This window comes from Pseudomonas sp. URMO17WK12:I11 (assembly GCF_007677725.1).
Lineage (GTDB): Bacteria > Pseudomonadota > Gammaproteobacteria > Pseudomonadales > Pseudomonadaceae > Aquipseudomonas.
Window position 1 is genome coordinate 111,564 of record NZ_VEDF01000003.1, and the last position, 57,279, is coordinate 168,842.

Below are 57,279 nucleotides of genomic sequence, written 5' to 3' on the forward strand. Positions count from 1 at the left end.
GGCGTCTTCGAGCAGAAAGGCGGTGTGCAACTCAGGCCAGTGCACGATGCTGGCGAGGTAAGCGTTCGGCATGGCCTCGCGCAGGCGGCGGAACAGGCTTGGATACTGCGGGTCGAGGCGCTGTGCCGCGGCATCGGAGGTCACCGTGTGCTTGTTGGCCCATACGCCTGTGAGCAGGGTGATCCAGCCGGGCCCGCTGATGGTCGGTTGGTCGCTGGCGCGGGCGGTGATACCGCCTGTATAGGCCTTGCCGTAGAAAAGGCGCTGTTGCAAGGTGGTGTTGGAGCCAAGTTGTTCATAGTGCTGCAGTTGCACGCCACTGATGCCAATCAGCAAGGTCTTGGGCTGGCGCGGGGGTGCTTCAGTGTCGCAGCCTGCGATGAGAGACAGGAGTAATCCGGCGGCAACGGCCGGTTTGCTCCACCGCAGGACATCGAACAATGACATGGCAGTGCGCCTCGCAGGAGTTCAGCGCAGCGTTGCAATTACCCAGTCGCTTCACAACTGTCAGAAATGTCAGTTGAATTGCCGCGCCATGTTCGATCCATTAAGCTAGCCAATTCATCGGATGATTGGGTGAGTGCCATGGGCACCGAATTGACCAAACGCTCGCTGGTGGAGCTCGCCGTCGAGCGCATGCGTGAACGTATTCTGCAAGGCGACTGGCACGTCGGTCAGCGCCTGCCTACCGAGCCTGAGTTGGCGCTGCAGCTGGGGATCAGCCGCAATACCGTGCGCGAGGCCATGCGCGTACTGGCATTCGCCGGCCTGGTCGAGATTCGCCAAGGCGACGGCAGTTACCTGCGCACCTGCCATGACCCGCTGCAGGCGGTGCAGGCATTGGCCCGCTGCACGCTGGAGCAGGCCCGTGAAACGCGGCATATCCTCGAAACCGAAGCGATCGGGCTCGCTGCCCTGCGCCATACCGAGGAGGATCTGCAAGCGCTGCGCGAGGCGCTCGACGGCAGCGCTGCGCATTTCCACGGCGATGTCGATGCCTACGTCAGCTGTGACCTGGTGTTTCACCAGCGGCTGATCGACGCCGCTCATAATCCGGCGCTGAGCGAGCTGTACCGGTATTTTTCCGGGGTGGTGGCGGCCGCGTTGCAGCACAACATGCAGTCCGCGCCGCGCAGCCAGGCCACGTTCGACCTGCACGGGCAGATTCTCGACGCCATTGAACAACGCGATCCGCAGCGGGCCAAGGCCCTCAGCCGCGCGCTTATCGAATCCTGAACCGAGTATTGCCCGATGACACAAGATGCACACGTCCGTCAGCACGAGCTGGAAGAACTGCTGATCGATGCCGAAGCCGATGATGCCCAGGTGCAGCAGCAGCCGCTGCGGGTTCAGCGCCCGTGGCTGTTGCTGCTGGGCCTGGTCCTGGTTGCGCTGAATCTGCGTCCGGCGCTGTCGAGCATGGCACCGGTGCTGAGCCAGGTGTCGGCGGGTCTTGGCCTTAGCGCAGCGCAAGCGGGTCTGCTGACCACTTTGCCTGTGCTATGCCTGGGGCTGTTCGCGCCGCTGGCACCGGTGCTGGCCAGGCGCCTGGGCAGTGAGCGGGTGATTCTCGGCATCTTGCTGACGCTGGCGCTGGGCATCGTGGTGCGCAGCACGCTGGGCGCTACCGGCGTGTTCGTCGGCAGCGTCATGGCCGGGGCCAGCATCGGCATCATCGGCGTGCTTTTGCCTGGCATCGTCAAGCGCGACTTCCCACAGCATGCGGGCACGCTGACCGGCGTCTACACCATGGCCCTGTGCCTGGGGGCGGCAATGGCGGCCGGCGCCACCGTGCCGCTGAGCGAGTACTTGAACGACAGCTGGGCGTTGGGCCTGGGTTTCTGGATGGTCCCGGCGCTGCTGGCCATGTTGGTCTGGCTTCCGCAAGCACGTAAAGGTCACGGCCAGCACAAGGTCGCGTACCGTGTGCGCGGCTTGTGGCGCGACCCCCTGGCCTGGCAGGTGACGTTGTACATGGGCCTGCAATCATCGCTGGCCTACATCGTCTTCGGCTGGCTGCCGTCGATCCTGATCGGCCGCGGCCTCACTCCGACCGAGGCGGGGCTGGTGCTGTCCGGTTCGGTCATCGTGCAGTTGCTGAGTTCGCTGGCCGCGCCGTGGCTGGCCACCCGCGGCAAGGATCAGCGCCTGGCGATCGTGATCGTCATGCTGGTGACCCTGGCCGGGCTGTTCGGCTGCCTGTATGCGCCCCTTGGCGGCCTGTGGGGCTGGGCCGTGCTATTGGGGCTGGGGCAGGGCGGTACCTTCGCCCTGGCGTTGACGCTGATCGTGCTGCGCTCCAAGGACGCCCATGTTGCTGCCAACCTGTCGAGCATGGCCCAGGGCGTTGGCTATACACTGGCCTCGATGGGCCCGTTCGCGGTCGGCGTGGTCCATGACCTGACGGGTGGCTGGGCCGCGGTAGGGTGGATCTTCGCCGTGCTCGGTGGCGGCGCGATCATTTTCGGACTGGGCGCCGGGCGCGCCCTGCAGGTGCAGGCCCGTTGCCAGACACTGTGAAATGGCTGCGCGGGTTACCCAGGGCACTGGCGAAAGCGCAAGCGGCGGATTATCGTGCTGCTTCCCCATGCCCCGAACGGACCTGCACCATGAGTGACGCCAACCGTGACCTGATTACCCGCTTTTACCAGGCGTTCCAGCGTCTGGACGCCGAAGCCATGGTGGCCTGCTACAGCGACGATATCGTCTTCAGTGACCCTGTGTTCGGCACCTTGCGCGGTCGCGATGCCGGCGACATGTGGCGCATGCTCACCACCCGCGCCAAGGATTTTCGCCTGAGCTTCGACCAAGTACGCGCCGATGCCAGCAGCGGTTGTGCGCACTGGGTTGCCACTTATCTGTTCAGTCAGACCGGGCGCACGGTGGTCAATGACATCCAGGCCCGCTTCGTCATCCGTGATGGGCTGATCTGCCAGCACGATGACAGTTTCGACCTCTGGCGCTGGTCACGTCAGGCGCTGGGCGCGCCGGGGCTGCTGCTGGGGTGGTCGCCGATGTTGCAGAACAAGGTACGCCAGCAAGCCTTCAAAGGCCTGCGGGCGTACCAGCAGAGTCAGGGCTGCACAACCGCCTGATCACTGTCGTGGTAGCTGAACAGCGTACGCTCATCCTGCGACCGCGGCAGACGAATGCGGATCACCGGTATGAAGGTTCCGTTCGTGCGCCACCAGTCGAGCTGATCCGCTTGAGCCTGTTGCAGCGCGTTGGATTGGCCGTCGATGTGGAAGAACGACTGGATAGGCAGGCGATGTGACAGGTTTTCATCCCAAGTGCCCAGAATCACCTCATTCCAAGGGAATGGCATCTGCTCGGGGTACAACTGCTTGACCCGCAAGCTTTGGTTGAAGGCATCCTGCCCGCCGGCTGTTCCCGAGCGCTGAAGGTCGAAGGCACATTGGCGCCGGTAATCTGGGTTTTGCCTGAACCGTGTCATCCAGTCCAATGCCGTGGTCACGCCCATTTCCTGACACATGGGTTCAACCTCGGCGGTTTGCCGGTTGTCGCCACAGCCTTGGCGATCCCGTTCCCAGCTGTCCCCGTCCGTTGGCCAGGCGCAGATAACCTGATAATCCAGCGTATTCTCCGGACGTTGCTGCAGCGGGTACAAGGTAAAGCCACTTCGGCCGTCGGCCGCAAGCTGGGTCATCGGCACATCCGCGCGCAAGTAGGAAAAGGACAGTCCCCCCTTGGCCTTGGAGTTCGGGCTATGGTGCCAGGTGTGATATTTTGCCGAGGGTAGGGTCGAGCGAAGCAAAACCCCTGAACAGGCATAGGCAGCGCTTTTACCACCTTCGCAATAATACGGAGTAGCGTCGAAGTTGTTCTGCATTTGCTCGGCGACCTTGGCTCCAACGGAAGCCTGAGCGGCAAACGCTGTGGCGGACAGGACTGCACAGAGCAGGACACGTTTGAACGGCAGATTCATGGTGGAGCCCTCGAGAGTGGGGCTCACCAAACTAATGATCGAAAGAGCTGACGTCGTGAGTGAACAATTGCCGAACCTGGTAGCAAAACCCTGGTATGTCTACCTGGTTCGTGCCGCCAACGGCTCGCTGTACTGCGGCATCAGCGACGATCCACAACGCCGCTTCACGGCCCACCAGCAGGGGCGCGGTGCGCGCTACTTCAAGACCAGCCCGGCGCAGGCGCTGGTGTATGTCGAGCGCTGGCCGGACAAGGGCGAGGCATTGCGCCAGGAGCGTCTGGTCAAGAAGCTGCGCAAATCGGCCAAGGAGGCGCTGGTCGCCTCCTATATTGCAGGCTGATCAGTCCTTGCGGCGTTTGAGCTGATCCACCAGTTGCGTGGGCAGGCCCTTGATGATCAAGGTGCCGGCCGCCTCGTCGTATTCCACCTTGTCGCCCAACAGGTGCGCCTCGAAGCTGATCGACAAGCCCTCGGCGCGACCGGTGAAACGGCGAAACTGATTGAGCGTGCGCTTGTCGGCCGGAATCTCCGGGGACAGGCCGTAATCCTTGTTGCGGATGTGGTCGTAGAACGCCTTGGGCCGCTCTTCGTCGATTAGGCTCGACAGTTCTTCCAAGGTTACCGGCTCGCCCATCTTGGTTTGCGCGGTGGCGTACTCGACCAGTGTCTGGGTTTTCTCGCGCGCGGCTTCTTCGGCCAGGTCTTCGCTTTCGACGAAGTCGCTGAACGCCTTGAGCAGGGTGCGGGTCTCGCCTGGGCCATCGACGCCTTCCTGGCAACCGATGAAGTCGCGGAAATAGTCCGAGACTTTCTTGCCGTTCTTGCCTTTGATGAACGAGATGTACTGCTTGGAATTCTGGTTGTTCTGCCACTCCGACAGGTTGATGCGTGCGGCCAGGTGCAGTTGTCCGAGGTCCAGATGGCGCGAAGGCAGCACGTCCAGTTCGGCATTCACCGCCACCCCTTCGCTGTGATGCAGCAGGGCGATGGCCAGGTATTCGGTCATGCCCTGTTGATAGTGCGCGAACAGCACGTGGCCGCCAGTGGACAGGTTGGACTCTTCCATCAACTTTTGCAGGTGCTCGACCGCCATGCGGCTGAACGCGGTGAAGTCCTGTTCGGCTTGCAGGTATTGCTTCAGCCAGCCACTGAGTGGATAGGCGCCGGACTCGCCGTGGAAGAACCCCCAGGCCTTGCCTTGCTTGGCGTTGTAGCTGTCGTTGAGGTCGCTCAGCAGGTTTTCGATGGCGTCCGATGCGCCCAGTTCGGTATCCCGGGCGTGGAGCACGGCAGGGCTGCCATCGGGCTTCTTGTCGATCAGATGAACGATGCAGTGACGAATTGGCATGGCATTCTCGCAAGGTACGGGGCGGCAAACGGGCCGCGCTGCAAAAGTCGTCCAGTTTACCCCAGGCGGGCAGCGTGCACGGTGCGGATGTAACGCAAATAGCGGTTGTACGTTTTTTGCTCGAATTTGCCGTTTTTGCGCGTTCGGCCCCGAAAAACCTGCACTAAATCGATGCAGGCTGCGGATATTTATCTGTTCCTGTGGTAGCTTTGCGCGGTCTTGCGCCCGGTAAGTGGCGCATTGCTGGCAGCGTACGCACGCCGTGTCGAACCAAACGCCGATTTGCGCATCTACATTCGCGATTGGTGCGGCCCTCCAGCGTTCAGGGGCTGGCCCGATAAGGTCGTCGCACGCTGCATAACCACTGAATTTGATAGGGAAGGAACACCACCATGGCATTGACCAAAGACCAACTGATTGCCGATATCGCTGAAGCGATCGACGCGCCAAAGACCACCGCGCGTAACGCTCTGGAGCAGCTGGGCCAGATCGTTGCCGACCAACTGGAAAACGGCGCTGAAATCACCCTGCCTGGCATCGGCAAGCTGAAAGTCTCCGAGCGTCCTGCCCGTACCGGCCGCAACCCATCGACTGGCGCTGCCATCGAAATCGCTGCCAAGAAAGTCGTCAAGTTCGTTCCGGCCAAAGGCCTGACCGACGCCGTCAACAAGTAAGACGTTGACGCTACGCTAAACCGCGCCCGGCTTGCCCGGGCGCGGTTTTTTCATGCCTGCGATCTGCGCCGGGCGTGCCAGGCCTGACGGGCGTTGGCGTCATGAAAGCTCCAGGCGACCATGCGGCTCTGCTTCTGGCCCTGGCCCATCGGGGTGATGCGCACGGCCTTGGCGCCGGCTTTCCTCAGGGCTGCCTCGATGCCTGGCAGATTGCCGGCCTTGGACACCAGGCTGGTGAACCACAGCACCTGGGAGGCGTATTGCACGCTCTCCTCGACCAGCTGCGTCACGAAGCGAATCTCACCGCCCTCGCACCACAACTCGTTGTTCTGCCCACCGAAGTTGAGCACCGGCAGCTTGCGCTTGGGGTCCTGCTTGCCGAGGTTCTTCCACTTGCGTTGGCTGCCACGGGTGGCCTCTTCGCGCGAAGCATGGAAAGGCGGGTTGCACAGGGTCAGGTCGAAGCGCTCGTCCTCTTGCAGCAGGCCGCTGAGGATGTGCTTGCGGTTGACTTGCTGGCGCAGGCTGATGCCTTTGCCCAAGCCGTTGGCCTGGACGATGGCCTTGGCCGCAGCCAGTGCGATCGGGTCGATGTCCGAGCCAAGAAAGCGCCAACGGTAATCGCTATGGCCGAGCAGCGGATAGATGCAGTTGGCCCCGACGCCGATATCCAGCGCCCGAACCTGGGCGCCTTTGGGTACCTCGCCGGCATTGTCGTCCGCGAGGAGGTCGGCGGCGACGTGCAGGTAGTCGGCGCGGCCGGGGATTGGCGGGCACAGGTAGTCGGCAGGGATGTCCCAGTGCTCGATACCGTACTGCGCCTTGAGCAAGGCACGGTTGAACACACGCACGGCTTCGGGGTTGGCGAAGTCGATGCTCGGTTTGCCGTGGGGATTGGTGAGGGTGAAACGGGCCAGGTCAGGATGAGCCTTGATCAGGCTGAGGAAGTCGTAGCGGCCCTGGTGGCGGTTGCGCGGGTGCAGGGTGGGTTTGTTCGGCGTCATGGCAATGTCCAGCCCTATACGAGCGGCGGCTTGAAAAACATGGGGCTGCGTAGCAGCCCCAGTGGTCCAACAGCTTTACAGCGCGGCAATCCGCGCATGCTGTTCGGTGAAGTTGGCCAGGGCCTGTTCGGACTCGGCCAGCTTCGCGCGCTCTTTTTCGATCACCGCAGGCGGCGCCTTGTCGACGAATGCTGCGTTGGACAACTTGCCGCCCACGCGCTGAACTTCACCTTGCAGGCGCTGGATTTCCTTGTTCAGGCGCGCCAGTTCAGCGTCCTTGTCGATCAGCCCGGCCATCGGCACCAGCACCTGCAGATCGCCCACCAGTGCAGTGGCCGCCAGTGGCGCTTCGTCGGCATCACCGAGCACGGTGAACGACTCGACCTTGGCCAGCTTCTTGAGCAGTGCTTCGTTTTCCTGCAAGCGGCGCTGGTCGTCGGCGCTGGCGTTTTTCAGGAACAGCGGCAGCGGTTTGCCTGGGCCGATGTTCATTTCGGCGCGGATGTTGCGCAAGCCCACCATCAGTTCCTTGAGCCACTCGATATCGCCCTCGGCATCTGCATCGATGCGCGCCTCGACCGCCACCGGCCATGGCTGCAGCATGATGGTCTTGCCCTCGACGCCGGCCAGCGGCGCGATGCGCTGCCAGATTTCTTCGGTGATGAAAGGCATGAACGGATGGGCCAGGCGCAGCGCGACTTCCAGCACCCGCACCAAGGTACGACGGGTGCCGCGGGCGCGCTCGACCGGGGCATTCTCGTCCCACAGCACAGGCTTGGACAGCTCCAGGTACCAATCGCAGTACTGGTTCCAGATGAACTCGTAGAGGGCCTGGCTGGCCAGGTCGAAGCGGAACTGCTCGAGTTGACGGGTAACTTCGGCTTCGGTGCGCTGCAATTGCGAGATGATCCAGCGATCGGCGAGCGACAGCTCATAGGCTTCGCCGTTCTGACCGCAATCTTCGCCTTTGTCCAGCACGTAGCGGGCGGCGTTCCAGATCTTGTTGCAGAAGTTGCGGTAGCCTTCGACGCGGCCCATGTCGAACTTGATGTCGCGGCCGGTGGAGGCCAGCGAGCAGAAGGTGAAACGCAGGGCGTCGGTGCCGTAGCTGGCAATACCTTCAGGGAACTCGGCCTTGGTCTGCTTGGCGATTTTCTCGGCCAGCTTGGGCTGCATCATGCCGCTGGTGCGTTTTTCCAGCAGGGCGTCGAGGGTGATGCCATCGACGATGTCCAGCGGGTCGAGCACGTTGCCCTTGGATTTGGACATCTTCTGGCCCTGGCCATCGCGGACCAGGCCGTGCACGTACACGGTCTTGAATGGCACCTGCGGGGTACCGTCCTCGTTCTTGATCAGGTGCATGGTCAGCATGATCATGCGTGCAACCCAGAAGAAGATGATGTCGAAGCCGGTCACCAGCACATCGGTGGAGTGATACTTCTTGAGGAATTCGGTCTGCTCCGGCCAGCCCAGGGTGGAGAAGGTCCACAGGCCCGAGCTGAACCAGGTGTCGAGCACGTCGTCGTCCTGGCGCAGCGTCACATCGCTGCCCAGGTTGTGCTTGGCACGCACTTCTTCTTCGTTGCGCCCTACGTAGACCTGGCCGGCCTCGTCGTACCAGGCAGGAATGCGGTGGCCCCACCACAGCTGGCGGCTGATGCACCAGTCCTGGATATCACGCATCCACGAGAAGTACATGTTCTCGTATTGCTTGGGCACGAATTGAATGCGGCCGTCTTCGACGGCGGCGATGGCAGGTTCTGCCAATGGCTTGGTCGACACGTACCACTGGTCGGTGAGCCATGGCTCGATGACGGTGCCCGAACGGTCGCCCTTCGGCACTTTCAAGGCGTGGTCGTCGATGCTGACCAGCAGGCCCTGGGCGTCGAGGTCGGCAACGATCTGCTTGCGCGCGATGAAGCGGTCCAGGCCGGCGTACTGGGCAGGCAGGCTGGTATCCACGGCGTCGTTGACGCTGCCGTCGAGGTTGAAGGCCTGGGCGGCAGACAACACCAGCGCGTTCTTGTCGAAGATGTTGAGCAGTGGCAAGTTGTGGCGCTTGCCGACCTCATAGTCGTTGAAGTCGTGTGCCGGGGTGATTTTCACGCAACCGGTGCCGAACTCTGGATCGCAGTAGTCGTCGGCGACGATCGGGATGCGCCGGCCCACCAACGGCAGTTCGACGAACTTGCCGATCAGCGCCTGATAGCGTTCGTCGTTCGGGTTGACGGCGACGGCGGCATCACCGAGCAGGGTTTCCGGACGGGTCGTGGCGACTACCAGGTAGTCGTGGCCCTCGGCGGTCTTGGCGCCGTCGGCCAGCGGGTAGCGCAGGTTCCACAGATGACCTTTCTCGTCGTGGTTTTCCACTTCCAGATCGGAGATCGCCGTGTGCAGTTTGGTGTCCCAGTTGACCAGGCGTTTGCCGCGGTAGATCAGGCCATCTTCATGCAGGCGCACGAAGGCTTCCTTGACCGCTTCGGAGAGGCCATCGTCCATGGTGAAACGCTCGCGGCTCCAGTCGACCGACGAGCCCAGGCGACGGATCTGGCGGCTGATGTTGCCACCGGACTGATCTTTCCACTCCCAGATCTTCTCGAGGAATTTCTCGCGCCCCAGGTCATGGCGGTTCTGGCCTTTGGCCTCGAGCTGACGCTCGACCAGCATCTGCGTGGCGATACCGGCGTGGTCGGTGCCGGGTTGCCACAGGGTGTCGCGGCCCTGCATGCGGCGGAAACGGATCAGGGCATCCATGATCGCGTTGTTGAAACCGTGGCCCATGTGCAGGCTGCCCGTCACGTTCGGTGGCGGGATCATGATGGTGTAGGACTCACCTGCACCTTGCGGGGCGAAATAATTTTCGGACTCCCAGGTGTTGTACCAGGAAGTTTCGATGGCGTGCGGCTGGTAGGTCTTATCCATGCGCGGCGGGACCCTGTGCATTTATTCGGGAAAGCCGAAAAGTATAACCAAGGCACAAGGTTTAAGCGACAGGCTGCGGGCCGCTGGCAGCGCCAACGCGACACAAGGCCGCTGCCAGTAAACGAGCAGACGGTGGTGAATTACTCGGAACGCTTGATCAGGCGCTCGATGCGCGCATCCAGCCGGCGCTTGATTTCGTTTTCGATGTGCGGGGTGAAGTCGTTGATGACGTCTTGCATGATCATCTGCGCGGCGGCGCGCAACTCGCTCTCAAGGTGCAGCAGGGTATCCTGGCGGCGGGTTTGCGGGTCGTCCTCGGGCACAGGCTCAGCGGCCAGGGTTGGCGCCACATTGCCGGCCGGCTCATCGAGCCGCAACGGCATTTGCTCGACCGTCTCGGTGAGCAGCGGCGGCTGCAGGTCGGCATCGCCCAACAGCTGGCGTATCGACTCCAGGTCGTCGAGCAGGTGGGTGGAATCGGGTAGGGCGGAGGGCTTTTCCATCGTCGTCAAAGTCGCTGTAAGCGGTGGTCTTGCAGAGCATAGCCCCGTTCACGGTAGAAACGGAACCGCTCGCGCGCAGATTGGCGAATGCCGGGTTCCTCCACCACGATCTCGGCTACCCGCTCGAACTGGCCGACGAATCCGGGCACATCGGCGCCCAGGTTGATCAGCAGGTCGCGGTGCGCCCCGGCGTCCTCGCCCACGCCCAGGGCCACTGGGGCATCCGCGCACGCTTCGGCGAGGTCGTGGGGCACGAAGGCTTCGCCCTTGAAACGCCACAGGCGCATGTCCAGTTCGTCACGTTGCGCGGCATCCTGGCAGTGCAGGTAAACGCGATGGCCTAGCCGCCAGGCCTTTTCGCACAGTTTGCAGGCGAAATCCAGGCGCGCCGCCAGGGCGTCGGTGGGCAGGATGTAGAAGTCGACTTTACTCATGCTTGTGCAATACCGGCCGGCGACGCACGAGACGCCGCCGGCTCACGGCATCAGGCCCCAGCGCGATCGAGCAGGTACTGGGTCAGCAGTGGTACTGGGCGACCGCTGGCGCCTTTGTCCTTGCCACCACTGATCCAGGCGGTACCGGCGATGTCCATGTGCGCCCAGTTGTAGGCCTTGGCAAAGCGCGACAGGAAGCAGCCGGCGGTGATGGTGCCAGCCTTCGGCCCACCGATGTTGCCCATGTCGGCGAACGGGCTGTCCAGTTGCTCCTGGTACTCATCGAACAAAGGAAGCTGCCAGGCACGGTCGTCGGCACGTTGGCCGGCGTCGAGCAACTGGCCGACCAGTTCGTCGTTGTTGCCCATCAGGCCGGAGGTATGGCTGCCCAGGGCGACGATGCAGGCGCCGGTGAGGGTGGCGATATCGATCACTGCCTGTGGCTTGAACCGCTCGGCATAGGTGAGGGTGTCGCACAGCACCAGGCGACCTTCGGCGTCGGTGTTGAGGATTTCCACCGTCTGGCCACTCATGGTCGTGACGATGTCCCCTGGCCGGGTCGCGCCGCCGCTGGGCATGTTCTCGGCGCAGGCCAGCAGGCACACCAGGTTGATCGGCAGTTGCAGTTCAAGCACCGCACGCAGGGTGCCGAACACGCTGGCGGCCCCGCACATGTCGTATTTCATTTCGTCCATGCCGGCACCAGGCTTGAGGCTGATGCCGCCGGTGTCGAAGGTGATGCCCTTGCCCACCAGCACGAAAGGTTTTTCGCTTTTCTTGGCGCCCTGGTAGTTGAGCACGATCAGGCGCGGTGGCTGATCGCTGCCCTGGCCCACGGCGTAGAACGCGCCCATGCCCAGGTCCTTGATTTTCTTCTCGTCCAGCACCTCGACCTTCAGGCCCTTGTAGGCCTTGCCCATGTCCTTGGCCTGTTCGGCGAGGAAGCTTGGGTGGCAGATATTCGGCGGCAGGTTGCCCAGGTCGCGGGTCAAGGCCATGCCAGCGGCGATCGCGCTGGCATGCTTGACCGCGCGTTCGAGTTCGGCGGCGCCGGACTTGTCCACCAGCAGGGTGACTTTCTTCAGCGCTCGGGGCTCGGCCTTCTGGCTTTTGAAGCGATCGAACACATACTCGCTGTCGAGCAGGGTCTCGGCCAGCAGACGGTATTTGCTGTAATGGGTCTGACGGTTGCTGACCGCGATGTCGTCCAGCGCCAGTACCGCGTCGGCGCCGTTGAGGCCCTTGAGGACGCCGGCGACACTGGTCACCAGCTTGCGCCAGGCGCGGTCACCGAGCGCTTCTTCCTTGCCCTTGCCGACCAGCAGCACGCGCTCGGCCTTGAGGCCCGGCAGGCTGTGCAGCAGCAGGGTCTGACCGGGCTTGCCGAGCAGGTCGCCGCGCTTGAGCAGGGCACTGATGGCGCCCTCGCACGCTTGGTCGACGGCCGTGGCCACGGTGCCGAGCTTGCGCCCTTCACCGACCGCCAGCACCAGGGTGGCGGTTTTGACAGATGCAGCAGCTACGCTTTTTACAACCAGTTCCATGTCAGGGTCCCCGAATGATCTTTGCAGGTGGCGCCGTGTGTTCAGCGCTCTGGACGGGCTTGGCCGCGTACTCGCGAGCCAGTGGAAAAGCTGCCAGTTTGAGCCTGCGGCAAGCGTGCTGACAAGCCCGATGTCGGTGTTGCTAAGCGGCCAAGTGACAGGCGCTGTCAATCACAGGATAATGCGCGCACTTCATATGGAGGTTCGCCGTTGGCGAACCGGCATTGGTCCTGGCTGTCACAGGCCAATGTTTGGCAGTCTGCCCCTGACAACCCAGGAGTGTCTGGTTTGATCGTCTTTCGCTATCTTTCCCGCGAGGTCCTGGTGACCTTGAGCGCCGTCAGTGCCGTGCTGCTGGTGATCATCATGAGCGGGCGTTTCATCAAGTACCTGGCCCAGGCCGCCCAGGGCGTGCTCGACCCCGGCGTGCTGTTCATGATCATGGGCTTTCGCTTGCCAGGCTTCCTGCAGCTGATCCTGCCGCTGGGCTTGTTCCTCGGCATCCTGCTGGCCTACGGCCGGCTGTACCTGGAAAGCGAAATGACCGTGCTCTCGGCCACCGGCATGAGCCAACAGCGCTTGCTCGGCCTGACCCTGGCGCCGGCGGCGCTGGTCGCCGTGTTGGTCGCCTGGCTGAGCCTGAGCCTGGCGCCCTTGGGCGTGGCCCAGGTGCAGCAGATCATCGCCCAGCAAGATACCTTGACCGAATTCGACACCTTGGTGCCGGGGCGCTTCCAGACCCTGCGCGACGGCTCGCGGGTCACCTACACCGAGCAGCTGTCGGACGACCGGGTAAAGCTTGACGGCGTGTTCATCTCCGAGAAGCGCTTCAACCAGGACAAGACCAAGGACCGCGCGCCTTCGGTATTGGTCGCCGAAAAGGGGCATCAGGAAATCCAGGCTGACGGCAACCGCTACCTGGTGCTGGAGAATGGCTACCGCTATGACGGCAACCCAGGCCAGGCCGATTACCGCGCCATCAAGTACGACACCTACGGGGTGTTGCTGCCCAAGCCGGAAGTCGCCCAGGAAGTGACCGATCGCGAAGCGATCCCGACCCTCGACCTGTTCGGCAAGACCGACCTGCGCGAGCGCGCCGAACTGCAGTGGCGCCTGTCGCTGCCGATCCTGGTCTTCATCGTGACCCTGATGGCCGTGCCGCTGTCCAGGGTCAATCCGCGCCAGGGCCGCTTCCTCAAACTGCTGCCGGCGATTCTTCTGTACATGGCTTACCTGACGATGCTGATTTCCGTACGCGGCGCCCTGGAGAAGGGCAAGTTGCCGATTGGCCTGGGCATCTGGTGGGTGCATGGCCTGTTCCTGTTGATCGGTGTCGCCCTGATGTACTGGGAGCCGCTGCGCCTGAAACTGGCTGCCCGTCGTGCGGAGGTGGCCCATGGCTAAGCTCGACCGTTATATCGGCATGAGTGTGCTGCTGGCCATTCTGGCCGTGCTGGGCATCATCCTGGGGCTGGCTTCGCTGTTCGCCTTCATCGACGAAATGAGCGATCTGAGCGATACCTACACGGTGATGGACGCGGGCAACTTCGTGCTCCTGACGGCGCCGCGGCGCCTGTACGAGATGCTCCCGATGGCTGCGCTGATCGGCTGCCTGATCGGCCTTGGCAGCCTTGCCAGCAGCAGTGAACTGACCATCATGCGCGCTGCCGGGGTGTCCATCGGGCGGATCGTCTGGGCGGTGATGAAGCCGATGCTGGTGCTGATGCTGGTCGGGCTGCTGATCGGTGAATATGTCGCGCCAGTGACCGAGAACAAGGCCCAGGCCGACCGTTCCCTGGCCCAGGGTGGCGGCGAGGCGCAGAGTTCCAAGCGCGGCATGTGGCACCGCCAGGGCGAGGAGTTCGTGCACATCAACGCCGTACAGCCCAGCGGCCTGCTGCTGGGGGTGACACGCTACCGCTTCGATGAAGCGCGCAAGATCCAGACCTCGAGCTTCGCGCGTCGCGCGCAGTTCGTCGATGGCCAGTGGATGCTCAGCGATGTCAGCACCACGTTCTTCCGTGGCGATCACACCGAAGTGGTCAAGGCACCGAGCGAACGCTGGGATGTGTCGCTCACCCCACAATTGCTCAACACGGTGATCATGGCGCCCGAGTCGCTGTCGATCACCGGCCTGTGGGATTATATCCACTACCTGTCCGATCAGGGCCTGAATAACGCCCGCTATTGGTTGGCCTTCTGGACCAAAGTCCTGCAGCCGATGGTCACCGCGGCACTGGTGCTGATGGCGATTTCCTTCATCTTCGGCCCACTGCGTTCGGTCACCCTTGGCCAACGAGTGTTCACCGGGGTGCTGGTGGGCTTCGTCTTCCGTATCGGCCAGGACCTGCTCGGTCCTTCCAGCCAGGTATTCGGCTTCCCGCCGCTGCTGGCGGTGGTGATTCCAGCGGCTATCTGTGCGGTGGCCGGTCTGTGGTTGCTGCGCCGGGCGGGCTGACGGCCTGACGCTCGAACCAAGCCGACCCAGTGGTCGGCTTTGTTTTGCTCATTTTTTCTGTTTTGGCACCCGCACCAGGCACGTCTCCGAGTAGATGTCATGCCAGGCGCGGTTGCGCTTGTCGAACAACGCCCAGATGAACCCCAGGCCCAGACACAGCCACGACGCGATTGCCACGACGAAGCGCAGCAGGGCCTGCCACAGGCTGACGGCGCTGCCATCCAGGTTTTGCACGCGGATCCCCCATACCTGCATACCCAACGTTTGACCGCCATGGGTCCAGAACTTGGCGAAGAAGCCAAACAGGGCGAACAACAGGCACGTCGACAGCAGTGGATCGCCGTCGAGCGCCCCGGCCTCGGTCAGCTCACGCATGCGCGTCTCACCAATGATCGCCATCTGAATCATCTTGTACAGACCGGCGGTCACGATCAGCAGGGCGGTGCACAGCAGAAAATCATAGAACATCGCGGCCAGGCGTCGGCCGAAGCCAACGGGTGGGAAATCACCCTGAGGGGTGAGCATAGGCTTTGACATCACGTAACCGCTCCATATGACGAAGCGGTCATTCTACGGACAAAAAAAAGCCCCTGCACAGAACAGGGGCTTTTTTGGAAGTCGTGAGGCTTACTCGGCGACTTGTACCTTGTCAGCCTGCATGCCTTTCTGGCCTTGCACGGCTTCGAAAGTGACCTTCTGGCCTTCTTTCAGGCTTTTGAAGCCGTTGCCTTCGATGGCACGGAAATGTACGAACAGGTCCGCACCGCTTTCTGGAGTGATGAAGCCGTAACCTTTCTCGTCATTGAACCACTTGACGGTACCGTTCTGACGGTTAGCCATTGTCTTATTTCCTATGAAACTAAATTGTAGTGACAGTGACTTTCACGTTATTAGTGCGTGAAAGTTTACTGGGCTGGGTTGCAGGAAAGTAAGAGACGTCGAACGGGTTGTAGCGAATCTCGGCTACTGGCCCAGGTCACGAACTGTTGCGACCCATGCAAACACAGTGCAGTGACTCTACGCCAACTCTCGAGCGAAAAACAAGCCCTTGCTCGACGAGAAAATCAACCCTTTTGCAGGCACTCGCCAAAACCCTCGGAAACGGCATGTTCCCTGGCCTGGGGCCGTGTTGGAAAGTTATTGAACAGGTTCGAAAACGAATATGCCGAACCTGTCCCGGCAGCTCACAGTTTACTTTTAGCCGCGGTAGTAACGTTGCGCAACGAAAGGCATTTTACTGACCTTCAAAGCGACCTTCTTGGCCCGCACCACGGCGAACAGTGGTGTCTCCAGCGTGGCGTATTGGCTGTCGACGTAACCCATTGCCACCGGTGCGCCAAACGTGGGTGCAAAACCGCCGCTGCTGACCGTTCCTACTTGCTTATCGTCAGCATCGACGATGGGCGCGCCTTCGCGCACGGGCGTGCGTTCTTGAGGCAACAATCCGACGCGTTTACGCTGCGCACCGTGCTGCTGTTGGGCGAAGACCACATCTGCCCCTGGGAACCCGCCAGCACGTGCCCCGTCGCTGCGGCGCACCTTGGACACTGCCCAGAGCAAATTGGCCTCGACCGGCGTGGTGGCATCGTCCATATCGTGACCATAGAGGCACAGGCCGGCCTCCAGGCGCAGAGAATCACGCGCCCCCAGGCCGATGGGCTGCACCTCTGGCTCGGCCAGCAGGCGGCGCGCCAGGGCTTCGGCAGCGTCTACCGGCACCGAGATCTCGTAACCGTCCTCGCCGGTGTAGCCTGAACGGCTGACCAGGCAATCTGCCCCCAACAGATTCACCGGACGCACCTGCATGAAGGTCATGCCCGCCACTTCTGGCGCCAGGCGCTCGAGCACGCTGACCGCCGCCGGGCCTTGCAAGGCCAGCAGGGCGCGCTCCTCGAACAGAGGCTGCACGCGGCAACGCTCGCCGATGTGCTGGCGCAAGTGGGCGAGGTCCTGCTCTTTGCACGCGGCGTTGACCACCAGGAACAGGGTGTCATCACCCAGATTGGCGACCATCAGGTCGTCGAGGATCCCGCCGTTTTCGTTGGTGAACAGGGCGTAGCGCTGCATGCCTGATGGCAGGTCGATGATGTCCACCGGCACCAGCGATTCCAGCGCAGCCGCAGCGTCCGCACCCTGCAGCATGATTTGCCCCATGTGCGAGACATCGAACAGGCCGGCCTGCTCACGGGTGTGCAAATGTTCCTTGAGCACGCCCAGTGGGTACTGCACCGGCATCTCGAAGCCGGCGAACGGTACCATGCGCGCACCCAGCTCCAGGTGCAGCGCGTGCAGTGGGGTCTTTTGCAATGTTTCGGACATCGATGACTCCTTGGTTGTGTGCAGGGTCAACATTCGATGATGTTGACGGCCAGACCGCCGCGGGCGGTCTCCTTGTATTTGCTTTTCATGTCGGCGCCAGTCTGGCGCATGGTACGAATGACCTTGTCGAGCGAAACGAAATGGTGGCCGTCGCCGCGCAGGGCCATGCGCGCGGCGTTGATGGCCTTGACCGAACCCATGGCGTTACGCTCGATGCACGGCACCTGCACCAACCCGCCAATCGGGTCGCAGGTCAGGCCCAGGTTGTGTTCCATGCCGATCTCGGCGGCGTTTTCCACCTGCAGTGGCGTGCCGCCCAGCACCTCGCACAGCGCTGCGGCCGCCATCGAGCAGGCCACGCCGACCTCGCCCTGGCAGCCTACCTCGGCGCCCGAGATCGAGGCGTTTTCCTTGTACAGAATGCCGATGGCAGCGGCCGTGAGCAGAAAGCGCATCACGCCGTCTTCATTGGCGCCCGGAACGAAGCGCGTGTAGTAGTGCAGCACGGCGGGAATTATCCCCGCCGCGCCATTGGTCGGTGCCGTCACCACCCGCCCGCCGGCAGCGTTTTCTTCGTTGACCGCCAAGGCATAGAGGTTGACCCAGTCGAGTACCGACAGCGCATCGCGCAGGTTCGCTTCCGGGTGCTGGCTAAGCTGGCGAAACAGCGCTGGCGCACGGCGCTTGACCTTGAGCCCGCCCGGCAGAATGCCTTCGTGGCGATAGCCGGCCTCGACGCAGTCCTGCATCACTTGCCAGATACGCAGCAAGGCAGCGCGGGTGTGTGCTGGCGGTCGCCACGCCGCTTCGTTGTCGAGCATCACCTGGCTGATCGGGATACGCCGGGCGAAGCACTGCCCCAGCAGCTGCTTGGCGGTCTTGAAAGGCATGACCAGTACCGTGCTGTCCTCGACGATACGGTCCTGGCCGGCAGCGTCTTCATCGACCACGAAACCGCCGCCCACCGAGTAGTACTCGCGGCTGCGGATCTGCAGACCGGCTGCATCGAAGGCACGGAAGATCATGCCATTGGGGTGGTAGGCCAATGGCTTGCGAATCATCGCCAGATGCTGCTTCTCGACGAAGCCGATGGCGTGCTCACCGAGCAAGTGAAGCTGCCCGCTGTCGCGAATCGCCTGCAGCCTCGCGGCAACGCTTTCGGTGTCGACGGTGTCAGGTTGCTCGCCTTCCAGGCCAAGCAACACCGCCTTGTCGCTGCCGTGGCCCTTGCCGGTCGCACCGAGCGAGCCATACAACTCGGCCCTGACGCTGGTGGTGCCGGCCAGCAAACCGTCGCGCCGCAGACCTTCAGCGAAGCGCGCCGCGGCGCGCATGGGGCCGACCGTATGGGAACTGGACGGGCCAATGCCAATCTTGAACAGGTCTAGGACGCTCAGGGACATGATGGTCTCTCTGGCCGGATAAGGGGCCGGATAGGGGCCGCCAAGCAGCCCCGCTCGCTACGGGCTGTCTCAGGCGTCCTGGTAGCTCTCGATCGACGGGCAGGCGCAGACCAGATTACGGTCCCCGAACACGTTGTCGACCCGCCCGACTGGCGGCCAGTATTTGCTCTGCACCAGTTCAGGCAGTGGGTAGACCGCCTGCTCGCGGCTATAGCCATGGTGCCACTCGCCGACCAGTTCCGCAGCCGTGTGCGGCGCGTTCTTGAGCGGATTGTCGTCCTTGTCGAGGCTGCCGTTCTCCACCGCGCGGATTTCTTCGCGAATCTGGATCATCGCGTCGCAGAACCGGTCGAGCTCTTGCCTGGACTCGCTCTCGGTCGGTTCGATCATCAGCGTGCCGGCCACCGGGAACGACATGGTCGGGGCATGGAAGCCGAAGTCGATCAGGCGCTTGGCGACGTCGTCGACGCTGATGCCGCTGCTGTCCTTGAGCGGGCGCAGGTCGAGGATGCACTCGTGGGCGACCAGGCCGTTGCTGCCGGTGTACAGCACCGGGTAATGCTCTTCCAGACGGCGGGCGATGTAGTTGGCGTTGAGGATCGCCATCTGCGATGCCCGCTTGAGACCGGCACCACCCATCATGCGAATGTACATCCAGGTGATCGGCAGGATGCTCGCGCTGCCGAACGGCGCTGCGCAGACCGCGCCCTGGGTGTTGGCCAGGTTGGCATGACCTGGCAGGAAGGGTGCCAGGTGCGCTTTCACACCGATCGGGCCGACGCCTGGGCCGCCGCCGCCATGGGGAATGCAGAAGGTCTTGTGCAGGTTCAGGTGCGACACGTCGCCGCCGAACTTACCGGGGGCGCACAAACCGACCATGGCGTTCATGTTGGCGCCGTCGATGTACACCTGCCCGCCGTTGTCATGGATGATCGCGCAGATCTCGCCGATGGCTTCTTCAAACACACCGTGGGTCGAAGGATAGGTAATCATGATCGCCGCCAGGCGCTCACGGTGTTCGACAGCCTTGGCGCGCAGGTCATCGACATCGACGTTGCCCCGCGCATCGCAGGCGGTCACTACCACGCGCATGCCGGCCATGTGTGCAGTGGCTGGATTGGTGCCGTGGGCCGAAGACGGGATCAGGCAGATGTCACGGTGCTCATCGCCGCGACTGCGGTGGTAGGCACGGATGGCCAGCAAGCCGGCGTACTCGCCTTGGGAGCCGGCGTTGGGTTGCAACGACACGGCGTCATAGCCGGTGGCGGCGCAGAGCATGGCTTCCAGCTCGGTGGTCATCTGCAGATAGCCCTGGCTCTGTTCGGCCGGCGCGAATGGGTGCAGATTACCGAACTCGGCCCACGTCACCGGGATCATTTCGCTGGCAGCGTTGAGCTTCATGGTGCACGAGCCCAGTGGAATCATGCTGCGGTCCAGCGCCAGGTCCTTGTCGGCCAGGCGGCGCAGGTAGCGCATCAGTTCGGTTTCGCTGTGGTAGCGGTTGAACACCGGGTGTTCGAGGATCGCCGACTGACGGCGCAGGGCGCTCGGCAGGCGCGCCGGGGTGTTGCTGGCCAGGGCGGCGAAGTCAGGCTGTGGCAGGTCTGCGCCGAACAATCGCCAGAGGGCTTCGACATCGGCCTGGCTGCTGGTTTCATCCAACGACAGGCCCAGGTGGCCGGCATCGATCTGGCGCAGGTTGATGCGCTGAGCACGCGCCTTGTCGTGCAGGCTGGCGGTGGCGTCGCCGGTAGCGAGGGTCAGGGTGTCGAAGGCGCTCTCGCCCAGCACCTGCACGCCAAGCTGCGCCAGGCCTGCGGCCAGGATGGCGGTCAGTGCGTGGGTACGTTCGGCGATGCGCTTGAGCCCTTCCGGGCCGTGGTACACGGCGAACATACTGGCGATGTTGGCCAGCAGGACCTGGGCGGTGCAGATGTTGCTGGTGGCCTTTTCGCGGCGGATATGTTGCTCGCGGGTCTGCATGGCCAGGCGCAGTGCGGTTTTGCCAAAGCGGTCGATGGATACCCCGACCAGGCGCCCCGGCATGTCGCGCTTGAAGGCATCGCGGGTCGAGAAATAGGCGGCATGCGGGCCACCGAAGCCCAGGGGCACGCCGAACCGCTGGGCGCTGCCGATGGCGACGTCAGCACCGAATTCGCCAGGTGGCGTCAGCAAGGTCAGCGCCAGCAGGTCGGCGGCCACCGCCACCAGTGCATTGGCGGCGTGGAAGCGTTCGACTACGTCTCGGTAGTCGAACACTTCACCGTTGCTGGCCGGGTACTGCAGCAGGGCACCGAAGAAAGCGCTGACATCAGCCAGTTGCCGCTCGTCGCCGACCACCACCTCGATGCCCAGGGGCTCGGCCCGGGTGCGCAGCACATCGAGGGTCTGCGGGTGGCAGTGCACGGAGGCGAAAAAGGCCTGGCTGGCCTTGTTTTTCGACAGGCGCTTGCAGAAGGTCATGGCTTCGGCAGCGGCGCTAGCCTCGTCGAGCAGCGAGGCGTTGGCAATGGGCAGACCGGTGAGGTCGCTGATCAGCGTCTGGAAATTCAGCAACGCCTCCAGGCGGCCCTGGGAGATCTCCGGCTGATAGGGCGTGTAGGCGGTGTACCAGGCCGGATTTTCCAGCAAGTTGCGCAGGATCGGCGCCGGGGTGTGGGTGTTGTAGTAGCCTTGGCCGATGTAGCTCTTGAACAATTCGTTCTTGCCGGCGATGGCTTTCAGCGCAGCGAGGGCATCGGCTTCGCTTTGCCCGTCATGCTCGCCCAGAACGCTGGTGCCCTTGATGCTGGCCGGGATGACGGCATCGCTCATGGCTTGCAGCGAGTCGAAGCCGAGGCTGGCGAGCATGCTCTGTTCGTCGGCCTGGCGCGGGCCGATATGACGGGCGATGAATTCGTTGGCAGTGCCGAGGTTGATGGTCATGCGGGGATCCTCAGGCGTCGTCGTTGGCTTTGAGCAGACGGTCGTAAGCATCCTGGTCGAGCAGGGCGCTGACGTCGTTCATAGTGGCGGGAATGAAGCGCAAGAACCAGCCCTCGCCCAGAGGATCTTCATTGACCAGCTCAGGCCGGTCATTGAGCGCCTCGTTGACGGCCACCACGTCGCCTGTGAGCGGCATGTAGACGCCACTGGCGGCCTTGACCGATTCCACGGTGGCGGCCTCGGCGCCTTTTTCGTAGTGCAGCAGCTCGGGCAGTTGCACATAGACCACATCGCCCAGGGCGTTCTGCGCGTAGGCGGTGATGCCTACCGTGACGCTGCCGTCGGTTTCAACGCGCAGCCATTCGTGATCTTCGGTAAAACGCAACTCGCTCATGGTCATTCCTCAGGAAGCAGGGCAATGGCGCGGTGCTCCGCGCTCTTGGACTGCAAGGGCCTAAGCAATAAAGCGGCCAATAGTAAAATTTCTATATCTATCAATAGGATAAGTAATTCTAGCGAGCACTGAGCGCGTGCGCTGTATTGAAAACGCTACGCCAGGCGCAAGGAAGGAAAGGGTTTGAGCATCAAACCCTTATAAATGGGACGTGTAAGGCTTGAGTAACGATTGCGTTACGCTGGAATGGAATCGCTACGGTAGGTTGATACCGCTAATCATCCCGAGACGAAAGGCAGGGCTAGGTACAGCTTGATCACAATCACGTTGATGATGTCGATGAAAAAGGCGCCAACCATCGGTACGACCAGGAAAGCCAGCTGCGACGGCCCGAAGCGATGGGTGACGGCCTGCATGTTGGCGATGGCGGTGGGGGTCGCACCCAAGCCGAAACCGCAATGCCCGGCAGCCAGAACAGCGGCATCGTAATTGCTGCCCATCACCCGGAAAGTCACGAAGATCGCGAACAACGCCATCAGCAACGTCTGCATCGCCAGTATCAGCAGAAACGGCAAGGCCAGGGCGGCCAGATCCCAGAGTTTCAGGGACATCAGCGCGATGGCCAGGAACAGCGACAGGCTCACGTTGCCCAGCACCGAGACTTCACGCTCGAACACTTGGTAGACCCCCAGGGCAGACAGCCCATTGCGCAGCATCACACCGACGAACAACACGCACACGAAGGTGGGCAGCTCGAACGCGGTGTCCTGCAGCTGGCCATTGAGCAAGGTGCCGCCCAGCAGGCTCACGGCAATCAATGCCAGCGTTTCGATGAAGGAAAACGGTGTGATCAAGCGCTCCACAGTGGGTTCTTCGAAACCTTTAGGGCAGTGCTGCACCACCTGATCGGCGCCTGGCACTTGCACGCGCTTGAGCAGCAGGCGGGCAACCGGGCCGCCGATCAAGCCGCCCAGCACCAGGCCGAAAGTGGCCGAGGCCAGGGCGAGCTCCGAAGCAGACGCCAGACCATACTTCTCGCTGAAGGTCGTGCCCCAGGCGGCGCCTGTGCCGTGGCCCCCGGAAAGGGTAATTGAGCCAGTCAGCAAGCCCATCAGCGGGTCCAGGCCCAGTGCCGTGGCCAGGCCAATGCCCATGGCATTCTGCACCAGCAACAGGCCGGTGACGGCGAGGAGGAAGACGCCCACCACACGGCCGCCTTTCTTCAAGCTGGCAAGGTCGGCGTTCAGGCCAATGGTGGCAAAAAATGCCAGCATCAACGGAGCCTGTAGGGAGGTGTCGAATTGGACCTTGACGTCGAAGCTGCGCAGAACCAGCAACACCAGCGCGACCAGCAGTCCTCCCGCCACAGGCTCGGGGATATTGTAGGTTCGGAGCAAAGCGATCCGTGTCACCAGACCATGGCCCAGCAACAGGACCAGGGAGGCGGCGACCAAGGTGCCGTAGAAGTCGAGTTCGAGCATGACAGGCGTTCTTTCCATCAACAGGGATGGACGCCATTTTCGCAGCAGTGGTTGTTGAAGTATTGCTAACGCCCGTAGGGTTAATCCGAAACTTGGCAGGGAAAAGGCTTAGCTTTTGTTTGGAATCCCATATTTGCGCAACCTTTGGGCGATGGCGGTGTGCGATGTGCACAATCGCGCCGCCAGCTGGCGTGTGGACGGGTGAGCCGGGAACAGGCGCTGCAGCAGTTCACGCTCAAAGTCACCGACGGCTTGTTCAAGGCTTGCCACTTCGCCCTCCTGCCCACGCGCAACGGCGGTACCGGCGATGTCCAGGTCGCCGATATCCACCCGGTCGCTTTCGCAGATGGCGGCGGCGCGGAAAATCACGTTCTGCAACTGCCGTACATTGCCCGGCCAGGGGTTGGCCAGCAGCGCCGAATGGGTGGCTGGGGTGAGGCGGCAAGGTGGCCGCTGGATCTGCGTGCAGGCTTGCTGCATGAAATAGTGCGCCAGCATCAGGATGTCCTGGCCACGCTCGCGCAGTGGCGGCACCTGCAGGTTGAGCACATTGAGGCGGTAGAACAGGTCTTCACGGAAAGTGCCTTCGGCCACCATGCGCTCCAGATCGCGGTGGGTGGCGCTGATGATACGCACATCCACCTTGACCTCGCGGTCCCCGCCCACGCGGCGGAAGCTGCCGTCGCTGAGAAAACGCAGCAGTTTGGCTTGCAGGTATGGCGACATCTCGCCGATCTCGTCGAGAAACACCGTGCCCTGGTTGGCCAGTTCCATCAGCCCCGGCTTGCCGCCGCGCTGGGCACCGGTGAAGGCACCGGGGGCGTAGCCGAACAGCTCGCTCTCGGCCAGGCTCTCGGGCAGCGCGGCGCAGTTAAGCGCCAGAAACGGTGCAGCGTGGCGGCTGCTGACCGCGTGGCAGGCGCGGGCGACCAGCTCTTTGCCGGTGCCGGTTTCGCCGTGCACCAGCAGCGGCGCGTCCAGGGTCGCCACGCGCACGGCGCGGGCCTTGAGCGTGCGGATGGCCGGCGATTCACCGAGCAAGGCATCGAAGCCTTCGGCATGGTCGTGGTGCAGGGCCGACAGGCGCTCGCCCATGCGGTTGGGCGCATAGAGCGTCAGCAGGCCGCCAGCATTGGTGATCGGCGAGGCGTCGAGCAGCAGGCTCTGGCCGTTGAGCTGCATTTCGCGCATCGGCAGGCGAAAGTTGTTGTCCAGCAGCGCTTGCAACAGGCCCGGATCGTTGAACAGATCGGCCACCGAGCGCCCTGCCGACTCGCGTCCGCACAAGGCGATCAGGGCCGGGTTGGCCAGCAGCACCTTGCCGGCGCTGTCGACGGCCAGGACCGGGTCGCTCATGGCGGCCAGCAGGGCATCGAGCTGCAGGTGACGGCGCTGACCCGGAAGGATGTCGACCACGTCCACCGACTGCACGCCCTGGACTTCGAACAGGGCGTCGTGCAGTTCTTCAAGCACCGCAGGGCTGAGGGTCGGGGCGTCGATGTAGACGTTCGGCGGGACCATCTCCACGGCGTCCAGGTTGAGGTGGCGGGCACCGAGCAGGGCGAGGACTTCCTGGGTGATGCCAACGCGGTCGATGAAGCTGACGTGGATGCGCATGGGGGATGATGACGATGATGGCCTGGAAAGTCGCTAGTATGCCTCAACATCGCCGGGGCCGCCTTGCGGCCCTTTCGCGACACAAGGCCGCTCCTACAGGGCGCGCGAAACGTTGGTAGGGTCGGCGTTGTGCCGCGAAAGGGCCGTGCAGTAATAGCCCCAGAGTTGCAAATCACTGCAGATGTTCAGGTTTGATCGGGTCGCCGGACTTCACCTCCAGTTTCTGCCGGATGTCTTCGAACATCGCATCGTAGATCTTGTGTGGCGAGGCCAGGGTTTCGAATTTTTTCGGTGGGGTGAGGTAGTGTTGAGCCTTGCGGCTGAGCACCATCAGAAAGCTTGGCAGCACCTGATCCTTGGCCAGGAAATACTGTTCATCCACCGGCTGGCCTTCGATGCTGCCATGCATGTGGAACGCGATGCCCCGTCCTTCCTTGTCATCGGTGACCGCTTTGTACTCGATGGTCAGGTCATAGCTGTGATCGCTGTTGTTCAGCGCGGTGCGTTCGATGTGCACGTGGCCTGGTTCAAACTTTGCCATGGCAGACTCCTCGGATAAATTGAATTGGCGGGCCCTGGCGAGCCCGCCCAGTGCATTCAACGGTAGCTGATGCCCGGCTTTTCGGTGCTCACCCGAGTTCCCGCAGTGCCTTTGACGATGTGTTCGATATTCTCCAGCGAGCTGATCACTGCCACCTTGCCGGTGTGACGTGCGAAATCACACGCCGCCTGTACCTTCGGCCCCATTGACCCTGCTGCGAAGCCCAGACGCTCGAGTTCCTCAGGGTGAGCCTGGGCGATGGCCTTCTGCGTCGGCTTGCCCCAGTCGATGTAGGCGGCATCGACGTCGGTGGCGATGACCAGCAGGTCGGCTTCCAGCTGCTCGGCCAACAGTGCCGAGCAGAGGTCCTTGTCGATCACCGCCTCGATGCCTTTGAGCTTCCGGGTTTCATCGTACAGGGTGGGAATACCGCCACCACCGGCACAGATCACGATACTGCCTTTCTCCAGCAACCACTTGATCGGGCGGATTTCGAAGATGCGCTTGGGTTTTGGGCTGGCAACCACGCGGCGGTACTTGTCGCCGTCGGCCTTGACTACCCAGCCTTTATCCTTGGCCAAGCGTTCGGCTTCTTCCTTGCCGTAGACCGGGCCGATGAACTTGCTGGGGTCCTTGAACGCTGGATCATTGGCGTCGACCTCCACCTGGGTGAGCAGGGTAGCGAACGGCACTTCGAAGTCCAGCAGGTTGCCCAGTTCCTGTTCGATCATGTAGCCGATCATGCCCTCGGTCTCAGCGCCCAGCACGTCCAGCGGATAGGCCTCGTCAGGCTTGTAGGACAGCCCTTGCAGGGCCAGCAGACCCACCTGGGGGCCGTTGCCATGGGCAATGACCAATTGGTTGCCCGGGTGGATCTTGGCGATCTGCTCGGTGGCGGTACGGATATTGGCTCGCTGATTGTCAGCGGTCATGGGTTCGCCGCGACGCAGCAGGGCGTTGCCGCCCAATGCAACAACGATACGCATGGGAAATGTCCTTTGCAGGAGCTGCAAGCGGCAGGCTGCGCGCGCTGTGTCTTGCCGCTCGCAGCTTGCCACGCGCAGCAGTGGTCAGAGGTCGGCCAGGGTCGATACGAGGATGGCCTTGATGGTGTGCATGCGGTTTTCCGCCTGCTCGAAGGCGATGCAGGCTGGCGACTCGAACACGTCGTCAGTCACCTCGATACCGTTGGCCAGGTCCGGATATTGCTCGGCGATCTGCTTGCCGACCTTGGTCTCGGAGTTGTGGAAGGCTGGCAGGCAGTGCATGAACTTGGTACGTGGGTTGCCGCTGGCTTTCATCAGCTCCTTGTTCACCTGGTAAGGCTTGAGCAGCTTGATGCGCTCGCCCCAGGCTTCGATCGGCTCGCCCATCGACACCCAGACGTCGGTATGGATGAAGTCGACGCCCTTGACCGCCGCCTTGGCGTCTTCAGTCAGGGTGATGCGCGCGCCGCTTTCTTCGGCGTACTGCTTGCAGCGCTGCACCAGGTCATCGTGCGGCCACAGGTCCTTGGGCGCGGCGATGCGCACATCCATGCCCAGCTTGGCGCCGATCAGCAGCAACGAATTACCCATGTTGTTGCGCGCGTCGCCCAGGTAGGCGTAGCTGATGTCGTGCAGCGGCTTGTCGCTGTGTTCGCGCATGGTCAGCACGTCGGCGATCATCTGGGTCGGGTGGTACTCATCGGTCAGGCCATTGAACACCGGAACGCCGGCGAATTTGGCCAGTTCCTCGACGATCTCCTGCTTGAAGCCACGGTACTCGATGGCGTCGTACATGCGCCCGAGCACGCGGGCGGTGTCCTTCATGCTTTCCTTGTGGCCGATCTGCGAGGAGTTCGGGTCGATGTAGGTCACGTTGGCGCCTTGATCGTAGGCGGCGACTTCGAACGCGCAGCGGGTGCGGGTCGAGGTTTTTTCGAAGATCAAGGCGATGTTGTTGCCTTTGAGGTGCTGCTGTTCGGTACCGGTGTACTTGGCCCGCTTGAGGTCGCGGGACAGGTCCAGCAGGTACTTGAGCTCGCGGGTGGTGTGGTGTTCGAGGCTGAGCAGGTTGCGATTGTGAATATTGAACGCCATGACAGTTCTCCTTGGATTCGGTGATGTCCCGGCCGCCACCGGGTAGGTGCGGCCGGGCGTGATGGACGTTAGTAATCGATGGGGTCGCGCACGATCGGGCAGGTCATGCAGTGGCCGCCGCCACGGCCGCGGCCCAGTTCGCCGGCACTGATGGTGATGACTTCGATACCGGCTTTGCGCAGCAGGGTGTTGGTATAGGTGTTACGGTCGTAGCCGATGACCACGCCGGGCTCCAGGGCTACCACGTTGTTGCCGTCATCCCACTGTTCGCGTTCGGCGGCGAAGCTGTTGCCACCGGTCTCGACGACGCGCAGCTGGACCCCGAGCCGTTCGCCCACCACGTCGATGAACGACTTGTGCTCGCGGCGCACGTCCATGCTGTAAGGCTTGCTTTCATCTGGGCGGATGATGAACGGCACGATGTCCTTGACCACTTCCGGGAAGACCGTCACCAGGTCGCGGTCGCAGAAGCTGAATACGGTGTCCAGGTGCATGGCTGCGCGCGACTTCGGCAGACCGGCGACTACCACTTCGCGCACTGCGCCTTTGGCGAACAGGTTGCGGGCCAATTGGCCGATGGCCTGGCGCGAGGTACGTTCGCCCATGCCGATGAGCACGATGCCATTGCCGATTGGCATCACGTCACCGCCTTCGAGGGTGGATTGGCCATGCTCCTTGTCCGGGTCGCCGTACCAGATTTCGAAATCGGCGTTGGTGAACTGCGGGTGGAACTTGTAGATAGCAGTGGTGAGCAAGGTTTCCTGGCGGCGTGCCGGCCAGTACATCGGGTTCAGCGTTACACCGCCGTAGATCCAGCAGGTGGTGTCACGGGTGAACTGGGTGTTGGGCAGCGGCGGCAGGATGAAGCTGGAGTGGCCCAGGTATTCGTTGTACATCTTGACCACATCGGCGCTTTCGCTTTGTGGCAGATCCTGGCCTGCGACCCCGCCGATCAGGAATTCGGCCAGATGACGCGGCTCCAGGCTTCCCAGCCAGCTGTGCACCTCGTTACGCAAACCCACGCCGACGGTATCGTCGGTGATCTTGCGCTCGAGGATCCAGTTCAGCGCCGCGGGCTGCTGAACGATGTCGGTCAGCAGGTTGTGCATTTCCAGCACCTCGACCCCGCGTTCGCGCATCTTTGTGACGAAGTCGAAATGATCGCGCTTGGCCTGGTCGACCCAGATCACGTCATCGAACAGCAGCTCGTCGCAGTTGCTCGGGGTCAGGCGCTTGTGTGCAAGGCCTGGGGCGCAGACCATCACCTTGCGCAGCTTGCCGGCTTCGGAGTGGACACCGTACTTCTGTTTTTCAGCGGACTTTTCAGCGGACATGATTTTCATTCCTCCAAGTAAGCGAAAACGGGGTTCAGAGGGTAAGGAAGCCGTCGTACAGGCCGTAGGCTGCCACCAGGGCACCGATGACCACGGCGGCGAAGATCAGCTTTTCCACCTGGGTGAAGATCGGCTGGCCCACTTCGCGCTTGGCCTTGGCGAACAGGATCGCGCCGGGGGCATACAGCAGGGCCGAGAGCAGCAGGTATTTCACGCCGCCGGCGTACAGCAGCCAGATGGCGTAGGCCAGGGCGATGGCGCCGATGAACAGGTCTTTCTTGCGTTCGGCCAGGGCTTGCTCATAGGTTTCGCTGCGCAGGGCCAGCAGGAACGCGTAGGCCGCCGACCACAGATACGGCACCAGGATCATCGAGGTCGCCAGGTAGATCAGCGATAAGTAGGTACTGCTGGAGAACAAGGTGATGATCAGGAAGATCTGCACCATGGCGTTGGTCAGCCACAGCGCGTTGGCCGGCACCTGATTGGCGTTTTCGCGGCGCAGGAACTCCGGCATGGTGTGATCCTTGGCGGCGGCGAACATGATCTCCGCGCACAGCAGCACCCACGACAGCAGCGCCCCGAGCAGCGAGATGATCAAGCCGACGCTGATCAACACCGCGCCCCAATGCCCGACCACGTGTTCCAGCACCGCGGCCATCGATGGGTTCTGCAGGCCAGCCAGCTCTGGCTGAGTCATGATGCCCAGCGACAACACGTTGACCAGTACCAGGAACAACAGCACGGTGATGAAGCCGATGACCGTAGCCTTGCCCACGTCCGAGCGTTTTTCCGCCCGTGACGAGAAGATGCTTGCCCCCTCGATGCCGATGAACACCCAGACGGTGACCAGCATCATGTTGCGCACCTGGTTCATCACGCTGCCCAGCTCTGGCGTGCCCAGGCCCCAGATGTCGGCAGTGAAGATGTCGAGCCTGAAGGCGAACAGGCAGATCAGCGCGAACAGCACCAGCGGCACGACCTTGGCCACCGTGGTGACCAGGTTGATGAAGGCGGCTTCCTTGATCCCGCGCAGCACCAGAAAGTGCACGGCCCATAGCAGGATCGAGGCGCCAATGATCGCCGCCGGCGTGTTGCCCTCGCCAAAGAGTGGGAAGAAGTAGCCCAGGGTGCTGAACAGCAGGACGAAATAACCGACGTTGCCCAGCCAGGCGCTGATCCAGTAGCCCCAGGCGGACGAGAAACCCATGTAGTCACCGAAACCGGCCTTGGCATAGGCATACACACCGCCATCCAGGTCAGGTTTGCGGTTAGCCAGGGTCTGGAACACGAAGGCCAGGGTCAACATGCCAACTGCGGTGATGGCCCAACCGATCAGCACCGCACCGACTCCAGCGCTGGCGGCCATGTTTTGCGGTAACGAAAAAATACCGCCGCCAATCATCGAACCGACCACCAGCGCAACTAACGCGCCAAGCTTTAGTTTTCCGGAAGATTCAGACATTTAACAACTCCTGCCAGGAGAAAGTTGACAACAGGCTAACGCTGTTGCCGATGCCGTGATCTGATCTGGGTCAGTCCACGGGAGCGTGAAGTAGGAATATTCCCTCACGCGACTCCTGGAGAGTGCCGACTGCTGGGCTGCAGGCCGGATCACTGGCACCTCCCTGTCCTTCTAGAGCAAACGCTCTGTTTAGCCTGCGGACTTATGAAGCTAGCTGCTTTTGACGGCTTCGCAAACCGCCGCTAAAAATTAATGAGTTTTATTAGAGCGGTTTTGTCAGCGCGTACAACTGACATTTTTATCAGGTGCGGCCGTTAGACAAACTAGTTATGAGTGCTATAGCTTTAATGTCCTAACTTCTTTGCGCAGTTCGGGCTATTAAAGCGCTTCGGCTGTTGCAATCGGGTGACAGACCATGACAAAGGCGAGTTCATGAGCGAACCGGGACACAAGCTGCGATTGGGCGCATTGATCGCGCTGGTGGTCGGCTCGATGATTGGCGGCGGTATTTTCTCGCTGCCGCAGAACATGGCAGCGCGCGCCGACGTTGGCGCCGTGCTGATCGGTTGGGCGATCACGGCGGTCGGCATGCTGGCCCTGGCCTTCGTGTTCCAGACCTTGGCCAATCGCAAGCCTGAGCTCGATTCGGGCGTATACGCCTACGCCAAGGCAGGCTTCGGCGACTACATGGGCTTTTCTTCGGCCTGGGGTTACTGGATCAGTGCCTGGTTGGGCAACGTCGGCTATTTCGTGCTGCTGTTCAGCACCTTGGGGTTCTACTTTCCGGTATTCGGCGAAGGCAACACCCCGGTGGCCATCGGCTGCGCCTCCTTGCTGCTGTGGGCGGTGCATTTCCTGGTTCTGCGCGGTATCAAGGAGGCTGCGTTCATCAACCAGGTGACCACGGTCGCCAAGGTGGTGCCGCTGCTGATATTCATCGTGATTGCCGCATTCGCCTTTCGCGCCGACATCTTCACCCGCGATATCTGGGGCCTGAGCAATCCGCAGTTCGGCAATGTGCTGGATCAGGTACGCAACATGATGCTGGTGACCGTCTTCGTGTTCATTGGCATCGAAGGCGCCAGCGTGTACTCGGGGCGCGCGCAGCGCCGTGCGGATGTGGGCAAGGCCACCGTGATCGGCTTTCTGGGCGTGCTGGCGCTTCTGGTGCTGGTCAACGTGCTATCGCTCGGGGTCATGACCCAGCCTGAACTCGCGCAGTTGCAGAATCCGTCGCTGGCCTCGGTGCTGGAGCATATCGTCGGGCCCTGGGGGGCGTTGTTGATCAGCGTTGGCCTGGCAGTGTCGTTGCTCGGAGCGCTACTGTCATGGGCGCTGTTGTGCGCCGAAATCCTCTACGCCACCGCCCGTGACAAGACCATGCCGCGGTTTCTGGCCAAGGAAAACACCAACCACGTACCGGCCAACGCGCTGTGGCTGACCAACAGCATGATCCAGGGCTTTCTGTTGATCACCCTGGTGTCTGCCGGCACCTATACCAGCCTGATCTACCTGGCATCGTCGATGATTCTGGTGCCCTACCTGTGGTCGGCGGCTTATGCGCTGCTGCTGGCCTGGCGCGGCGAAGGCTACCAGGCCCAGCCACGGCTGCGGCGCAAGGACCTGCTGGTGGCGGTGCTGGCGCTGGTGTATGCGCTATGGCTGCTGTACGCCGGGGGGCTCAAGTACCTGCTGCTGTCGGCGCTGCTCTACGCGCCCGGGGTGATCCTGTTTGCCCGGGCCAAGCACGAGCAAGGGCAAGCCGTGTTCAGCGGATGGGAAAAGCTGATCTTCGCCGCGGTGCTGGCCGGTGCGGCACTGGCCGCCTACCTGTTGTTTTCAGGGCTGCTGAGCTTGTGACGGGGCAGGGGCGGCACGTTCCGGACGCGACCAGATCCACAGATTGCCCAGGGTCATGCCAGTAATGGCGAGAAACACCGGCCAGTGGTGTTCGAGAAAGGCCAGCATCAAGCAGGCACACAGCAGCATACTCAGGGTCGCACTGACCTTGGCGCGGCGCTGAATCACCTTGCCATTGCGCCAGTTGTAGAGAATCGGCCCGAACAGCCGGTGGTTTTCCAGCCAGGCGGACAAGCGCGGCGAACTACGGGTTGCGGCCCAGGCGGCGAGCAGGATGAATTCGGTGGTCGGCAGGCCCGGAATGACGATGGCGACCAGGCCGATGCCCAGGCTCAGGTAGGCCAGGATGCCGTACAGCAGGCGGGAAATCTTCGAGCGTGCAGGTTGGGTCATGGTCTCACTGCAAAAGCGTTCGGCCACCGAAGAGGTGGCCGCTTGGGGGCGTTTCAGGCCAGCGCCGGTGTTGCAGCATAGGCGTGCTTGAGCAATTCGGTGAAGCGCTCGAAGGCGGCCACTGCACCGCGTTCGGCGGCAGCGTCCTGCTCGGGCGACAGCGCCAGGCCGTCAAGGATTCGAGTGAACTGCTTCCAGCCTTCGGCACGCCCTGCCGGCGGCTCGCCCAGGTGCCGCGCGCCGAAGCTGTCGGACAGCCCCAACGCCACTGCGCGCTTGATCAGAAACGCAGCGCCAAGTTTGGAGCCTTCAGAGACGAAGATCCAGCCCAACGCTTCAGCCAGTGACGGATTGTGCAGGGCGCCTGCCACCGGGGCAGGCACCTCGCTGTTGAGGTCGGCCAGGTCCAGGCACGCCTGCTCGGCCCGGCAACGCTCGGCCAGGTCCGGGACGATGGCGATCAGTTGCGGGTCGTTATAAAGCGCCTTGAGTTCGGCCTGGAACAGGTATTGGGCGGCGACGAAGCGGGCGAAGCTGTCGCGGCTTTCGAACGGGGCGTGGGCTTTGACCAGGGCGTCCAGCTCCGCGTGCGGAGCGTGGGTGACCTGGTTCAGACGTTGCGAGCGCAGGGCAGGGCGGTCGGTCATGAGAATGTCCTTGGTGAATGAGGGCGTCTAGTGACGAGACGAAACAACGGGGCTCGGACCGTAAAAACGGGTGTACGGGCTTGTATCAGCGGCCCTTGTGCGGCGCTGATGCTGCGCAAGGGCCGGTGCCGCGGTCAGATATCCCACACCACATTGATGGCGAAATTGCGACCCGGCAGGGTCAGGCGGTCGAGGTTGGCCGGCTGGGTCACGGCGGCCTCGCCCTGGCCGTCATAGCCACGCACCGAATCCCATTGCCAGTATTTCTTGTCGGTGAGGTTGTACAGGCCGGCGTTGACAGTGACGCCTTCGGTCACCTTGTAGAAGCCGCTCAGGTCGAGCACGCCATAGCCCGGTGTGCGGAACTGCGTGCTCTGACCATCCGGAGCGAAGAACGTGGTGTCGTCGACCCGGGTCTTGCGCTTGACCAGGGTCCAGCTCAGCAGACCGCCATACTGCGCCTGCTCGTAGCCGAGGCCAAACACCCCGGTCAGTGGGTTGACGCTATTGAGGGGCTGGCCGTTGTCGTCGTTGCGGCCATTGGCATAGGCGATGGCGCCTTGGGTGTACCAGCCCTGCGGCGCACCGAAGTGATCGAGGTTCAGGCGACCCTTGACCTCGGCGCCCTTGATGGTGGCGTGCTTGATGTTGTTGGCCTGGAAGGTGGTTTGCAGGTTGGCCGACTGCACCGCATCTTCGTCGATGAAGTCGCGGTACTTGTTGTAGAACACCGCGACGTCGAAGTGCCCCGCGTCGAAATTGCCACGCAGTCCGGTTTCGTAGCTTTTGCTTTTCTCAGGCTCAAGGCCTGGATTGCCGCGCACGCTGTAGCCGAGCGTCGGGTTGTCGAAGCGGCCGTACATGGACTTGGCGGTCGGCGTGCGGAAGCCTTCGGCGTACTGAGCGTACCAGGTGTGGTGCTCGTCCAAGCTGTAGGTCGCGCCGAACTTGGGTGAAACGCGGTGCCAGGTCTTGTCGGCATCGTCGATGCTACCGGGCGCCGCCCCCGAGCCTTGGATGCCACGCAGAAATGCGTCGGTGAATTTCGGTTGCATGCGCGTGTAGTCGTAGCGAGCGCCGGGCAGGAAGGTCCAGTCGTTCCAGCGGATCTCATCCTGGGCGAACAGGCTGTAGGTATTGATCGTCGGGTCCGGGAAGTCGCTGACCTGCGCCTGCACATCGGTGCCGCTTACCTGGCCAATCGCGCGGCAAGCGCCACTGACCGCCACGCACACGCCATTACCGCTGCGCGAGCCGGTGACCTTCTCGTGCTTGAGGGTGGTGCCATAGGTCAGCAGATGGTCGCTCTCGCCGATGCTGAAGGCTTTGTCCAGTTGAGCGTCGAACACCCACTGGCGATCTTTGTATGTGGTATCGCGAGTGCGCAACACCTGGCGCCCCGGAGGCGAATAAAGCTCTTCGGTGCGTTGGTCGGTCTTGGCGATCTGGTAGTTGAGACTCCACTTGATATGATCGGCAAACTGCGTATCCACAGCCAAATCATGAAGGATGCCGAAGCGTTCGCGGGTCACGGTATCGTTGCCGCTTCGCGCTTTGTAGTAATCCATCGCCCTGAAACCGGGAATGAACGGCCCACCCACGGCGCTGAGGACATTCTGGTCGCGGTCATCCTTGTAGCGCTCGTAAGTCAGGGCCAGACGCGCCTCATCGGCGTAATCCCAACCCAGTTTGGCCAGCACATTGGTGGTCCGCGCATCTTCCGGATTGGCCTCGGTGCGCGACAGCCCCGTGCCGCCGTGGCCGCCGTAAGACTCCGTTTCGTGCCCGTCGCGCCGGCTCAGGTGCAACAGCCCGTCGAACTCGCCTTGGCGCCCTGCCACGCTGGCCGATTTCAGCCAGCTGTCGTCGGCCGAGCTGTAGCCAGTCTTCAGACGAGCGCCGACGTCTTTGCCCGGCTTGATGATGTCTTCTGGGTCGAGGGTGAAGTAGCTGACCGCGCCGCCGATGGCGTTGCTGCCGTACAGCACCGAAGCGGGGCCACGGAGGATCTCCACGCGTTTGACGATCTCGGGGTCGACATAGTTGCGCTGGGTCTGGGCATAGGGCCCGTAGAAGAAGCTGTCCGGGATCGATACGCCGTCGATCTGCGTCAGCACCCGCTCGCCATCGATCCCGCGAATGTTATAGCCATTTAGACCGCTGCGCTGACCGGTGCCGGCGACGGAAACGCCTGGTTCATAGCGCACCAGTGCGTGGATGTCGTTGACGTTCTGCCGGTCCAGTTGCTCACGGGTCTGCACGCTCACGGTGCTGGGCACCAGGGTAACGTCCTGGGCGCTGCGGGTGGCGCTGACGGTGAGTTGTTGCAGGGCCACGACGTTGCCCGGCGCTTGGCGCTCGAGCACCACATTGGCATCGCCGATCTTGCGCACCCCAAGCCCGGTTCCTTGCAGCAGGCGCTTGAGCGCGGCATCGGGCGGGAGCGATCCGCGTACCCCGGGCGAGGCGATGCCGCTGGCCAGCTCGGCGCTGAAACCGACCTGCCAGCCGGTGATCTGACTAAACGCGTTGATCGCATCGACCAGCGGTTGCTGGCCGATGTCGAAGCGGTAGGCGCCCATGCGCGGGCTGCTGGCCTCGGCCGGCTGAGCAGCCAGCACCGGCAAGCTGCAGGCGCCGCTGGCAAGTAACGCCAGGGTCAGCAGCGACAGTTGCCCGGTACGGCGGGGAAAGGTGGTTGGGCGAGACGAACCTGTGGACATCGAAAGCGCTCCCTGTCGCGCGAACTGTTATAGGTGTTGACCGATCTTGGTATGAACAAGAATCAGTTGCATTGGCTATAACGAGACGCATGAGGCTGCGCAATCGCGTAAAAAAACCTTCAGCTCAATTGATGATGACCACGGCAGGAAACTCATGCAGCTGCGCCGAGGTGATGTGCGCCAGTGCCCGCAAGGTTTCCAGCGGCTGATCGAGGCGGTAGTTGCCGGTGACCGCCATGTCTTCGAGGTGGCTGTTGTGGTTGATGATCCAGCCAGGGTAGTAGCGCCGAAGTTCGGCCAGCACCTGGCTCATTGGGCAGTTCTCGAACACCAGGCGACCATCGATCCAGGCCAGGTCCTTGTGCATGTCTGGGCGTTGACGTTGGCCAAAACCCTGCGGGCCGACGCTGATGCTCTCGCCGGCGCGCAGACGGATACGCTGGTCGCGGTTGCCTTGCAGGTCGACGTCGCCGCGTTGCACGCGGACCTGGGTCTCGCCGTCGAGGTAGCGCACGGCAAAATCGGTATCGCGGACCTGCGCCCGCAGCGGGCCAGCTCGGACTTCCAACGCAGGCTGCGCACCGCCCGGCACCTGGAAGTACGCTTCACCTTGCAGCAGGCGCGCCACTTGTCTTCCACTGCGCTGGTCACTGGCAAACGCCGAGTCGGTATTGAGCAGCACCTGGGCGCCGCCGTCGAGCGAAAGGCGCTGCCGTTCGCCGACCACGGTCAGGTGATCGGCCTGCAGGCGCACTGGCAGGTTGCCGAAGCTCACCAGCCCGATCAGCAGCACGGCGGCGGCAGCCAGCGGCTTGCGGTAGGCGCGCAGGCGGCCGCGCAGGGAGCGGCGCTGCCGTTGCTGCAGCTGCACAGCCGCCTGACGCAGCGGTGCGCCGTTCCACAAGGCCTCGGCCTGAACGTAGGCTTCGGCGTTCTCGGGCGCTGCGCTGAGCCACTGCTCGAAGGCAAGGGTGTCGGCGCTGCTGGCGCCTTGCAGGCGCAGCAGCCAGTCCAGTGCCTCGTCCAGCGCGCGGGCGCGGGCGTCGGGCTCGCTGGCGGTTGGGCGAGGCACGGGGCAGTCGGTCACAGTGGGTCCTTGCAGGTTTTTGCGAATCATCAAGGCTTGCGCCGGGCATGGCAAGGGCTGCGCCGCATCTCCAGGGCCAGCGGTCGGCTCAGCGCAGGCGCTCGGCCACACCCATGCAGATCGCCATGATCAGCTTCAGCTCCTTTTGCACCGTGCTTGGCGAGACCTTGAGCTGTTCGGCGATCTCCTGGTAGCTGGCGCCATGCACACGGCTGAGCATGAAAATGCGCCGTTGGCGCTCAGTCAATTGATTGAGGCTGACGCTCAGCTGCTTGAGCAATTGCTCGGCGTGTGCGGCGTCTTCGCTGCTGCCCAACGGCGCGGCGACATTGTGCAGGACCTCCTCGGGCACATCGTCGACCAGCATGCGCGCCTGTGCGCGGCGACTGCGCAGGTGGTCCAGGGCGAGGTTGCGTGCGGTCTGGAAGACGAAAGGTTCGAGATGTTCCACTGGGCGCTCGCGCAAGGCCCGCGATACCCTGAGGTAGGTTTCCTGCAGCAGGTCCTCAGCGGTGCTGGGGTTGCTCACCATGCGCTGCAAGGTACGCAGCAGCGACAGGCGCTGAGTGACGAAGACAGCGTTGAACCGGGACTGACTCACGGGGAAACCTGACCGATGAAAAGCTAATGATAATGCTTATCATCTGATCATCAGGTCAAGCGCGGATGTGTTAGCAAAAGGTAAAGATCGTAACGCGGCTGCAGGGCCGACCAAGCGCCACCCAGGCGGCGCTCGAGCCTTCCAGCCCTGGAAAATCTTTGGGTCGCCCAGCCTACTTGGCGTGTGCCAGTGCCAGGCAGTTATCCAACATGCGGTTGGAGAACCCCCACTCGTTGTCATACCAGGCCAGGACCTTGACCATGCGACCCTCTGCTCGGGTGTGATTGGCATCGAAGATCGACGACAGCGGGTTGTGGTTGAAGTCGCATGACACCAGTGGCAGGGCATTGTAGCCCAGCACCTTGGAATGCCTGCTCGCCTCCAGGAACACTTGATTGACCTGCTCGGCAGTCGCTTCGCGCTTGAGGTTCACCGTCAGATCGACCAACGACACATTGATGACCGGCACCCGCACCGCCATGCCGGTGAGTTTGCCGGCCAATTCCGGTAGCACCAGGCCAACCGCCTCGGCGGCGCCGGTCTTGCTGGGGATCATCGACTGGGTCGCCGAGCGGGCACGGTAGGGGTCGCTGTGGTAGACATCGGTCAGCACCTGGTCGTTGGTGTAGGCGTGAATGGTGGTCATCAGCCCCTGTTCGATGCCGAACTCGCGGTGCAACACCTGGGCGATCGGTGCCAGGCAGTTGGTGGTGCACGACGCGTTGGAAATCACCTGGTGCGAGGCGCGCAGAATATCGTGGTTGACGCCGTAGACCACGGTTGCATCGACGCCTTTGCCCGGCGCCGAGACGATCACCTTGCCGGCGCCGGCGGCCAGATGCGCAGCAGCCTTGGCGCGCTCGGTGAACAGCCCGGTGCACTCGAACACCACGTCGATCGCTTCGGCTTTCCACGGCAACTCGGCAGGATTGCGGATGGCGCTCACGGCGATTCGGTCACCGTTGACCGTCAGGCTTTCATGATCGGCTTCGACCTGTGCATCGAACGCGCCGTGCACGCTGTCATATTTGAGCAGGTGAGCGTTCATCGCACTGTCGCCCAAGTCGTTGATGGCGACGACCTGAAGGTCTTGGCGGTAGCCTTGGGTATACAGTGCGCGCAGGACGTTGCGACCAATGCGGCCGAATCCGTTGATGGCGATACGTAGAGTCATGGCAGTACCTCTGGCGGTCGAAGTGAAACCTGTGGCACAAAGTAGCTTCACTGAAACGGTTTTGTTGTTGGAATTACAAGATTATTCACTCTCCGATAGAAAACAAGCCTTTTTGATGGCAGTATTTTGTTTAAATATACAACGAGCGGTTAGGCGCACCGCCTTTCCTGACGCTGCGACCCGCCCCTGCCTTGAGCCTAGGCGGCATTCGCTGGAAGGGGAAACGCCTGGCAAACCGCCCTTACCCATAGCCTGGAGTCCAGTACATGCACCCGCGCATCCTTGAGGTCACCCAACGGCTGATCGAACGCAGCCGTGCCACCCGCGAACGCTACCTGCAGCTGATTCGTGGCGCGGCCAGTGACGGACCCATGCGGGCCAGCCTGCAATGCGCCAACTTCGCCCACGGCGTGGCGGGTTGTGGCAGCGACGACAAGCAGACCCTGCGCCTGATGAACGCGGCCAACGTCGCCATCGTCTCGGCCTACAACGACATGCTTTCGGCCCACCAGCCCTACCTGCACTTCCCCGAACAGATCAAACAGGCGCTGCGCGACGTCGGTTCGGTCGGCCAGTTCGCTGGCGGGGTGCCGGCCATGTGCGATGGTGTCACCCAGGGCGAACCGGGCATGGAGCTGGCCATCGCCAGCCGCGAAGTGATCGCCATGTCTACCGCCGTTGCCCTGTCGCACAACATGTTCGACGCCGCCCTAATGCTGGGCATCTGCGACAAGATCGTGCCTGGCCTGATGATGGGGGCGTTGCGTTTCGGTCACCTGCCGACCGTGTTCGTACCCGGCGGGCCGATGGTCTCGGGCATCTCCAACAAGCAGAAGGCCGACGTGCGCCAGCGCTATGCCGAGGGCAAGGCCAGCCGCGAGGAGTTGCTGGAGTCGGAAATGAACTCCTACCACAGCCCCGGCACCTGCACCTTCTACGGCACCGCCAACACCAACCAGTTGGTCATGGAAGTAATGGGCCTGCACCTGCCAGGCGCCTCGTTCGTCAACCCCTATACGCCGCTGCGCGATGCCCTGACCGCCGAGGCGGCGCAGCAGGTCACGCGCATGACCAAAGCCAGCGGCAACTTCATGCCGCTGGGTGAAATCGTCGATGAAAAGGCCCTGGTCAACGCCATCGTCGCCCTGCATGCCACTGGGGGCTCGACCAACCACACCCTGCACATCCCGGCGATCGCCCAGGCGGCGGGTATTCAGCTCACCTGGCAGGACATGGCCGAACTCTCCGAAGTGGTGCCGACCCTGTCCCACGTCTACCCCAACGGCAAGGCCGACATCAACCACTTCCAGGCTGCCGGCGGCATGGCGTTCCTGATCCGCGAGCTGCTCGATGCCGGGTTGCTGCATGAGGACGTCAACACCGTGGCCGGTCATGGCCTGCGCCGCTACACCCAGGAGCCGTTCCTCGATAATGGCAAACTGGTATGGCGCGAAGGCCCGCAGCAGAGTCTCGATGAGACCATCCTGCGCCCAGTGGCGCGGCCGTTCTCGGCCGAGGGCGGGTTGCGCGTCATGCAAGGCAACCTGGGCCGCGGCGTGATGAAGGTATCGGCGGTGGCGCCGGAGCACCGAGTGGTCGAGGCTCCGGCACGGATCTTCCACGATCAGCAGTCGTTGGCCGAGGCGTTCAAGGCCGGCGACCTGGAGTGCGATTTCGTGGCCGTGGTGCGCTTCCAGGGCCCGCGCTGCAACGGCATGCCCGAGCTGCACAAGCTGACGCCTTACCTGGGCGTGCTGCAGGACCGCGGCTACCAGGTGGCGCTGGTGACCGACGGGCGCATGTCGGGCGCTTCGGGCAAGATCCCGGCGGCCATTCATGTCTGCCCGGAAGCGTTCGATGGTGGGCCGCTGGCAAGATTGCGCGATGGTGATAGGGTACGGGTCGATGGCGTCGAAGGCACGTTGCAGGTGATGGTGTCGGCCGAAGAGCTGGCCAGTCGTGACCTGCCAGCCGCGCCCCAGGGCAACGACCTGGGCTGCGGCCGTGAGCTGTTCGGCTTCATGCGCATGGCGTTCAGCCCGGCCGAGCAGGGCGCGAGCGCCTTCACCTCGGCTCTGGAGAACCTCAAATGAAGGACCTGCTGGTTGGCGACATCGGTGGCACCAATGCCCGTTTTGCTGTGTGGCGTGACAATCAGCTGCATGAAGTCCAGGTCTTTGCGACGGCGGACTACACCAGTCCCGAGCAAGCCATCGAAACCTACCTCGAAGGCCACGGCATCGTCCGTGGTCAACTCAGGGCGGTCTGCCTGGCGGTGGCAGGCCCGGTCGACGGCGATGAATTTCGCTTCACCAACAACCACTGGCGGCTGAGCCGCAGCGCCTTTTGCAGCAGGCTGCAGGTCGAGCACCTGGTATTGATCAACGATTTCACCGCCATGGCGCTGGGCATGACCCGGCTGCGCCAGGGCGAGTACCGCGAGGTGTGTCCAGGCCAGGCCGATCCGTTGCGTCCGGCCTTGGTGATTGGCCCGGGCACCGGGCTGGGCGTAGGCTCGCTGCTGCGCGTGGGCGAACGGCGCTGGCAGGCGCTGCCCGGCGAAGGCGGGCATGTCGACCTGCCGGTGGGCAATGCCCGTGAAGCGGCGATCCATCAGCAGATCCATGGCCAGATCGGGCATGTCAGTGCCGAGACCGTACTCAGTGGTGGCGGGCTGGTGCGTCTGTACCAGGCCATGTGCGTCATCGATGGCGACACACCGCGACACCAGACCCCGGCGCAGATCACCGATGCGGCCCTGGGCGGCGAGCCGCGGGCGCTGGCGGTGGTCGAGCAGTTCTGTCGCTTCCTCGGGCGCGTGGCCGGTAACAATGTCCTGACCCTGGGCGCGCGTGGCGGGGTTTATATTGTCGGCGGCGTCATTCCGCGCTTCGCCGAATTGTTTCTGCGCAGCGGCTTTGCCACCAGCTTCGCCGACAAAGGTTGCATGAGTGGTTACTTCGCCGGCGTGCCGGTGTGGCTGGTCACCGCAGAATTCTCTGGACTGCTGGGCGCGGGGGTGGCATTACAGCAGACGCTGCACGATTGATCGGGGGCCGCAGCGCAGCCCCTTTGACCAAGCAGGCGACGAAGACCTGCGAAAACAAGAGGGCGGGACACCTTGAGCACTGCCGGAAAATCCATCCTGATGGTCGACGACGATCGGGAAATTCGTGAACTGCTGCAAACCTACCTGAGCCGCGCCGGCTTCCAGGTGCACGCCGAAGCCGATGGCAAGGGCTTTCGCCGCGCCCTAGAAAACATGCCCTGCGACCTGATGATCCTCGACGTCATGCTGCCCGACGAAGACGGCTTCAGCCTGTGCCGCTGGGTGCGCCAGCATCCACGCCAGTCACGGGTACCGATCATCATGCTCACCGCCAGCTCCGATGAAGCCGATCGCGTCATCGGCCTGGAACTGGGCGCCGATGACTACCTGGGCAAACCCTTCAGCCCGCGTGAACTGCAGGCGCGCATCAAGGCCCTGCTGCGCCGCAGCGAGTTCGGCCAGGCGGCGCCAGCCAGTGCCGTGCTGGCCTTCGATGACTGGCGACTGGATACCATCAGCCACCGGCTGTTCCACCGTGATGGCGAAGAGGTGATTTTGTCCGGTGCCGACTTCGCCCTGCTCAAGCTGTTTCTCGATCACCCGCAGCAGATTCTCGACCGCGACACCATCGGCAATGCCACCCGTGGCCGCGAGCCGATGCCGCTGGACCGCATCGTCGACATGGCGGTCAGTCGCCTGCGCCAACGGCTGCGCGACACCGACAAACCGCCGCGGCTGATCCGTACCGTGCGTGGCAGTGGTTACCTGCTGGCAGCCCATGTCTGCTGCGCGGGCTGAGCGGCGCTGGCGCTTGCTGCCACGCTCGCTGCTCGGGCGCATGCTGCTGCTGACCTTGCTCGTGGTGCTGCTGGCCCAGGGGTTGTCGAGCTTCATCTGGGTCGCGCAACTGCGCGCCAGCCAGGTGCAAGGGCTGCGCGCCAGTGCTGCAAGCCTGGCCCATTCGATGAGCGCCAGCGTCAGCTATTTTCGCTCGCTGCCGGTAGCGTATCGGCCCATGGTGCTCGACCAGCTGCGCAGCATGGGCGGGACGCGGTTCTTCGTGTCGCTCAACGACAAGCCGCTGGATATGCCGCTGCTCCCGGTCACCCCGCGCAAGCAGGCGGTGATCGAGGTGTTCCAGCAGGTGCTACGCGAGCGCCTCGGTCCTCAGGTGGAGATTTCCGTCGAGTTCGTCGGCCCCGACGACCTGCGTATTTTCAACAGCGGCCTGAAGCTCGATGAGCTGCCACGCTCCTGGGCGCATTATTCGCTGACCCTCGAACCGCTCAACCCGCCTGTGCTGGTGACCCAGATCCGCCTGGGCGAGGGCGAGTGGCTGTACATCGCTTCGTTGATGCCAGAGCCCTACACCAGCCTGGAAGCCGAGCGCTTGCCGCGCCAGCAGATCGGCTTCATCGTGCTCACCACGGCACTGTTGCTGCTGTTCATCGGCTTGCTGGTGCACTGGCAGAGCTGGCCGCTCAAACGCCTGGCGCGGGCTGCGCGCGATCTGTCGCTGGGTGCCGATGTTGCGCCAGTGCCTGAAGGCGGGGGCAGTGAGGTGGTCGAGGTAGGCCGCGCGTTCAACAGCATGCGCGAGCGCATCAGCCGCTACCTGACCGAGCGTGCGCAACTGTTCAGCGCCATTTCCCACGACCTGCGTACGCCGATTACGCGCTTGCGCCTGCGCGTCGAGCTGCTCGACGACGAACGTCTGCAGGCCAAGTTCAGCCAGGACCTGGACGAGCTGGAGTTGTTGGTCAAGGGCGCGCTGCAATGCGTCAAGGACACCGACATCCACGAAAACATCGAACCGGTCGACCTCAACCAGGTGCTGGAGATCCTCGCCGAACCCTATCTGGGCGACGGCCGCATCACCGTCGAAGGGCGTGCGCTGGCGCCGTATCCGGGTAAGCCCCTGGCGTTACGCCGCTGTATTGGCAACCTGATCGACAATGCCATCAAGTACGGCCAGCGGGCGCGTCTGCGCATCATCGACAGTGCCGAGGGCTTCGTCCTGCAGGTCGACGACCAGGGGCCTGGGGTGCCGCAACAGCAGATGGAGCAGGTGTTCGAGCCGCATTTTCGCCTGGCCGGGCAGCAGCAGGGCTACGGCCTGGGCCTGGGTATCGCACGCAACATCGCCCATAGTCATGGCGGCGAGGTGAGTTTGCTCAACCTGCGCGAGGGCGGCTTGCGGGTCACGCTGCACCTGCCACGGGGCAGCGACTGAGTATGTCACCGGTCGGTGACATACCCGCTCGGGTTCGTGACATCCCGGCCAGGACGGCTGGTTAGACTCTGCACACCACTAGCAAGGAACGCGCTGGGCATGAAGCACGATCATCATCCGTTTGCCAGCGAGCTGGACGCGCCGGTTCATGCAACCTGGCTCGCCAATGAAGGCCTGCGTCTGCTGGCATTCGCCAAGGCCGCCAAGCTCCCCGAGGGCTTCGGCGATCTCGATGCGGTCGGCTGCCTGGCGCCCGAGGCCGTGGCCCAGACGCTGACCACCGCGCGCATGACCCATTGTTTCGCCCTTGCGCACCTCCAGGGCATCCCTGGTTGCCTGGCCCTCGCCGAGCATGGCGTCGCGGCCTTGCGCGGCGCGTTGCACGATTCGACCCATGGCGGCTGGTACGCCTGCGCCAAGCAGACTGCCGAGGGCGTCAAGACGGCCTACCTGCACGCCTTCGTCGCGCTGGCAGCGAGTTCGGCGACATTGGCCGGGGTCGCCGCGGCGCCGGCGCTGCTGGCAGACGCTGTGCAGGTGCTCGAGCAGCGGTTCTGGTGCGAGCAGGAGGGGGCGCTGCTGGAAAGCTTCTCGCGCACCTGGGGGCAGCCTGAGGGCTATCGCGGCGCCAACAGCAACATGCATGCAACCGAAGCCTTCCTCGCGCTGGCCGACGCCACCGGCGACACATCGTGGCTGCAGCGGGCCTTGCGCATTGCCGAACGCATCATCGGCAGCCATGCCGCTGCCCATGGTTATCGGGTCGTCGAGCATTTCGACGCGGCCTGGCAACCGGTGCCGCACTACAATGCCGAGCGACCCGCCGACCTGTTCCGTCCCTACGGCACCACACCTGGGCATGCCCTGGAATGGGCACGCTTGTTACTGCACCTGGAGGCCAGCCTGCAGTTGGCCGGGCTTGCGCCACCCGAGTGGTTGCTGGCTGGCGCCCGCAGCCTGTTTGCCAGCGCCTGTGAGCTGGCGTGGGCGGTCGACGGTGAGCCAGGTTTCGTCTACACCCTGGACTGGGATAACCGCCCGGTCGTCCGCCAGCGCCTGCACTGGGTGCATGCCGAGGCCTGCGCGGCAGCGGCTGCGCTGCTGCGCAGAACCGGCGATGCCCAGTACCAGCAGTGGTACCAGCGCGTGTGGCGCTTCATCGACCGCTGCTTCATCGACCGCGCTGCCGGTAGCTGGCACCACGAACTCGATGAGCACAACCGTCCGGCCGGCACGTTGTGGCCCGGCAAGCCGGACCTTTATCACGCCTACCAAGCGGTCCTTCTGCCGCAACTGCCGCTGGCCCCAGGCCTTGCCCGCTCACTCTCGGCTTATGTAACCAAACGATGACATTCATGCATCGCTTCGTTACCTGGCGAAGCGTGCCTGCTGATTACACTCCATGCCATGCAAGCGATCGACTTGCCCGGCATAACAACAAGAAAGGTATTTCGATGAATCCGACACTGCGTCTCGCCGCTGCCATTTCCCTCGCTTCGCTCATGCCACTGAGCGCGTCTGCCGCCGATGCCAAAGGCACGGTCGAGGTCGTGCACTGGTGGACCTCCGGCGGTGAAAAAGCCGCTGTCGATGTGCTCAAGGCCCAGGTCGAGAAAGATGGCTTCACCTGGAAGGACGGCGCGGTTGCCGGCGGTGGCGGCGCCACGGCCATGACCGTGCTCAAGAGCCGCGCGGTCGCCGGCAACCCGCCTGGCGTCGCTCAGATCAAGGGGCCGGACATCCAGGACTGGGCTGCCACCGGCTTGCTCGATGCCGATGTGCTCAAGGATGTCGCCAAGCAGGAAAAATGGGATGCGCTGCTCGACAAGAAGGTTGCCGATACCGTGAAGTACGACGGTGACTACGTGGCCGTTCCCGTCAACATTCACCGCATCAACTGGCTGTGGATCAACCCTGAGGTGTTCAAGAAGGCCGGCATCGACAAGGCGCCGAGCAACCTCGACGAGTTCTACGCCGCCGCCGAGAAACTCAAGGCCGCAGGTTTCATCCCCTTGGCCCACGGCGGCCAGCCCTGGCAGGACAGCACCGTGTTCGAAAGCGTAGTGCTGTCGGTGATGGGCCCGGAGGGGTACAAGAAAGCCCTGGTCGATCTCGATGAAAAAGCCCTGACCGGGCCCGAGATGGTCAAGTCGTTGACCGAACTCAAAAAAGTTGCCACCTACATGGACCCGGACGGCAAGGGCCAGGACTGGAACCTGGAAGCGGCCAAGGTCATCAACGGCAAGGCCGGCATGCAGATCATGGGTGACTGGGCCAAGAGCGAATGGACGCTGGCCAAGAAAACCGCCGGCAAGGACTACCAGTGCGTGGCCTTCCCCGGCACCGAAAAGGCGTTTCTCTACAACATCGACTCGCTGGTGGTGTTCAAGCAGAACGACGCCGGTACGGCGGCTGGCCAGCAGGACATTGCACGCAAGGTCCTCGGTGAAGACTTCCAGAAAGTCTTCAGCATCAACAAGGGCTCGATCCCGGTGCGCAACGACATGCTCGCCGACATGGGCAAGTACGGTTTCGACGCCTGCGCCCAAACTTCGGCCAAGGACTTCCTGGCCGATGCGCGCAGTGGCGGTCTGCAGCCGAGCATGGCGCACAACATGGCCACCACGCTTGCGGTGCAGGGCGCCTTCTTCGATGTGGTGACCAACTACATCAACGACCCCAAGGCCGACCCGGCCGATGCGGCGAAGAAACTGGCCTCGGCGATCAAGGCTGCCCAGTAGGCGGCAGTTCAGACGCTTGCGCGGCCTTCGTCGCGCCAGGACCGCCGAGCGGTCCCGGAACCCGGCAGCGCAGGCCCTTCGGAACAGTTCTGCCATTCGGCGTTGGGGCTGCTAGGCAGCCCTTTTCGCGACCCAAGGCCGCTGCCACGAACCCTGTGGCAGCGCTTTAAAGGTGACCCATGACTACAGCGACCGCCCAATTGCGGGCCACTCCCCTGGACGCGCTACAGCGCTGGCTACCGAAACTGGTGCTGGCGCCGAGCATGTTCATCGTTCTGGTGGGGTTCTACGGCTACATTCTCTGGACCTTTGTCCTGTCCTTCACCACCTCCACCTTCCTGCCCACCTACAAATGGGCGGGGCTGGCGCAGTACACGCGGTTGTTCGACAACGATCGCTGGTGGGTGGCGAGCAAGAACCTGCTGGTGTTCGGCGGATTGTTCATTGCCGTGAGCCTGGCGATCGGCGTGCTGCTGGCCGTGCTGCTGGACCAGCGCATTCGTCGCGAAGGCTTCATCCGCACCATTTACCTGTACCCCATGGCGCTGTCGATGATCGTCACCGGTACGGCGTGGAAATGGCTGCTCAACCCTGGCATGGGCCTGGACAAGCTGCTGCGCGACTGGGGCTGGGAGGGCTTTCGCTTCGACTGGCTGATCGACCCGGACCGGGTGGTGTACTGCCTGGTGATCGCTGCCGTGTGGCAGGCCTCGGGGTTCATCATGGCGATGTTCCTGGCCGGCCTGCGTGGGGTCGATCAGTCGATCATCCGCGCAGCGCAGATCGATGGCGCCAGCCTGCCACGCATTTACTGGACTGTGGTGCTGCCCAGCCTGCGCCCGGTGTTTTTCAGCTCGCTGATGATCCTTTCGCACATCGCGATCAAGAGCTTCGACCTGGTGGCGGCGATGACCGCCGGTGGTCCGGGGTACTCATCGGACCTGCCAGCGATGTTCATGTACTCGTTCACCTTCAGTCGCGGCCAGATGGGCATGGGCTCGGCCAGCGCGATCCTCATGCTCGGAGCGATCCTGGCGATCCTCGTGCCGTACCTGTATTCGGAACTGCGGAGCAAGCGCCATGCATGATCCAGCCGTCAAACCGGCGCTGAGCCTGAGCCGCGTCGTCATCTACGCCGTCTTGCTGGTCGCGGTGCTGCTGTACCTGGTGCCGCTGGTGGTGATGCTGCTCACCAGCTTCAAGACCCCCGAAGACATCAGCGCCGGCAACCTGCTCAGCTGGCCTGCGGTGATCACCGGCATTGGCTGGATCAAGGCCTGGGACACGGTCAGTGGTTACTTCTGGAACTCGATCATGATCACCGTGCCGGCGGTGCTGATCTCTACCGCGATCGGCGCGCTGAACGGTTATGTGCTGTCGATGTGGCGCTTCCGTGGCTCGCAGCTGTTCTTCGGCTTGCTGCTGTTCGGTTGCTTCCTGCCGTTCCAGACGGTGCTGCTGCCTGCTTCGTTCACCCTCGGCAAACTGGGCCTGGCCAGCACCACCACCGGTCTGGTGCTGGTCCACGTGGTGTACGGACTGGCGTTCACCACGCTGTTCTTCCGCAACTTCTATGTCGGCATCCCCGACGCGCTGGTCAAGGCGGCGCGTCTGGATGGCGCAGGGTTCTTCACCATTTTCCGGCGCATCATCCTGCCGATGTCGACGCCGATCATCATGGTCTGCCTGATCTGGCAGTTCACCCAGATCTGGAACGACTTCCTGTTCGGGGTGGTCTTTTCCAGCGGCGATTCCCAGCCGATCACCGTGGCGCTCAACAACCTGGTCAACACCAGCACGGGGGCCAAGGAATACAACGTCGACATGGCAGCGGCGATGATCGCCGGCCTGCCCACCCTGCTGGTGTACGTCGTGGCAGGCAAGTATTTCGTCCGCGGGCTCACGGCCGGCGCAGTCAAGGGGTAAGTCATGGCAACGCTTGAACTTCGCAATGTAAACAAGACCTACGGCAGTGGCCTGCCCGACACCCTCAAGGACATCCAGCTGGCGATCAAGGACGGTGAATTCCTGATCCTGGTGGGCCCGTCCGGGTGCGGCAAGTCGACGTTGATGAACTGCATCGCCGGCCTTGAAACCATCAGTGGCGGCGCCATCCTGATCGACGACCAGGATGTCAGTGGCATGAGCCCGAAGGATCGCGACATCGCCATGGTGTTCCAGTCCTACGCGCTGTACCCGACCATGACCGTGCGCGGCAACATCGAGTTCGGCTTGAAGATCCGCAAGATGGACCAGGCAGCCATCGACGCGGAAGTCGCCCGTGTGGCCAAGCTGCTGCAGATCGAGCACTTGCTCGAGCGCAAGCCGTCGCAGCTCTCGGGCGGTCAGCAGCAGCGCGTGGCGATGGGCCGGGCGCTGGCGCGGCGGCCGAAGATCTACCTGTTCGACGAACCGCTGTCGAACCTCGACGCCAAGCTGCGCGTTGAGATGCGCACTGAAATGAAACTGATGCACCAACGCCTGAAAACCACCACGGTCTACGTCACCCACGACCAGATCGAAGCCATGACCCTGGGCGACAAGGTGGCGGTGATGAAGGACGGCATCATCCAGCAGTTCGGCACCCCGCAGCAGATCTACAACGACCCGGCCAACCAGTTCGTCGCCAGCTTCATCGGCTCACCGCCCATGAATTTCATACCCGTGCGCCTGGCGCAGCAGGACGGGCGGATGATGGCGCCGCTCGACAGCGGCCAGGCACGCTGCGAATTGCCGTTGGGGCCAGCCGATGCGGCGCTGCAGGGCCGCCAGGTGATCCTCGGCATTCGCCCCGAGCAGATCAGCCTTGGGGGCGGCGAGGGCAATGGCCTGCCGGCGATCCGCGCAGAGGTGCAGGTGACCGAGCCGACCGGGCCAGACTTGCTGGTATTCGTCACCCTCAACCAGACCAAGGTCTGCTGCCGTTTGGCACCCGATACCCACTGCCGGGTCGGCGACAGCCTCACGCTGCAGCTTGACCCGGCCCGGGTGCTGCTGTTCGACGCCGACAGCGGCGAGCGCTTGCACCTGGCCAGCAACACCACCGCAGTGAAGGACAACGTGGCTCATTTCGTGGGCCGCTGACTCGTCTACACCATCAATAAGAAAAAGAGGACGCAAAGGGATGGAACAGCGCAATCGCATCAAAACACTGGGCTCGCTGGCTCTGCTTGCCGTGGTTGGCAGCAGCGGCGCCCAGGCTGCCGAAGCATTTTCCAGCGAATCGAAATGGATGAGTGGGGATTGGGGCGGAGCTCGCACCGAGTTGCTGGACAAGGGCTACGACTTCACCCTCGACTACGTCGGTGAGGTGGCCGGTAACCTCAATGGCGGCTACAACGACGACAAGACAGCCCGCTACAGCGACCAGTTCGCCCTTGGCGCACACCTGGACTTGCAGAAGATCTTCGGTTGGCACGACGCCGAGTTCAAGTTGGGGATCACCGAGCGCAGTGGTCGCAACCTGTCCAACGACCGCATCAGCGACCCGCGCGCCGGGCAGTTCAGCTCGGTACAGGAAGTCTGGGGGCGCGGCCAGACGTGGCGCCTGACCCAGCTGTGGGTCAAGCAGAAGTACTTCGATGGCGCCCTGGACGTGAAATTCGGCCGCTTCGGCGAGGGCGAGGACTTCAACAGTTTCCCCTGCGACTTCCAGAACCTGGCGTTCTGTGGCTCGCAGGTGGGCAACTGGGTGGGCGGCATCTGGTACAACTGGCCGGTCAGCCAGTGGGCGCTGCGGGTCAAGTACAACATCACTCCGGAATTCTTCGTCCAGGTGGGCGCGTTCGAGCAAAACCCCTCGAACCTGGAAACCGGCAATGGCTTCAAGCTCAGCGGCAGCGGCACCAAGGGTGCCATCTTGCCAGTGGAGGCGGTCTGGTCGCCGAAGGTCAATGGCTTGCCGGGCGAATATCGACTCGGTTACTACTACAGCACCGCTGACGCCGAGGATGTCTACAAGGATGTCAACGGCAACCCGCAGGGCATCAGCGGCGCTGGCTTCAAGTCGCATTCGAGCAAGCATGGCTGGTGGGTCGTGGCGCAGCAGCAGATCACCGCGCAGGGCGGCGACGTCAACCGTGGTCTGAGCCTGTTCGCCAACTTCACCGTGCATGACAAGGCGACCAACGTGGTCGACAACTACCAGCAGGTGGGCCTGGTGTACAAAGGCGCCTTCGATGCACGGCCCAAGGACGACATCGGCTTCGGCATCGCCCGCATCCACGTCAACGACGACGTCAAGAAACGCGCCCAGCAGCTCAATGCGCAGAACGGCATCGACGATTACGACAATCCAGGCTTCCTGCCGTTGCAGCGTACCGAGTACAACGCCGAGCTCTACTACGGCTTCCACGTCACCAATTGGCTGACCGTGCGGCCTAACCTGCAGTACATCAAGAGCCCAGGCGGGGTGGATGAGGTCGACAATGCACTGGTGGCAGGGTTGAAGATTCAGTCGTCATTCTAAGCTTAGTTGTTGTAAATTTACGCCAATCCACACTCGGCTCCCGGCACCCACTGGCTTGCAGTGGTTGTCGGGAACGGGCCGAGACAGCGCTATCTCAAACAACAAGAGCTTGGAACCATGCCTGAACATCCGCTCCATCGCTTCTTCACCTCGCAGCGGCCCAGGCCGACCTTCGAGTGGGAGCGTTACCAGCAGCGCGATGTGCTGGTCATCGATCACCCCCGTTGCCAGGCGGTATTCAGTCGCCAGGGTGCGCAACTACTGCACTTTCAACCGGCCGGGGAGCGGCCGTGGTTATGGTGCGCCGAACAATGGCCGCAAGTGGGCGCGATTCGCGGTGGTGTGCCGGTCTGCTGGCCCTGGTACGGGCGTCACCCCAGCGAGGATTTGTGGCCGGCGCACGGTTGGGCGCGGCTGCTCGACTGGAAGCTGGTGGACAGCCGCGAAGACGCTGACGGCGTTACCCTGAAATGGCGCCTCGACCTGTGCGACTGGCAGGTCGATCTGCATGCGCGCCTGGGCAATCGCATGGAATTGAGCCTGAGCACCGAGCATCAGGACAGCGAACCGTGCCAGCTGAGCCATGCGCTGCTGGCCTACTGGCGCATCAGCGACGTGTCTGAGATAGCGCTGTCTGGCCTTGAAGATATCGAAGGTTATGACCGCCTTAACCGCCAGCGCTGCCGGGAGCAGGGGGCGCTGAGGCTCAGGGGCGGCTGCCAGAAGGTCTATCCAGGTACTGCGCGAGTGCAGCTCAATGACCCGGCCTGGAAGCGCGAGTTGTGCATCGATACCGGCGACAGCGACGACACCGTGGTGTGGCATCCGGGCAACCGGCCGCTGATGGGCGTCAGTGGCCGCGAGTGCCAGGGCTTCGTCTGTGTCGAAGCGGCCAGCGGCAGCGACGAGGGCCTGAGCCTGGCGCCCGGTCAACGGGCTCACCTGCGCCTGCAGGCGCACCGGCTCAATTGAGTTCGTCGTCCTCGATCGGGTAGCGGCTGGCGTTGAGGCTTTCCTTGATCTTGCGCAGATGGGGCTGGAAATCTACGCCACGGCGCAGGGTCATGCCGGTAGCCAGCACATCGAGCACGGTCAGTTGAATGATGCGCGAGGTCATCGGCATGTAGATGTCGGTATCTTCCGGCAGGGGAATGTGCAGGCTCAGGCTGCAGGCCTGCGCCAACGGTGATCCGGCCGCCGTGAGGCCCAGGACCGAAGCGCCGTTTTCCCTGGCCAGGCGGGCCACTTCGACCAGCTCGCGGGTGCGCCCGGTGTAGGAGATGATCACGAACAGATCGCCGGTGTGGGCTACCGAAGCCAGCATGCGCTGCATCAGCACATCGGCATGGGCCGACACTGCCAGGTTGAAGCGAAAGAACTTGTGCTGGGCATCCAGGGCCACCGGCGCCGAGGCACCCAGGCCGAAGAAGTGGATCTGCCGGGCCTGGATCATCATGTCCACCGCGCGGCTGACCTGTTGCGGGTCCAGTTGCTGGCAGGCGCTGTCGAGCGAGGCGATGGCGCTGCCGAAGATTTTCTGGGTATAGGCCGCTGGATCGTCATCGGCGGCCACGGCGCGGCTGACATAGGCCGCGCCGCTGGCCAGGCTCTGCGCCAGTTGCAGTTTGAGTTCCGGGTAGCCGCTGACGCCGAACGAGCGGCAGAAGCGGTTGACGGTCGGCTCGCTGACCTTGGCCGCCTGGGCCAGCGCGGCGATGCTGAAGCGAGTGGCTTGTTGCGGGTTGAGCAGGATGACTTCGGCGACTTTGCGTTCGGCCTTGTTCAGCTCGTCGAGGCGGCCCTGGATCTGCTCCAGGAGGTTACGCACGCGGTCCATGGTATGTCCTTGGGTCGGGAAGACAGCCAGCTGAGGGAGCAGCAGGCTTTATTGCAGGTCGTCTATCGTACTGTCGGGGCGTTATGCGCACCACTCGTCTGTAACGTTTAGGCAGTATGTTGTAGTTTTTACTACATTATTCCTTGAAAACCCGGTGTGAAACCGGTATTTCTAGTCCAACTTTAGGAAAGAACCCAACATCATGGCTGCGATCAGTGTTGAACCTTGCACCTTCGCCCTGTTTGGCGCCCTCGGCGACCTGGCATTGCGCAAGCTGTTTCCTGCGCTTTATCAGCTCGACCGTGCCAACTTGCTGCACGCCGACACCCGGCTGCTGGCCCTGGCGCGCGAGCCGGGCAGCGCGCAGGAGCACCTGAACGACATCGAGGCGCACTTGCGCCGGCATGTGCCGGAAACCGATATCGAGCCCGCCGCCTTGGGTCGTTTCCTTGCTCGCTTGAGCTACCAGCACCTGGATTTCCTGCAAGCCGATGGTTACCAGGCGCTGGCCGAACAGGTGGTGGGCGAGCAGCCGCTGATTGCCTATTTCGCTACAGCAGCCGCCGTTTACGGGGCCATCTGTGAAAACCTCGACAAGGCAGGCCTGGCGCCGCGCACCCGTGTCGTGCTGGAAAAACCCATCGGCCATGACCTTGAATCGTCGCGGCGGGTCAATGATGCGGTCGCGCGTTTCTTCCCGGAAAGCCGGGTCTATCGCATCGACCATTACCTGGGCAAGGAAACCGTCCAGAACCTCATCGCTCTGCGGTTCGCCAACAGTCTCTTCGAAACCCAGTGGAACCAGAATTCCATCTCCCACGTGGAAATCACCGTGGCCGAGAAGGTCGGCATCGAAGGCCGCTGGGGCTATTTCGACAAGGCTGGCCAGCTGCGTGACATGATTCAGAACCACCTGCTGCAGCTGCTGTGCCTGATTGCCATGGACCCCCCGAGCGAGTTGTCGGCCGACAGCATTCGTGACGAGAAGGTCAAGGTGCTCAAGGCCCTGGCGCCCATTACCGGGGAAGGCCTGACCACCCGCGTGGTGCGCGGCCAATACATCGCCGGCTACAGCGACGGCAAGCCCGTGCCGGGTTACCTCGAGGAAGACAACTGCAACGCCCAGAGCGACACCGAAACCTTCGTCGCCTTGCGTGCCGACATCCGCAACTGGCGCTGGTCCGGCGTGCCGTTCTACCTGCGTACTGGCAAGCGCATGCCGCAGAAGCTGTCGCAGATCGTCATTCATTTCAAGGAAACCCCGCACTACATCTTCGCCCCGGAGCAGCGCTTGCAAGTCGGCAACAAGCTGATCATCCGCTTGCAACCGGACGAGGGCATCTCCTTGCGGGTGATGACCAAGGAGCAAGGCCTGGACAAGGGCATGCAATTGCGCAGCGGCCCGTTGCAACTGAATTTTTCCGACACCTGGCGCAGCGCGCGGATTCCGGATGCCTACGAGCGCCTGCTGCTGGAGGTGATGCGCGGTAACCAGAACCTGTTCGTGCGCAAGGATGAAATCGAGTACGCCTGGAAGTGGTGTGACCAGTTGATCGCCGGTTGGCAAAGCGCGGGCGATGCGCCCAAACCTTACGCTGCCGGTTCCTGGGGGCCGATGAGCTCGATTGCATTGATTACCCGAGATGGGAGGGCATGGTATGGCGATATCTGAACTGCAACTGCCAGCATCCGTGAAGGCTCACGCGCTGGCCGACGCCAACGCCTTGGCCAGTACGCTGGCCGCTGACGTCGCGCAACGGCTAGGTGAAGCCATTGCGCGTAACGGTCAGGCTTGCGTGGTGCTGTCAGGCGGGCGCAGCCCGGTGCCGTTTCTGCAGCGACTGGCCAGTGAGCCGCTGGACTGGAGCAAGGTCACGGTGAGCCTGGCGGACGAACGCTGGGTACCGGTCGAACACCCCGACAGCAACGCCGGCCTGCTGGCCCGGCATCTATTCAAGGGGCCGGCGGCCAAGGCACGCTTCATAGGCCTCTATCGACAGGCGGAGAATGTCGATAACGCGGCGGCTGAAGCCGACCAGGCATTGGCCGACCTGCCCTCGATCGATGTGCTGGTGCTGGGTATGGGCGACGATGGCCACACTGCGTCGCTGTTCCCCAACAGCCCCAACCTGGCCGAGGCGCTGGACCCTGCTGGCAAGCGCCGCTGCTTGCCACTGCTGGCGCCGAGCGTGCCGCACCAGCGCCTGTCGATGACCCGCGCACTGCTGGCCAGCGCAGCGTTCACCGCGCTGTCCGTGCAAGGTCCGGGCAAACTCGCTACCCTGCGCGCCGCGCTGGCGGGCAACGACCTGTCCGAAATGCCGATTCGCGCCTTTCTTCACGACCCCCTGGACATCTACTGGTGCCCATGAGCCAAGGATCCACTGTCATGACCACCCTTGAACGCCCTCAGCCAAAGCTCTCGATGGCCGACAAAGCCGCGCGGATCGATGCCATTTGCGAAACGGCGCGCATCCTGCCGGTAATCACCATCGCCCGCGAGGAGGACATTCTGCCATTGGCTGACGCCTTGGCTGCTGGCGGTATCCGCACCTTGGAAGTGACCTTGCGTTCGCAGCATGGCCTGAAGGCCATCGAGGTGCTGCGTGAACAGCGCCCGGAGCTGTGCGTAGGCGCCGGCACGGTGCTCGATCGCAAGATGTTCGCCGCGGTCGAAGCGGCGGGCGCGCAGTTTGTGGTGACTCCGGGTATCACCGAGGACATTCTCGAGGCCGGGGTCGATAGCGAGATCCCGCTGTTGCCAGGCATCAGCACGCCGTCCGAAATCATGCTGGGCTATGCCCTGGGCTACCGCCGGTTCAAGCTGTTCCCTGCTGAGATCAGCGGCGGCGTGGCGGCGATCAAGGCATTCGGCGGGCCATTCGGCGACATTCGTTTCTGCCCGACCGGTGGGGTCAACCCGGCTAACGTGCGCAATTACATGGCCTTGCCCAATGTGATGTGCGTCGGCGGTACCTGGATGCTCGATAGCAGCTGGATCAAGAACGGCGATTGGGCGCGGATCCAGGCGTGCAGCGCCGAAGCGATGGCACTGCTGGACGCCAACTGATTTCGTTGTGTGCTTTACGGCTTATGGGGCGCTTGGTCGGCGCCCCTTTTTTTGTCTGCAGTAGTTCCAGGTGCTCAAGGAGTGCCGGCGTGCCACGCCGTTATTCGCAGAGCCCAGGCTCGCCCATGCAGACCAACGAAAAAGCCCGCATCCAGGGATGCGGGCTTTTCTTGCGAACGGCCGAGGCTTAGGCCGCCTTGGCTTCCTGCTGGCTCAGCGAGCGGTTCAGCGCACTGAACAGCGCCTTGAAGCTGGCAGTGGTGATGTTCTCATCGATACCAACACCATGGACCGGGCGACCGCCGGCCACGCGCAGTTCGATGTAGGCCGCCGCCTTGGCGTTGGTGCCTGCGCCGATGGCGTGTTCGTTGTAGTCCATGATTTCCACGGCGACCGGCAGACCGGCGACCAAGGCTTCCAGGGCGCCATTGCCCTTGCCGCGCCAATGCAGCGTGGTTTCGCCCTCGCCGGCGACTTCGACTTCCACCGCGCTGTGGCCGTTTTCTTCCTGCAGGCGGTGGCTGACCAGCGCATATGGCGCGTTGGCCTGCAGGTATTCCTTGTGCAGCAGGCTGTAGATCTGCTGCGCAGTCATTTCCAGGCCCAGGCGGTCGGTTTCGCTCTGCACCACCTGGCTGAACTCGATCTGCATGCGGCGCGGCAGGCTGATGCCGTATTCCTGCTCGAGCAGATAGGTAATGCCGCCTTTGCCCGACTGGCTGTTGACGCGGATCACCGCCTCGTAGCTGCGGCCGATGTCGGCCGGATCGATCGGCAGGTACGGCACTTCCCACACTTGACCGTCTTGCTGCTTGGCGAAGCCTTTGCGGATGGCATCCTGGTGCGAGCCGGAGAAGGCGGTGTGGACCAGGTCGCCTACGTAAGGGTGGCGTGGGTGCACCGGCAACTGGTTGCATTCCTCGACGACCTTGCGCACGCCGTCGATGTCGGAGAAGTCCAGCAGCGGGTCGATGCCCTGGGTGTAGAGGTTCAGCGCGAGGGTCAC

At 63.0% G+C, this 57,279-nt stretch carries 51 protein-coding genes (2 of these 51 running past the window's edge); 22 read left to right on the forward strand and 29 right to left on the reverse strand.

What is annotated here, in order from left to right; translation table 11 throughout:
• Nucleotides 1-447, reverse strand: the 5' portion of a protein-coding gene (locus FS665_RS06775) for an alkaline phosphatase family protein (protein ID WP_145185267.1). The gene continues 759 nt to the left of window position 1, outside the view; the window shows 447 of its 1,206 coding nt (coding positions 1-447); the start codon lies at nt 445-447; its stop codon lies beyond the left edge, outside the window.
• 138 nt (nt 448-585) lie between these two features.
• Here FS665_RS06775 and FS665_RS06780 point away from each other — a divergent pair, with 138 nt between their 5' ends.
• The 3 genes from FS665_RS06780 (at nt 586) to FS665_RS06790 (ending at nt 3,095) form a co-directional block, all read left to right on the forward strand.
• Nucleotides 586-1,236 carry a FadR/GntR family transcriptional regulator gene (locus FS665_RS06780; protein WP_145185270.1) on the forward strand — a complete coding sequence of 217 codons (651 nt, stop codon included), beginning with the start codon at nt 586-588 and terminating at the stop codon, nt 1,234-1,236.
• Between the two features lie 15 nt (nt 1,237-1,251).
• Complete coding sequence (locus FS665_RS06785) at nt 1,252-2,520, forward strand: MFS transporter (RefSeq protein ID WP_145185273.1); 1,269 nt, start codon at nt 1,252-1,254, stop codon at nt 2,518-2,520.
• An 89-nt stretch (nt 2,521-2,609) separates the two neighbouring features.
• Nucleotides 2,610-3,095, forward strand: a complete 486-nt coding sequence (locus FS665_RS06790; RefSeq protein ID WP_145185276.1) for a nuclear transport factor 2 family protein — start codon at nt 2,610-2,612, stop codon at nt 3,093-3,095.
• Here FS665_RS06790 and FS665_RS06795 read toward each other — a convergent pair.
• A complete protein-coding gene (locus tag FS665_RS06795; RefSeq protein WP_145185278.1) occupies nt 3,074-3,946 on the reverse strand; it encodes a hypothetical protein in 873 nt (290 codons plus the stop codon). The genes FS665_RS06790 and FS665_RS06795 overlap by 22 nt on opposite strands.
• A gap of 55 nt (nt 3,947-4,001) precedes the next feature.
• Between FS665_RS06795 and FS665_RS06800 the strand changes: the two genes are divergently transcribed.
• Nucleotides 4,002-4,286: a GIY-YIG nuclease family protein gene (locus FS665_RS06800; RefSeq protein WP_371921235.1), complete on the forward strand. Its 285-nt coding sequence runs from the start codon at nt 4,002-4,004 to the stop codon at nt 4,284-4,286.
• Here the strand turns inward: FS665_RS06800 and yejK are convergent, their stop codons facing one another.
• A complete protein-coding gene (gene yejK, locus FS665_RS06805; RefSeq protein ID WP_145185284.1) occupies nt 4,287-5,294 on the reverse strand; it encodes a nucleoid-associated protein YejK in 1,008 nt (335 codons plus the stop codon).
• A gap of 392 nt (nt 5,295-5,686) precedes the next feature.
• On the opposite strand from yejK, the gene FS665_RS06810 reads away from it, so the two are divergent.
• Nucleotides 5,687-5,968: an HU family DNA-binding protein gene (locus tag FS665_RS06810; RefSeq protein ID WP_027920195.1), complete on the forward strand. Its 282-nt coding sequence runs from the start codon at nt 5,687-5,689 to the stop codon at nt 5,966-5,968.
• A 50-nt stretch (nt 5,969-6,018) separates the two neighbouring features.
• On the opposite strand, the gene rlmF is transcribed toward FS665_RS06810, so the two are convergent.
• The 5 genes from rlmF to FS665_RS06835 all read right to left on the reverse strand — a co-directional run bounded on the left by rlmF (nt 6,019) and on the right by FS665_RS06835 (nt 12,375).
• On the reverse strand, nt 6,019-6,972 hold the full coding sequence (gene rlmF, locus FS665_RS06815) for a 23S rRNA (adenine(1618)-N(6))-methyltransferase RlmF (RefSeq protein WP_145185287.1): 954 nt from the start codon (nt 6,970-6,972) through the stop codon (nt 6,019-6,021).
• Between the two features lie 75 nt (nt 6,973-7,047).
• Nucleotides 7,048-9,894 (reverse strand): valine--tRNA ligase, encoded by a 2,847-nt coding sequence (locus FS665_RS06820; protein ID WP_145185290.1) that lies wholly within the window; start codon nt 9,892-9,894, stop codon nt 7,048-7,050.
• 140 nt (nt 9,895-10,034) lie between these two features.
• Nucleotides 10,035-10,397 carry a DNA polymerase III subunit chi gene (locus tag FS665_RS06825; RefSeq protein WP_145185292.1) on the reverse strand — a complete coding sequence of 121 codons (363 nt, stop codon included), beginning with the start codon at nt 10,395-10,397 and terminating at the stop codon, nt 10,035-10,037.
• A 5-nt stretch (nt 10,398-10,402) separates the two neighbouring features.
• On the reverse strand, nt 10,403-10,831 hold the full coding sequence (locus tag FS665_RS06830; protein ID WP_145185294.1) for a DNA polymerase III subunit chi: 429 nt from the start codon (nt 10,829-10,831) through the stop codon (nt 10,403-10,405).
• A gap of 50 nt (nt 10,832-10,881) precedes the next feature.
• Nucleotides 10,882-12,375: a leucyl aminopeptidase gene (locus FS665_RS06835; protein WP_145185296.1), complete on the reverse strand. Its 1,494-nt coding sequence runs from the start codon at nt 12,373-12,375 to the stop codon at nt 10,882-10,884.
• A 288-nt stretch (nt 12,376-12,663) separates the two neighbouring features.
• On the opposite strand from FS665_RS06835, the gene lptF reads away from it, so the two are divergent.
• Together lptF and lptG are read left to right on the forward strand one after the other, a co-directional pair.
• Nucleotides 12,664-13,779: an LPS export ABC transporter permease LptF gene (gene lptF / locus FS665_RS06845; RefSeq protein ID WP_145185299.1), complete on the forward strand. Its 1,116-nt coding sequence runs from the start codon at nt 12,664-12,666 to the stop codon at nt 13,777-13,779.
• A complete protein-coding gene (lptG, locus tag FS665_RS06850; RefSeq protein WP_145185300.1) occupies nt 13,772-14,833 on the forward strand; it encodes an LPS export ABC transporter permease LptG in 1,062 nt (353 codons plus the stop codon). Before lptF ends, lptG begins: the two co-directional genes overlap by 8 nt.
• Nucleotides 14,834-14,881: 48 nt before the next feature.
• Here the strand turns inward: lptG and FS665_RS06855 are convergent, their stop codons facing one another.
• From FS665_RS06855 to arcD (FS665_RS06915), 13 genes are all read right to left on the reverse strand, one after another.
• Nucleotides 14,882-15,370: an RDD family protein gene (locus FS665_RS06855; RefSeq protein ID WP_145185301.1), complete on the reverse strand. Its 489-nt coding sequence runs from the start codon at nt 15,368-15,370 to the stop codon at nt 14,882-14,884.
• 90 nt (nt 15,371-15,460) lie between these two features.
• A complete protein-coding gene (locus FS665_RS06860) occupies nt 15,461-15,673 on the reverse strand; it encodes a cold-shock protein (RefSeq protein ID WP_145185302.1) in 213 nt (70 codons plus the stop codon).
• A 357-nt stretch (nt 15,674-16,030) separates the two neighbouring features.
• Complete coding sequence (gene gcvT / locus FS665_RS06865) at nt 16,031-17,152, reverse strand: glycine cleavage system aminomethyltransferase GcvT (protein ID WP_145185303.1); 1,122 nt, start codon at nt 17,150-17,152, stop codon at nt 16,031-16,033.
• A gap of 26 nt (nt 17,153-17,178) precedes the next feature.
• Complete coding sequence (locus FS665_RS06870) at nt 17,179-18,555, reverse strand: L-serine ammonia-lyase (RefSeq protein ID WP_145185305.1); 1,377 nt, start codon at nt 18,553-18,555, stop codon at nt 17,179-17,181.
• A gap of 69 nt (nt 18,556-18,624) precedes the next feature.
• Nucleotides 18,625-21,480 carry an aminomethyl-transferring glycine dehydrogenase gene (gene gcvP, locus FS665_RS06875; protein WP_145185307.1) on the reverse strand — a complete coding sequence of 952 codons (2,856 nt, stop codon included), beginning with the start codon at nt 21,478-21,480 and terminating at the stop codon, nt 18,625-18,627.
• Between the two features lie 10 nt (nt 21,481-21,490).
• Nucleotides 21,491-21,874: a glycine cleavage system protein GcvH gene (gene gcvH / locus FS665_RS06880; RefSeq protein WP_145185309.1), complete on the reverse strand. Its 384-nt coding sequence runs from the start codon at nt 21,872-21,874 to the stop codon at nt 21,491-21,493.
• A gap of 278 nt (nt 21,875-22,152) precedes the next feature.
• Nucleotides 22,153-23,355 carry a sodium/glutamate symporter gene (gltS, locus tag FS665_RS06885; RefSeq protein WP_145185312.1) on the reverse strand — a complete coding sequence of 401 codons (1,203 nt, stop codon included), beginning with the start codon at nt 23,353-23,355 and terminating at the stop codon, nt 22,153-22,155.
• A 108-nt stretch (nt 23,356-23,463) separates the two neighbouring features.
• Entirely contained in the window at nt 23,464-24,972 is a 1,509-nt protein-coding gene (locus FS665_RS06890) for a sigma-54-dependent transcriptional regulator (RefSeq protein ID WP_145185315.1), read from the reverse strand.
• A 172-nt stretch (nt 24,973-25,144) separates the two neighbouring features.
• Nucleotides 25,145-25,513, reverse strand: coding sequence for a DUF5064 family protein (locus FS665_RS06895; RefSeq protein ID WP_145185318.1), 369 nt, complete (start codon nt 25,511-25,513; stop codon nt 25,145-25,147).
• 56 nt (nt 25,514-25,569) lie between these two features.
• Nucleotides 25,570-26,499: a carbamate kinase gene (gene arcC, locus FS665_RS06900; RefSeq protein WP_145185321.1), complete on the reverse strand. Its 930-nt coding sequence runs from the start codon at nt 26,497-26,499 to the stop codon at nt 25,570-25,572.
• Nucleotides 26,500-26,583: 84 nt separating this feature from the next.
• Nucleotides 26,584-27,594 (reverse strand): ornithine carbamoyltransferase, encoded by a 1,011-nt coding sequence (locus FS665_RS06905; protein ID WP_145185324.1) that lies wholly within the window; start codon nt 27,592-27,594, stop codon nt 26,584-26,586.
• Nucleotides 27,595-27,662: 68 nt separating this feature from the next.
• Entirely contained in the window at nt 27,663-28,928 is a 1,266-nt protein-coding gene (gene arcA / locus FS665_RS06910) for an arginine deiminase (protein WP_145185327.1), read from the reverse strand.
• Nucleotides 28,929-28,962: 34 nt separating this feature from the next.
• Nucleotides 28,963-30,390, reverse strand: coding sequence for an arginine-ornithine antiporter (arcD, locus tag FS665_RS06915; RefSeq protein ID WP_145185330.1), 1,428 nt, complete (start codon nt 30,388-30,390; stop codon nt 28,963-28,965).
• A gap of 432 nt (nt 30,391-30,822) precedes the next feature.
• Between arcD (FS665_RS06915) and arcD (FS665_RS06920) the strand changes: the two genes are divergently transcribed.
• Entirely contained in the window at nt 30,823-32,250 is a 1,428-nt protein-coding gene (arcD, locus tag FS665_RS06920) for an arginine-ornithine antiporter (protein ID WP_145185333.1), read from the forward strand.
• On the opposite strand, the gene FS665_RS06925 is transcribed toward arcD (FS665_RS06920), so the two are convergent.
• From FS665_RS06925 to gap, 6 genes are all read right to left on the reverse strand, one after another.
• Nucleotides 32,230-32,643, reverse strand: coding sequence for a YbaN family protein (locus FS665_RS06925; RefSeq protein WP_145185336.1), 414 nt, complete (start codon nt 32,641-32,643; stop codon nt 32,230-32,232). The two genes, arcD (FS665_RS06920) and FS665_RS06925, sit on opposite strands and share 21 nt — an antisense overlap.
• Nucleotides 32,644-32,696: 53 nt before the next feature.
• Nucleotides 32,697-33,290: a biliverdin-producing heme oxygenase gene (locus FS665_RS06930; RefSeq protein ID WP_145185339.1), complete on the reverse strand. Its 594-nt coding sequence runs from the start codon at nt 33,288-33,290 to the stop codon at nt 32,697-32,699.
• A gap of 134 nt (nt 33,291-33,424) precedes the next feature.
• A complete protein-coding gene (locus FS665_RS06935; RefSeq protein WP_145185342.1) occupies nt 33,425-36,013 on the reverse strand; it encodes a TonB-dependent receptor in 2,589 nt (862 codons plus the stop codon).
• Between the two features lie 124 nt (nt 36,014-36,137).
• Nucleotides 36,138-37,100 (reverse strand): FecR domain-containing protein, encoded by a 963-nt coding sequence (locus tag FS665_RS06940; RefSeq protein WP_145185345.1) that lies wholly within the window; start codon nt 37,098-37,100, stop codon nt 36,138-36,140.
• Between the two features lie 88 nt (nt 37,101-37,188).
• Nucleotides 37,189-37,701 carry an RNA polymerase sigma factor gene (locus tag FS665_RS06945; RefSeq protein ID WP_145185348.1) on the reverse strand — a complete coding sequence of 171 codons (513 nt, stop codon included), beginning with the start codon at nt 37,699-37,701 and terminating at the stop codon, nt 37,189-37,191.
• Nucleotides 37,702-37,873: 172 nt separating this feature from the next.
• On the reverse strand, nt 37,874-38,875 hold the full coding sequence (gap, locus tag FS665_RS06950) for a type I glyceraldehyde-3-phosphate dehydrogenase (RefSeq protein WP_145185351.1): 1,002 nt from the start codon (nt 38,873-38,875) through the stop codon (nt 37,874-37,876).
• Between the two features lie 266 nt (nt 38,876-39,141).
• Between gap and edd the strand changes: the two genes are divergently transcribed.
• From edd to FS665_RS07005, 11 genes are all read left to right on the forward strand, one after another.
• The gene (gene edd, locus FS665_RS06955) at nt 39,142-40,968 is read left to right on the forward strand and encodes a phosphogluconate dehydratase (RefSeq protein WP_145185354.1); all 1,827 of its coding nucleotides are present in this window, start codon (nt 39,142-39,144) and stop codon (nt 40,966-40,968) included.
• Nucleotides 40,965-41,924: a glucokinase gene (locus tag FS665_RS06960; RefSeq protein WP_145185357.1), complete on the forward strand. Its 960-nt coding sequence runs from the start codon at nt 40,965-40,967 to the stop codon at nt 41,922-41,924. Before edd ends, FS665_RS06960 begins: the two co-directional genes overlap by 4 nt.
• A 72-nt stretch (nt 41,925-41,996) precedes the next feature.
• A complete protein-coding gene (gene gltR / locus FS665_RS06965) occupies nt 41,997-42,722 on the forward strand; it encodes a two-component system response regulator GltR (protein WP_145185360.1) in 726 nt (241 codons plus the stop codon).
• Complete coding sequence (locus tag FS665_RS06970; protein WP_145185362.1) at nt 42,703-44,157, forward strand: ATP-binding protein; 1,455 nt, start codon at nt 42,703-42,705, stop codon at nt 44,155-44,157. The genes gltR and FS665_RS06970 overlap by 20 nt, the downstream gene beginning before the upstream one ends.
• Before the next feature lie 99 nt (nt 44,158-44,256).
• The gene (locus tag FS665_RS06975) at nt 44,257-45,507 is read left to right on the forward strand and encodes an AGE family epimerase/isomerase (protein WP_145185365.1); all 1,251 of its coding nucleotides are present in this window, start codon (nt 44,257-44,259) and stop codon (nt 45,505-45,507) included.
• A 104-nt stretch (nt 45,508-45,611) separates the two neighbouring features.
• Nucleotides 45,612-46,898 (forward strand): ABC transporter substrate-binding protein, encoded by a 1,287-nt coding sequence (locus FS665_RS06980; RefSeq protein WP_145185368.1) that lies wholly within the window; start codon nt 45,612-45,614, stop codon nt 46,896-46,898.
• A gap of 179 nt (nt 46,899-47,077) precedes the next feature.
• Nucleotides 47,078-47,986 carry a carbohydrate ABC transporter permease gene (locus tag FS665_RS06985; RefSeq protein WP_145185371.1) on the forward strand — a complete coding sequence of 303 codons (909 nt, stop codon included), beginning with the start codon at nt 47,078-47,080 and terminating at the stop codon, nt 47,984-47,986.
• The gene (locus FS665_RS06990; RefSeq protein ID WP_145185374.1) at nt 47,979-48,824 is read left to right on the forward strand and encodes a carbohydrate ABC transporter permease; all 846 of its coding nucleotides are present in this window, start codon (nt 47,979-47,981) and stop codon (nt 48,822-48,824) included. The genes FS665_RS06985 and FS665_RS06990 overlap by 8 nt, the downstream gene beginning before the upstream one ends.
• Nucleotides 48,825-48,827: 3 nt before the next feature.
• Nucleotides 48,828-49,982, forward strand: coding sequence for an ABC transporter ATP-binding protein (locus FS665_RS06995; protein ID WP_145185377.1), 1,155 nt, complete (start codon nt 48,828-48,830; stop codon nt 49,980-49,982).
• A 40-nt stretch (nt 49,983-50,022) separates the two neighbouring features.
• A complete protein-coding gene (locus tag FS665_RS07000) occupies nt 50,023-51,366 on the forward strand; it encodes a carbohydrate porin (protein WP_145185380.1) in 1,344 nt (447 codons plus the stop codon).
• Between the two features lie 117 nt (nt 51,367-51,483).
• Nucleotides 51,484-52,338, forward strand: a complete 855-nt coding sequence (locus FS665_RS07005) for a D-hexose-6-phosphate mutarotase (RefSeq protein ID WP_145185383.1) — start codon at nt 51,484-51,486, stop codon at nt 52,336-52,338.
• Here FS665_RS07005 and hexR read toward each other — a convergent pair.
• Entirely contained in the window at nt 52,331-53,194 is an 864-nt protein-coding gene (hexR, locus tag FS665_RS07010; RefSeq protein ID WP_178108309.1) for a DNA-binding transcriptional regulator HexR, read from the reverse strand. The genes FS665_RS07005 and hexR overlap by 8 nt on opposite strands.
• Before the next feature lie 211 nt (nt 53,195-53,405).
• On the opposite strand from hexR, the gene zwf reads away from it, so the two are divergent.
• From zwf to FS665_RS07025, 3 genes are read left to right on the forward strand one after another with little or no spacing between them, the layout of a single operon-like run.
• Nucleotides 53,406-54,875 (forward strand): glucose-6-phosphate dehydrogenase, encoded by a 1,470-nt coding sequence (gene zwf, locus FS665_RS07015; protein WP_145185389.1) that lies wholly within the window; start codon nt 53,406-53,408, stop codon nt 54,873-54,875.
• Complete coding sequence (gene pgl, locus FS665_RS07020) at nt 54,862-55,575, forward strand: 6-phosphogluconolactonase (protein ID WP_145185393.1); 714 nt, start codon at nt 54,862-54,864, stop codon at nt 55,573-55,575. The genes zwf and pgl overlap by 14 nt, the downstream gene beginning before the upstream one ends.
• 17 nt (nt 55,576-55,592) lie before the next feature.
• On the forward strand, nt 55,593-56,273 hold the full coding sequence (locus FS665_RS07025; protein WP_145185396.1) for a bifunctional 4-hydroxy-2-oxoglutarate aldolase/2-dehydro-3-deoxy-phosphogluconate aldolase: 681 nt from the start codon (nt 55,593-55,595) through the stop codon (nt 56,271-56,273).
• Nucleotides 56,274-56,460: 187 nt separating this feature from the next.
• On the opposite strand, the gene leuA is transcribed toward FS665_RS07025, so the two are convergent.
• A protein-coding gene (gene leuA, locus FS665_RS07030; protein ID WP_145185399.1) for a 2-isopropylmalate synthase crosses the window boundary here: on the reverse strand, nt 56,461-57,279 show its 3' end. The gene runs 855 nt beyond the window's last position; 819 of the gene's 1,674 nt are visible here — the last part of the coding sequence; its start codon lies off the right edge, out of view; it ends in the stop codon at nt 56,461-56,463.

Excerpts from the sequence above, each read along its gene's own strand:
- FS665_RS06780 (WP_145185270.1), top strand. The coding sequence starts at position 586 with ATGGGCACCGAATTGACCAAACGCTCGCTGGTGGAGCTCGCCGTCGAG.
- FS665_RS06785 (WP_145185273.1), top strand. The coding sequence starts at position 1,252 with ATGACACAAGATGCACACGTCCGTCAGCACGAGCTGGAAGAACTGCTG.
- FS665_RS06790 (WP_145185276.1), top strand. The coding sequence starts at position 2,610 with ATGAGTGACGCCAACCGTGACCTGATTACCCGCTTTTACCAGGCGTTC.
- FS665_RS06795 (WP_145185278.1), bottom strand. The coding sequence starts at position 3,946 with ATGAATCTGCCGTTCAAACGTGTCCTGCTCTGTGCAGTCCTGTCCGCC.
- yejK (WP_145185284.1), bottom strand. The coding sequence starts at position 5,294 with ATGCCAATTCGTCACTGCATCGTTCATCTGATCGACAAGAAGCCCGAT.
- FS665_RS06810 (WP_027920195.1), top strand. The coding sequence starts at position 5,687 with ATGGCATTGACCAAAGACCAACTGATTGCCGATATCGCTGAAGCGATC.
- rlmF (WP_145185287.1), bottom strand. The coding sequence starts at position 6,972 with ATGACGCCGAACAAACCCACCCTGCACCCGCGCAACCGCCACCAGGGC.
- FS665_RS06820 (WP_145185290.1), bottom strand. The coding sequence starts at position 9,894 with ATGGATAAGACCTACCAGCCGCACGCCATCGAAACTTCCTGGTACAAC.
- FS665_RS06825 (WP_145185292.1), bottom strand. The coding sequence starts at position 10,397 with ATGGAAAAGCCCTCCGCCCTACCCGATTCCACCCACCTGCTCGACGAC.
- FS665_RS06830 (WP_145185294.1), bottom strand. The coding sequence starts at position 10,831 with ATGAGTAAAGTCGACTTCTACATCCTGCCCACCGACGCCCTGGCGGCG.
- FS665_RS06835 (WP_145185296.1), bottom strand. The coding sequence starts at position 12,375 with ATGGAACTGGTTGTAAAAAGCGTAGCTGCTGCATCTGTCAAAACCGCC.
- lptG (WP_145185300.1), top strand. The coding sequence starts at position 13,772 with ATGGCTAAGCTCGACCGTTATATCGGCATGAGTGTGCTGCTGGCCATT.
- FS665_RS06855 (WP_145185301.1), bottom strand. The coding sequence starts at position 15,370 with ATGTCAAAGCCTATGCTCACCCCTCAGGGTGATTTCCCACCCGTTGGC.
- FS665_RS06860 (WP_145185302.1), bottom strand. The coding sequence starts at position 15,673 with ATGGCTAACCGTCAGAACGGTACCGTCAAGTGGTTCAATGACGAGAAA.
- gcvT (WP_145185303.1), bottom strand. The coding sequence starts at position 17,152 with ATGTCCGAAACATTGCAAAAGACCCCACTGCACGCGCTGCACCTGGAG.
- FS665_RS06870 (WP_145185305.1), bottom strand. The coding sequence starts at position 18,555 with ATGTCCCTGAGCGTCCTAGACCTGTTCAAGATTGGCATTGGCCCGTCC.
- gcvP (WP_145185307.1), bottom strand. The coding sequence starts at position 21,480 with ATGACCATCAACCTCGGCACTGCCAACGAATTCATCGCCCGTCATATC.
- gcvH (WP_145185309.1), bottom strand. The coding sequence starts at position 21,874 with ATGAGCGAGTTGCGTTTTACCGAAGATCACGAATGGCTGCGCGTTGAA.
- gltS (WP_145185312.1), bottom strand. The coding sequence starts at position 23,355 with ATGCTCGAACTCGACTTCTACGGCACCTTGGTCGCCGCCTCCCTGGTC.
- FS665_RS06890 (WP_145185315.1), bottom strand. The coding sequence starts at position 24,972 with ATGCGCATCCACGTCAGCTTCATCGACCGCGTTGGCATCACCCAGGAA.
- FS665_RS06895 (WP_145185318.1), bottom strand. The coding sequence starts at position 25,513 with ATGGCAAAGTTTGAACCAGGCCACGTGCACATCGAACGCACCGCGCTG.
- arcC (WP_145185321.1), bottom strand. The coding sequence starts at position 26,499 with ATGCGTATCGTTGTTGCATTGGGCGGCAACGCCCTGCTGCGTCGCGGC.
- FS665_RS06905 (WP_145185324.1), bottom strand. The coding sequence starts at position 27,594 with ATGGCGTTCAATATTCACAATCGCAACCTGCTCAGCCTCGAACACCAC.
- arcA (WP_145185327.1), bottom strand. The coding sequence starts at position 28,928 with ATGTCCGCTGAAAAGTCCGCTGAAAAACAGAAGTACGGTGTCCACTCC.
- arcD (WP_145185330.1), bottom strand. The coding sequence starts at position 30,390 with ATGTCTGAATCTTCCGGAAAACTAAAGCTTGGCGCGTTAGTTGCGCTG.
- arcD (WP_145185333.1), top strand. The coding sequence starts at position 30,823 with ATGAGCGAACCGGGACACAAGCTGCGATTGGGCGCATTGATCGCGCTG.
- FS665_RS06925 (WP_145185336.1), bottom strand. The coding sequence starts at position 32,643 with ATGACCCAACCTGCACGCTCGAAGATTTCCCGCCTGCTGTACGGCATC.
- FS665_RS06930 (WP_145185339.1), bottom strand. The coding sequence starts at position 33,290 with ATGACCGACCGCCCTGCCCTGCGCTCGCAACGTCTGAACCAGGTCACC.
- FS665_RS06935 (WP_145185342.1), bottom strand. The coding sequence starts at position 36,013 with ATGTCCACAGGTTCGTCTCGCCCAACCACCTTTCCCCGCCGTACCGGG.
- gap (WP_145185351.1), bottom strand. The coding sequence starts at position 38,875 with ATGACTCTACGTATCGCCATCAACGGATTCGGCCGCATTGGTCGCAAC.
- edd (WP_145185354.1), top strand. The coding sequence starts at position 39,142 with ATGCACCCGCGCATCCTTGAGGTCACCCAACGGCTGATCGAACGCAGC.
- FS665_RS06960 (WP_145185357.1), top strand. The coding sequence starts at position 40,965 with ATGAAGGACCTGCTGGTTGGCGACATCGGTGGCACCAATGCCCGTTTT.
- FS665_RS06970 (WP_145185362.1), top strand. The coding sequence starts at position 42,703 with ATGTCTGCTGCGCGGGCTGAGCGGCGCTGGCGCTTGCTGCCACGCTCG.
- FS665_RS06975 (WP_145185365.1), top strand. The coding sequence starts at position 44,257 with ATGAAGCACGATCATCATCCGTTTGCCAGCGAGCTGGACGCGCCGGTT.
- FS665_RS06980 (WP_145185368.1), top strand. The coding sequence starts at position 45,612 with ATGAATCCGACACTGCGTCTCGCCGCTGCCATTTCCCTCGCTTCGCTC.
- FS665_RS06985 (WP_145185371.1), top strand. The coding sequence starts at position 47,078 with ATGACTACAGCGACCGCCCAATTGCGGGCCACTCCCCTGGACGCGCTA.
- FS665_RS06990 (WP_145185374.1), top strand. The coding sequence starts at position 47,979 with ATGCATGATCCAGCCGTCAAACCGGCGCTGAGCCTGAGCCGCGTCGTC.
- FS665_RS06995 (WP_145185377.1), top strand. The coding sequence starts at position 48,828 with ATGGCAACGCTTGAACTTCGCAATGTAAACAAGACCTACGGCAGTGGC.
- FS665_RS07000 (WP_145185380.1), top strand. The coding sequence starts at position 50,023 with ATGGAACAGCGCAATCGCATCAAAACACTGGGCTCGCTGGCTCTGCTT.
- FS665_RS07005 (WP_145185383.1), top strand. The coding sequence starts at position 51,484 with ATGCCTGAACATCCGCTCCATCGCTTCTTCACCTCGCAGCGGCCCAGG.
- zwf (WP_145185389.1), top strand. The coding sequence starts at position 53,406 with ATGGCTGCGATCAGTGTTGAACCTTGCACCTTCGCCCTGTTTGGCGCC.
- pgl (WP_145185393.1), top strand. The coding sequence starts at position 54,862 with ATGGCGATATCTGAACTGCAACTGCCAGCATCCGTGAAGGCTCACGCG.
- FS665_RS07025 (WP_145185396.1), top strand. The coding sequence starts at position 55,593 with ATGACCACCCTTGAACGCCCTCAGCCAAAGCTCTCGATGGCCGACAAA.